General features: G+C 67.2%; 56 protein-coding genes (2 of these 56 cut by a window edge). 28 read left to right on the top strand and 28 right to left on the bottom strand.

Translation table 11 applies throughout. The features are described from left to right. Positions 1-388: the end of a 2-hydroxyacid dehydrogenase gene (locus HV793_RS28145; protein ID WP_175214302.1), read on the top strand. 602 nt of this gene lie to the left of the window's left edge; only the last 388 of its 990 coding nucleotides appear in the window; its start codon lies beyond the left edge, outside the window; its stop codon occupies positions 386-388. A 19-nt stretch (positions 389-407) separates the two neighbouring features. Here HV793_RS28145 and HV793_RS28140 read toward each other — a convergent pair whose 3' ends face one another. Both HV793_RS28140 and HV793_RS28135 read right to left on the bottom strand, forming a co-directional pair. Next, entirely contained in the window at positions 408-1,046 is a 639-nt protein-coding gene (locus tag HV793_RS28140; protein ID WP_175214301.1) for a hypothetical protein, read from the bottom strand. Between the two features lie 78 nt (positions 1,047-1,124). Next, positions 1,125-1,496, bottom strand: a complete 372-nt coding sequence (locus HV793_RS28135) for a hypothetical protein (protein ID WP_175214300.1) — start codon at positions 1,494-1,496, stop codon at positions 1,125-1,127. Between the two features lie 194 nt (positions 1,497-1,690). Here HV793_RS28135 and HV793_RS28130 point away from each other — a divergent pair, with 194 nt between their 5' ends. Both HV793_RS28130 and HV793_RS28125 read left to right on the top strand, forming a co-directional pair. Further along, complete coding sequence (locus HV793_RS28130; protein WP_054458231.1) at positions 1,691-2,593, top strand: PhzF family phenazine biosynthesis protein; 903 nt, start codon at positions 1,691-1,693, stop codon at positions 2,591-2,593. 250 nt (positions 2,594-2,843) lie between these two features. Beyond that, positions 2,844-3,278 carry a GNAT family acetyltransferase gene (locus HV793_RS28125; protein WP_054458230.1) on the top strand — a complete coding sequence of 145 codons (435 nt, stop codon included), beginning with the start codon at positions 2,844-2,846 and terminating at the stop codon, positions 3,276-3,278. A 31-nt stretch (positions 3,279-3,309) separates the two neighbouring features. Here HV793_RS28125 and HV793_RS28120 read toward each other — a convergent pair whose 3' ends face one another. After that, complete coding sequence (locus HV793_RS28120; protein ID WP_054458229.1) at positions 3,310-4,263, bottom strand: M14 family metallopeptidase; 954 nt, start codon at positions 4,261-4,263, stop codon at positions 3,310-3,312. 11 nt (positions 4,264-4,274) lie between these two features. Next, entirely contained in the window at positions 4,275-5,273 is a 999-nt protein-coding gene (locus HV793_RS28115; protein WP_054458228.1) for a Bug family tripartite tricarboxylate transporter substrate binding protein, read from the bottom strand. A gap of 117 nt (positions 5,274-5,390) precedes the next feature. Between HV793_RS28115 and HV793_RS28110 the strand changes: the two genes are divergently transcribed. From HV793_RS28110 to HV793_RS28100, 3 genes are all read left to right on the top strand, one after another. Further along, positions 5,391-6,254, top strand: a complete 864-nt coding sequence (locus HV793_RS28110; protein ID WP_175214299.1) for a MurR/RpiR family transcriptional regulator — start codon at positions 5,391-5,393, stop codon at positions 6,252-6,254. A 235-nt stretch (positions 6,255-6,489) separates the two neighbouring features. Continuing rightward, positions 6,490-6,705 (top strand): hypothetical protein, encoded by a 216-nt coding sequence (locus HV793_RS28105; protein WP_244958708.1) that lies wholly within the window; start codon positions 6,490-6,492, stop codon positions 6,703-6,705. Positions 6,706-6,825: 120 nt separating this feature from the next. After that, entirely contained in the window at positions 6,826-7,419 is a 594-nt protein-coding gene (locus HV793_RS28100) for a BPSL1445 family SYLF domain-containing lipoprotein (protein WP_054458225.1), read from the top strand. Between the two features lie 68 nt (positions 7,420-7,487). Here the strand turns inward: HV793_RS28100 and HV793_RS28095 are convergent, their stop codons facing one another. After that, the gene (locus HV793_RS28095) at positions 7,488-7,721 is read right to left on the bottom strand and encodes a hypothetical protein (protein ID WP_054458224.1); all 234 of its coding nucleotides are present in this window, start codon (positions 7,719-7,721) and stop codon (positions 7,488-7,490) included. A gap of 100 nt (positions 7,722-7,821) precedes the next feature. After that, the gene (locus HV793_RS28090; protein ID WP_006226939.1) at positions 7,822-8,292 is read right to left on the bottom strand and encodes an Lrp/AsnC family transcriptional regulator; all 471 of its coding nucleotides are present in this window, start codon (positions 8,290-8,292) and stop codon (positions 7,822-7,824) included. Between the two features lie 160 nt (positions 8,293-8,452). Here HV793_RS28090 and HV793_RS28085 point away from each other — a divergent pair, with 160 nt between their 5' ends. From HV793_RS28085 to HV793_RS28060, 6 genes are all read left to right on the top strand, one after another. Further along, entirely contained in the window at positions 8,453-9,364 is a 912-nt protein-coding gene (locus HV793_RS28085) for a DMT family transporter (RefSeq protein WP_054458223.1), read from the top strand. 98 nt (positions 9,365-9,462) lie between these two features. Beyond that, positions 9,463-10,209 (top strand): sulfite exporter TauE/SafE family protein, encoded by a 747-nt coding sequence (locus tag HV793_RS28080; RefSeq protein ID WP_054458222.1) that lies wholly within the window; start codon positions 9,463-9,465, stop codon positions 10,207-10,209. A gap of 71 nt (positions 10,210-10,280) precedes the next feature. Continuing rightward, positions 10,281-10,505 carry a hypothetical protein gene (locus HV793_RS28075; protein ID WP_054458221.1) on the top strand — a complete coding sequence of 75 codons (225 nt, stop codon included), beginning with the start codon at positions 10,281-10,283 and terminating at the stop codon, positions 10,503-10,505. A 329-nt stretch (positions 10,506-10,834) separates the two neighbouring features. Next, on the top strand, positions 10,835-11,047 hold the full coding sequence (locus HV793_RS28070; RefSeq protein WP_008159938.1) for a hypothetical protein: 213 nt from the start codon (positions 10,835-10,837) through the stop codon (positions 11,045-11,047). A gap of 148 nt (positions 11,048-11,195) precedes the next feature. Next, the gene (locus tag HV793_RS28065) at positions 11,196-12,302 is read left to right on the top strand and encodes an AGE family epimerase/isomerase (protein ID WP_175214298.1); all 1,107 of its coding nucleotides are present in this window, start codon (positions 11,196-11,198) and stop codon (positions 12,300-12,302) included. 103 nt (positions 12,303-12,405) lie between these two features. Beyond that, positions 12,406-12,621: a hypothetical protein gene (locus tag HV793_RS28060; RefSeq protein WP_042792993.1), complete on the top strand. Its 216-nt coding sequence runs from the start codon at positions 12,406-12,408 to the stop codon at positions 12,619-12,621. A 127-nt stretch (positions 12,622-12,748) separates the two neighbouring features. Here the strand turns inward: HV793_RS28060 and HV793_RS28055 are convergent, their stop codons facing one another. Continuing rightward, positions 12,749-13,681, bottom strand: a complete 933-nt coding sequence (locus tag HV793_RS28055; protein ID WP_175160936.1) for a LysR substrate-binding domain-containing protein — start codon at positions 13,679-13,681, stop codon at positions 12,749-12,751. Between the two features lie 113 nt (positions 13,682-13,794). On the opposite strand from HV793_RS28055, the gene HV793_RS28050 reads away from it, so the two are divergent. The 8 genes from HV793_RS28050 to HV793_RS28015 all read left to right on the top strand — a co-directional run bounded on the left by HV793_RS28050 (position 13,795) and on the right by HV793_RS28015 (position 20,764). Then, a complete protein-coding gene (locus tag HV793_RS28050; protein WP_054458219.1) occupies positions 13,795-14,784 on the top strand; it encodes a Bug family tripartite tricarboxylate transporter substrate binding protein in 990 nt (329 codons plus the stop codon). Between the two features lie 2 nt (positions 14,785-14,786). After that, positions 14,787-15,656, top strand: a complete 870-nt coding sequence (locus HV793_RS28045; protein ID WP_175160934.1) for an N-formylglutamate amidohydrolase — start codon at positions 14,787-14,789, stop codon at positions 15,654-15,656. A gap of 71 nt (positions 15,657-15,727) precedes the next feature. Further along, positions 15,728-16,060 (top strand): hypothetical protein, encoded by a 333-nt coding sequence (locus HV793_RS28040; RefSeq protein WP_054458217.1) that lies wholly within the window; start codon positions 15,728-15,730, stop codon positions 16,058-16,060. A gap of 130 nt (positions 16,061-16,190) precedes the next feature. Further along, positions 16,191-17,222, top strand: coding sequence for an ABC transporter substrate-binding protein (locus tag HV793_RS28035; protein WP_175214297.1), 1,032 nt, complete (start codon positions 16,191-16,193; stop codon positions 17,220-17,222). Further along, positions 17,209-18,225, top strand: a complete 1,017-nt coding sequence (locus tag HV793_RS28030) for an ABC transporter permease (RefSeq protein WP_054458215.1) — start codon at positions 17,209-17,211, stop codon at positions 18,223-18,225. Before HV793_RS28035 ends, HV793_RS28030 begins: the two co-directional genes overlap by 14 nt. Next, positions 18,219-19,010 carry an ABC transporter ATP-binding protein gene (locus tag HV793_RS28025; RefSeq protein WP_119451643.1) on the top strand — a complete coding sequence of 264 codons (792 nt, stop codon included), beginning with the start codon at positions 18,219-18,221 and terminating at the stop codon, positions 19,008-19,010. Before HV793_RS28030 ends, HV793_RS28025 begins: the two co-directional genes overlap by 7 nt. Continuing rightward, the gene (locus HV793_RS28020; protein ID WP_244958707.1) at positions 19,007-20,182 is read left to right on the top strand and encodes a c-type cytochrome; all 1,176 of its coding nucleotides are present in this window, start codon (positions 19,007-19,009) and stop codon (positions 20,180-20,182) included. Before HV793_RS28025 ends, HV793_RS28020 begins: the two co-directional genes overlap by 4 nt. Positions 20,183-20,230: 48 nt before the next feature. Further along, positions 20,231-20,764, top strand: coding sequence for an OsmC family protein (locus HV793_RS28015; protein ID WP_054458213.1), 534 nt, complete (start codon positions 20,231-20,233; stop codon positions 20,762-20,764). 9 nt (positions 20,765-20,773) lie between these two features. On the opposite strand, the gene HV793_RS28010 is transcribed toward HV793_RS28015, so the two are convergent. Continuing rightward, a complete protein-coding gene (locus HV793_RS28010; protein WP_054458212.1) occupies positions 20,774-21,616 on the bottom strand; it encodes a LysR family transcriptional regulator in 843 nt (280 codons plus the stop codon). Positions 21,617-21,723: 107 nt separating this feature from the next. On the opposite strand from HV793_RS28010, the gene HV793_RS28005 reads away from it, so the two are divergent. Beyond that, on the top strand, positions 21,724-22,707 hold the full coding sequence (locus tag HV793_RS28005; RefSeq protein WP_054458211.1) for a bile acid:sodium symporter family protein: 984 nt from the start codon (positions 21,724-21,726) through the stop codon (positions 22,705-22,707). A gap of 24 nt (positions 22,708-22,731) precedes the next feature. On the opposite strand, the gene HV793_RS28000 is transcribed toward HV793_RS28005, so the two are convergent. Together HV793_RS28000 and HV793_RS27995 are read right to left on the bottom strand one after the other, a co-directional pair. Further along, positions 22,732-23,121: a Rieske (2Fe-2S) protein gene (locus HV793_RS28000; protein WP_054458210.1), complete on the bottom strand. Its 390-nt coding sequence runs from the start codon at positions 23,119-23,121 to the stop codon at positions 22,732-22,734. 51 nt (positions 23,122-23,172) lie between these two features. Further along, on the bottom strand, positions 23,173-24,978 hold the full coding sequence (locus HV793_RS27995) for an ABCB family ABC transporter ATP-binding protein/permease (protein ID WP_054458296.1): 1,806 nt from the start codon (positions 24,976-24,978) through the stop codon (positions 23,173-23,175). 336 nt (positions 24,979-25,314) lie between these two features. Here HV793_RS27995 and HV793_RS27990 point away from each other — a divergent pair, with 336 nt between their 5' ends. Continuing rightward, complete coding sequence (locus HV793_RS27990) at positions 25,315-26,142, top strand: aldo/keto reductase (protein WP_054458209.1); 828 nt, start codon at positions 25,315-25,317, stop codon at positions 26,140-26,142. 33 nt (positions 26,143-26,175) lie between these two features. Here HV793_RS27990 and HV793_RS27985 read toward each other — a convergent pair whose 3' ends face one another. Both HV793_RS27985 and HV793_RS27980 read right to left on the bottom strand, forming a co-directional pair. Then, positions 26,176-26,361, bottom strand: a complete 186-nt coding sequence (locus HV793_RS27985; protein ID WP_054458208.1) for a hypothetical protein — start codon at positions 26,359-26,361, stop codon at positions 26,176-26,178. Then, complete coding sequence (locus tag HV793_RS27980; RefSeq protein WP_054458207.1) at positions 26,358-27,533, bottom strand: PepSY-associated TM helix domain-containing protein; 1,176 nt, start codon at positions 27,531-27,533, stop codon at positions 26,358-26,360. Before HV793_RS27980 ends, HV793_RS27985 begins: the two co-directional genes overlap by 4 nt. Positions 27,534-27,711: 178 nt before the next feature. On the opposite strand from HV793_RS27980, the gene HV793_RS27975 reads away from it, so the two are divergent. Further along, positions 27,712-28,425: a metallophosphoesterase gene (locus HV793_RS27975; protein WP_054458206.1), complete on the top strand. Its 714-nt coding sequence runs from the start codon at positions 27,712-27,714 to the stop codon at positions 28,423-28,425. A 37-nt stretch (positions 28,426-28,462) separates the two neighbouring features. Here HV793_RS27975 and HV793_RS27970 read toward each other — a convergent pair whose 3' ends face one another. Next, positions 28,463-31,060: a penicillin-binding protein 1A gene (locus tag HV793_RS27970; RefSeq protein WP_175214296.1), complete on the bottom strand. Its 2,598-nt coding sequence runs from the start codon at positions 31,058-31,060 to the stop codon at positions 28,463-28,465. 107 nt (positions 31,061-31,167) lie between these two features. After that, complete coding sequence (locus tag HV793_RS27965) at positions 31,168-31,968, bottom strand: AraC family transcriptional regulator (protein WP_054458295.1); 801 nt, start codon at positions 31,966-31,968, stop codon at positions 31,168-31,170. A 183-nt stretch (positions 31,969-32,151) separates the two neighbouring features. Between HV793_RS27965 and HV793_RS27960 the strand changes: the two genes are divergently transcribed. After that, entirely contained in the window at positions 32,152-33,396 is a 1,245-nt protein-coding gene (locus tag HV793_RS27960) for an MFS transporter (RefSeq protein WP_175214295.1), read from the top strand. A 62-nt stretch (positions 33,397-33,458) separates the two neighbouring features. On the opposite strand, the gene pgaD is transcribed toward HV793_RS27960, so the two are convergent. From pgaD to pgaA, 4 genes are read right to left on the bottom strand one after another with little or no spacing between them, the layout of a single operon-like run. Continuing rightward, entirely contained in the window at positions 33,459-33,905 is a 447-nt protein-coding gene (gene pgaD / locus HV793_RS27955) for a poly-beta-1,6-N-acetyl-D-glucosamine biosynthesis protein PgaD (protein WP_175162745.1), read from the bottom strand. Beyond that, the gene (gene pgaC / locus HV793_RS27950; protein WP_175214294.1) at positions 33,902-35,242 is read right to left on the bottom strand and encodes a poly-beta-1,6-N-acetyl-D-glucosamine synthase; all 1,341 of its coding nucleotides are present in this window, start codon (positions 35,240-35,242) and stop codon (positions 33,902-33,904) included. Before pgaC ends, pgaD begins: the two co-directional genes overlap by 4 nt. Continuing rightward, positions 35,239-37,272 carry a poly-beta-1,6-N-acetyl-D-glucosamine N-deacetylase PgaB gene (pgaB, locus tag HV793_RS27945; protein WP_054458201.1) on the bottom strand — a complete coding sequence of 678 codons (2,034 nt, stop codon included), beginning with the start codon at positions 37,270-37,272 and terminating at the stop codon, positions 35,239-35,241. The genes pgaC and pgaB overlap by 4 nt, the downstream gene beginning before the upstream one ends. A gap of 20 nt (positions 37,273-37,292) precedes the next feature. Beyond that, a complete protein-coding gene (gene pgaA / locus HV793_RS27940; protein WP_175162742.1) occupies positions 37,293-39,764 on the bottom strand; it encodes a poly-beta-1,6 N-acetyl-D-glucosamine export porin PgaA in 2,472 nt (823 codons plus the stop codon). A 555-nt stretch (positions 39,765-40,319) separates the two neighbouring features. Between pgaA and HV793_RS27935 the strand changes: the two genes are divergently transcribed. Then, positions 40,320-41,531: a GGDEF domain-containing protein gene (locus HV793_RS27935; protein ID WP_175214293.1), complete on the top strand. Its 1,212-nt coding sequence runs from the start codon at positions 40,320-40,322 to the stop codon at positions 41,529-41,531. Here HV793_RS27935 and HV793_RS27930 read toward each other — a convergent pair. From HV793_RS27930 to HV793_RS27920, 3 genes are all read right to left on the bottom strand, one after another. Next, positions 41,521-43,437, bottom strand: coding sequence for a S9 family peptidase (locus tag HV793_RS27930; protein ID WP_054458198.1), 1,917 nt, complete (start codon positions 43,435-43,437; stop codon positions 41,521-41,523). The genes HV793_RS27935 and HV793_RS27930 overlap by 11 nt on opposite strands. A gap of 123 nt (positions 43,438-43,560) precedes the next feature. Then, a complete protein-coding gene (locus HV793_RS27925) occupies positions 43,561-44,526 on the bottom strand; it encodes a Bug family tripartite tricarboxylate transporter substrate binding protein (RefSeq protein WP_054458197.1) in 966 nt (321 codons plus the stop codon). Between the two features lie 29 nt (positions 44,527-44,555). After that, complete coding sequence (locus HV793_RS27920) at positions 44,556-46,628, bottom strand: metallophosphoesterase (protein ID WP_175214292.1); 2,073 nt, start codon at positions 46,626-46,628, stop codon at positions 44,556-44,558. 108 nt (positions 46,629-46,736) lie between these two features. On the opposite strand from HV793_RS27920, the gene HV793_RS27915 reads away from it, so the two are divergent. Then, on the top strand, positions 46,737-47,552 hold the full coding sequence (locus HV793_RS27915) for an IclR family transcriptional regulator (protein WP_054458195.1): 816 nt from the start codon (positions 46,737-46,739) through the stop codon (positions 47,550-47,552). 67 nt (positions 47,553-47,619) lie between these two features. Then, entirely contained in the window at positions 47,620-48,072 is a 453-nt protein-coding gene (locus HV793_RS27910) for a BPTD_2524 family lipoprotein (protein ID WP_054458194.1), read from the top strand. A gap of 36 nt (positions 48,073-48,108) precedes the next feature. Here HV793_RS27910 and HV793_RS27905 read toward each other — a convergent pair whose 3' ends face one another. Continuing rightward, positions 48,109-48,531 (bottom strand): PaaI family thioesterase, encoded by a 423-nt coding sequence (locus HV793_RS27905; RefSeq protein ID WP_054458193.1) that lies wholly within the window; start codon positions 48,529-48,531, stop codon positions 48,109-48,111. Positions 48,532-48,633: 102 nt separating this feature from the next. Between HV793_RS27905 and dinB the strand changes: the two genes are divergently transcribed. Next, positions 48,634-49,713, top strand: coding sequence for a DNA polymerase IV (dinB, locus tag HV793_RS27900; protein ID WP_119451652.1), 1,080 nt, complete (start codon positions 48,634-48,636; stop codon positions 49,711-49,713). A gap of 65 nt (positions 49,714-49,778) precedes the next feature. Here dinB and HV793_RS27895 read toward each other — a convergent pair whose 3' ends face one another. The 6 genes from HV793_RS27895 to HV793_RS27870 form a co-directional block, all read right to left on the bottom strand. After that, complete coding sequence (locus tag HV793_RS27895) at positions 49,779-50,240, bottom strand: GatB/YqeY domain-containing protein (protein ID WP_054458191.1); 462 nt, start codon at positions 50,238-50,240, stop codon at positions 49,779-49,781. A gap of 133 nt (positions 50,241-50,373) precedes the next feature. Then, a complete protein-coding gene (locus HV793_RS27890) occupies positions 50,374-50,814 on the bottom strand; it encodes an excinuclease (RefSeq protein WP_119451653.1) in 441 nt (146 codons plus the stop codon). Between the two features lie 47 nt (positions 50,815-50,861). Beyond that, positions 50,862-52,085: a beta-ketoacyl-ACP synthase gene (locus tag HV793_RS27885; protein WP_175214291.1), complete on the bottom strand. Its 1,224-nt coding sequence runs from the start codon at positions 52,083-52,085 to the stop codon at positions 50,862-50,864. Then, positions 52,085-52,816, bottom strand: coding sequence for a 3-oxoacyl-ACP reductase FabG (gene fabG, locus HV793_RS27880; protein ID WP_175214290.1), 732 nt, complete (start codon positions 52,814-52,816; stop codon positions 52,085-52,087). Before fabG ends, HV793_RS27885 begins: the two co-directional genes overlap by 1 nt. Next, on the bottom strand, positions 52,813-53,268 hold the full coding sequence (locus HV793_RS27875) for a hotdog family protein (protein ID WP_175214289.1): 456 nt from the start codon (positions 53,266-53,268) through the stop codon (positions 52,813-52,815). The genes fabG and HV793_RS27875 overlap by 4 nt, the downstream gene beginning before the upstream one ends. After that, positions 53,265-54,370 carry the 3' portion of a beta-ketoacyl-ACP synthase gene (locus HV793_RS27870; protein ID WP_175214288.1) on the bottom strand. Its footprint extends 94 nt past the window's final position, so only the last 1,106 of its 1,200 coding nucleotides appear in the window; its start codon lies beyond the right edge, outside the window; its stop codon occupies positions 53,265-53,267. Before HV793_RS27870 ends, HV793_RS27875 begins: the two co-directional genes overlap by 4 nt.

Raw genomic sequence — 54,370 nt, 5'->3', positions numbered from 1 at the left:
TTTTGATTCTCTGCCTGCCATGGCCCGCCATGTGGACGTGCTGGTCCTGTCATGTCCCGGCGGGGCGGCAACGCGCCATATCGTCGACGCCGCCGTGTTGAGTGCGCTGGGGCCGGAGGGGGTGGTCGTCAATGTCGCCCGCGGCTCGGTGATCAATGAGGCCGACCTGTGCCATGCGTTGGCCAACGGCATCATCCAGGGGGCCGCGCTCGACGTGTTCGAAAGCGAGCCGCTGGGCGAGAGCCCCCTGCGGCGCCTGTCGAACGTGATCCTGGCGCCCCATATCGGCAGCGCCACGCACGAGACGCGCCGCCAGATGGCGGAGCTGGCGATGCGGAACCTGGTGTCGTTCTTTACGACAGGGAGGGCGGTTACGCCAGTGGCGTAGCCGGACGTCGGGCTACCCGCTAGAACCACACTGTCGCAATCAGCAGCGCGCAGCCCGCCGTGGCTGTGGCTGCCATGATGGCGGCCAGGCGCAAGGCGATCTTGCGTTCCTTGCGGCCGACGTTGGGGTTGCCGACGTTGGCGGACCGCAGTTGTTCCCAGGTCCACGCGGCGCCCGCTTCGCGGCTTTGCAGGGCCGAGGCGGCGTTCGCCGTGGAGCGGGAAATGCGGGTGAGCCGCAGCGCCGGATAGGCCAGCAGCAGCCCGGCCAGGAACAAGGCGCAGGCGCTGATTGCGCCTGCCGTGAAGGCCGAGCTGTCGCGCGCCGCGAACAGGATTAGGGATGCCGCCAGGCCGATGAGGTTCAGGCCGGCCAAGGCTTTCAGCGCCTGGACTCCCCAGGGGCCGGTGGCTTCCTCGGTGAAGTCTCCGACCGAGCGCCAGTAGGCGGCGTCGTTGGATGCGGCCTGGAAAAAGAAGGCGAGATCCCTCAGGAGCACGTCGCCTTGCCTGTCATCGGGACTGGTGTCTCCATGCCATTGGGTGGCGAACTTCCTGCTTCGATCAGCGTCCGCGTGATGCGCGCGGGCCCAATTTTCAGCCAAGCCTATCGCGGCTTCGACGGTAAGCGCCTCTGCGGGTCTGGCACTGTCTTTCATGTTTAGCGTCCCCATATATGGGACATTGTACTAGGCCTGAGTGGACGCTACCTTGCTGCAAGGCACACCCCGCGCGGATCAAGGCAAGGCGGCGCCGGGATGGGGTGCTGGCCGGGAAAAACACACTTCGAGCAAGCTGTTGCTGCGCAGTTTGAGGGTGACGTCCGTACGCTGCCCGCCCGGCGTAGTGGCGGCGAAGAAACCAAGGGCCAGCGCGCCGAACCAGGCGGGAAGAAAGCTGGCCAGATCCCAGCCCGACACGCTGGCGTTGTAGGGTTGCTTGACCGTCCGCACGGTCAGCCCATGTTCGCGGCACAGCGCCTGCAGCGCTGCCGCGGTTTCGTCGATGTCGACGATGTTCTCCAGAAAGAACGGCTCCTGGACTCGCATCAATCTGGCAAGTTCGCCTGCAGGCAGGCGGTTCTGGAGGTAGGTGCGTACCGTGGACATGTGGCGGGTTCCTGGTGAGCGCAAATCGTCATGCACCGGCTTGAGGGGCGGAAAGCGCCGGGCCAGCATAGTCTATGCCAGATCCACCCGCTGTTACGGTCCCGATTCATCGCCTCTGTGTCTGGTGGGCCGCGCGCCGGCCCCGCACACTTCCCGGGTCGCCGCGCAGTCCGCGTGGCCTGAGAGGACGTTCCATGCGCTACCGTTATGTCACCGCCGATGTGTTCACCAGCCAAGCGTACGGCGGCAATCCGCTGGCGGTCGTGTTCGACGCCCAGGGCCTGAGCACGGCGCAGATGCAACGCATCGCGCGCGAATTCAACTATTCCGAAACCAGCTTTGTGCTGCCGCCGCGGGATCCTGCCCATACGGCCTGGGTGCGCATCTTCACGCCCGACCGCGAGGTGCCGTTCGCCGGACATCCCAATGTGGGCACGGCCGTGGTGCTGGCGCGCGAAATGGCTGCCTCGGGCCTGACCGTGCCGGATGCCTTCGCGTTTGAGGAGGAGGCGGGACTGGTGCGCATTGCGCTGCGCCCAGGCGCAAACGGCGCGGCGGGTGCGGAACTGCTTGCGCCGCAACCGCTGTCGCGCGCCAGCGAGGCGCCGGCCGCCGCGGTTGCGCGGGCCTTGAGCCTGGAGCCTGCGGACATCGATACCTCCACGCATGCGCCGCAGGTGGCGTCGGTAGGCCTGATCTTCCTGGTGGTGCAATTGGCCAGCCGCGACGCCTTGCGCCGGGCCGTGCCAGATCCGGCGGGCTACGCGGCCCTGCTGCCGCTGGACGGCGCAAAGTCCATCTATGCCTACACCACTGACACGGGGGCGGGCGGGGCGGATGTCCAGGCCCGCATGTTCACCGGTCGCATGACGGAAGACCCCGCGACCGGCAGCGCTACGGCGGCCATGACGGCCTTGCGCACGGCCCTGCGCGGCGCCGGCGCAATGCGCCTGAGGGTGGAGCAGGGCGTGGACATGGGACGCGCCAGCGTGCTGCTGGCTCACGCCGAACCGCGCGCCGATGGCGTATGGGCGGGCGTGGCGGGCGAGGCCGTGGTGGTCATGGAAGGCACGCTGGAGGCGCCTGACGCGTCCTGACGTTGGCTGCGCTTCGCCGCCTCGTGTATGCTTGCCCTCATGAACGCAAAGCATTTCGCGCCTATGTCTGGCGCAGCCTACCGACGAATCACTCGACGCTTACGTTGAGTGGCTGGTCACGTCCCGGCGCCAAACCATCGGCGCCATATCCTGAAAGCCACGATACCCCTCGTGGCTTTTCTGTTTCTGGCTGGTCCCGCTGTCGAGGCGTATCGCAAGGCTTTCGTTGCCATCCTTGAAGGAACGAAGCATGAGTGCGCAAGACCTCGCCATCCGGCCCTACCATTCGACCGACGAAGCGGCCATCATCCAGCTGTGGCATGACTGCGGCCTGACCCGCCCATGGAACGACCCGCGCAAGGATATTGCGCGCAAGCTTGCGGTGCAGGCGGACTTGTTTCTGGTGGGAGAGGCGGACGGCGCGATCGTCGCGACGCTGATGGGCGGCTATGACGGCCATCGCGCCTGGATCAATTACCTGGCGGTATCGCCCGCGCATCAGCGCCGCGGTCATGCCACCGCACTGATGCAGGCGGTGGAGCGCCGGCTGCTGGAAATGGGTTGCCCCAAGATCAATCTTCTGATCCGGTCGGGCAATATTGCGGTGAAGGACTTCTACGCGACCCTGGGCTTTCAGCAGGACGAGGTCATCAGCCTGGGCAAGCGCCTGATTCCGGACCTTTGACTGATCCCGATCAGGCGCTTGCGGATGGCGATCAGATCGCCACGGTCAGGTACACCGCTTCGCGACCCACGATGGGCATGCGCGTGGGCATGAAGATGGTGCAGTCGTCGCAGGGCGAACGGATTTCCTCGGTGCCGTTCATGGCGATGAGTTCACCCTTGGCGAAGGTTTCGAAGCCGATCACCGGACGGGTAAAGGTGAAGTCCTCGGACTTCACCATATGCACTTCGAGCAGGCGGTAGCGCTGCGGCGCGGGCGGGGGCGGCGTGCCGGCAGGCATGTCGATCAGGCCCGTGTGCGCGAGGAAGCGCAGCGTGACGTCGGTGGCCAGGTCGGCGGCGGATTGCGCGAAGTGCTGGCCGCATTCGACCACCAGCGAGCCGCTGCTGTCGGAGTGCGGATCGCCGTGGCGGCCGTAGCCCATGACGCCAGTGCCGGGGAAGAGGTCGGGCGGCATCACCAGATGCACCTGCGGCACGCCGACGGCGCTGGCCAGCGCCGTGTTGCGGTCCATCTCGGTGTAGACCCAGAAGGGTTGCACCGGCGCACGCGTGGAATGGATGTCCAGCACGAAGTCGGCGGCGTCCAGCACCGGACGCAGCTCGCGGGCGCGGCGCAGTTCTGGGCTGTCTTCCGGGCCGTCCAGCATGGCTGCGGACCAGATGCGGTTCAGGTTGTGGACGAGCTGGCGGTTCTCGTAGGGGTTCTCGATATCGAAGGCTTCATAGGCTTCGACGTGCGCGAAGCTGACGGTGAGCGTGCCGATCTTGGGGCGCACGCCCGAGTCCAGCAGATGGGTCGCAGCCACCATGCCGCAGATTTCGTTGCCGTGCGTGATGGCGTTGATCAGCACGTGCGGGCCGGGACGGCCCGACTCGAACCGGTGCACGTAGGGGATGCCGACATTGCCCTCGCGATAGGCCGAGAGATCGCGCGGCAGGACTTCGAGCGGGGCGGTGTCGGGTTCGAAAGCGGGATTTTTCATGGGAGTAAGGCCTATTCAGGACGGATGCCGGCGCGGTCGATCAGGTCTTTGTACAACGCCAGGCGCTCGGACATCATGGCGGTGAACTGTTGCGGGGTCTGGTTCTCGGGGGGCAGCGCGCCGGCCTTTTCCAGGGATTGCGGCATGCCGTCCTCGGTGGCGGCGGTGCGCACGGCGGCCAGCAGCTTCTGGACGATGTCGGGCGGCGTGCCTGCGGGCGCGGCCAGGCCGATCCACGACATGGAATTGAGCACGGGGTAACCCAGTTCCTCGAAGGTCGGCACGTCGGGCAGGGAGTCCAGGCGTTTTGGCGCGGCCACCGCCAGCGCGCGCATCTTGCCGACCTGGATGTGGGGCAGGAAGGGCGCGAGGTTGTCCAGCGCGAACTGCGCCTGGTCGGACAGCAGCGCGTTGATCAGCGGCGCGCCGCCGCGATAGGGCACGTGCACGGCCTGCAGCTGCAGGGTGTTCTTCAGCAGTTCGGCGTTGAGCTGGCCCATGCTGCCGATGCCTGCGGTGGCATAGTGCAATTGGTCGGGGCGCGCCTTCAGCAGCGCCACGAACTCCGCCAGGTTGCGGGCCGGCACGGCGGCATTGGTCACCAGCACATTGGGCGTGCGCGACAGCTGCGAGATCGAGACGAAGTCCTTGATCGGGTCGTAGCCCAGGTCATTGCGCATCAGCGGGTTGGCCAGGTGCGAGCTTTGCGACGACGCGACCAGCGTGTAGCCGTCCGGCGCGGCGCGCGCGACGCGCTTGCTGCCGATGGCGCCGCCCGCGCCGTCGCGGTTCTCGATGATGACGCTGGTACCCAGCGCCTTTCCCAGGGCGTCCGCGTACAGTCGGCCGATCAGGTCGACGGAGCCGCCCGCAGGGAAGGGGACGACCAGCGTGATGGGGCGCGAAGGATAGGCGTCGGCGCGCGCGGCCAGCGGCAGCAAGGCGGCGCCCAGACCGGCCAGGATCAGGCTGCGGCGGATCGAGGACGGTCCCTGCGATTGATGCTTCATGGAATTCTCTTGTGGTGACTGCGGGTTTGGTCTAATTTGCAATGAATATTGCAGGCAGCAATATAAGATGCAATGTGTATTGTGAAATTTGGGGTTATCACCTAGGGCCATGCAAGGATGAACCTGCACCAACGTATTGCCGGCTACGGCCGCAAGCTCAGCAAGAGCGAACAATTGCTGGTCGAGGAGATGCAGGCGCGCTATCCGCAAAGCCTGCTGGAATCGGCGACGGCGCTGGCCAGGCAGGTCGGCACCAGCGCTTCCACCGTGGTGCGCCTGTTGGCCAAGCTCGGCTACGAAAGCTACGCGCAGGCCCAGATGGAGGCGCGCACGGAAGTGACGGCGCGCCTGGCCTCGCCCGGCGAGCGCGCGGACGCGGTGGGCTCGGACAAACCGTCGGCGCGCGCCTGCCTGCATAACGCCTTGCTGCATGACCAGCACAACCTGAAGGAGACCTACGCGTCGATCGACGTGGCCGCCTTCGAGGCTGCCGTCCGACTGCTGACGCAGCGCAAGGGGCGGGTGCATGTGCTGGGGCTACGCCAGGCCGCGCCGCTGGCCAGCCACGTGGCGCTGTACTTGAACCTGTGCCTGCCTTCGGTCAAGCCCATGGTCGCCGCCGGTCCGCTGTTCCTGGAAGACCAACTGCTCTGGATCGACGAGGCCGACGTGCTGCTGGCGTTTACCTTCAGGCGCTATTCGGTTGCCGCGGCCAAGGCGGTGCAGTATTTCCGGCAGCGAGGCGGCAAGGTGATTCTGATCACCGATTCGGCGTCGGCGCCCGCCGCGGCCTCGGCACACCACGTGCTGATAGCGCGCAGTTCCAGCGCGTCGCCATTCGATTCCTACACTGCGGCCTTTTCCGTCTGCAATGCCTTGCTGGCGGCGGTTGCGCAGCGCAGCAAACAGGCCTTGGGCGCGGCTCTGGAGCGCGGCGAAGGCTTGTGGGACGCGCATTGGATACGTCCGCCGGGCGGCTGAAAGATGCTGCTCGCACCGTTCTTGCGGCGAGCGCGAAAGGCCAGGATTTGGACCGATTTTCGGCCATTTGGATGAGCTTCAAGATGCGTTCGCACTACCTGCTCTAGTACTTCATAACTCCTTGAAAACATTACTTTTCAATCCAAAAATTTTTTGGCATATTGCGGCCGGGAAAAACAATTTCGAGGAGCAAGGAATGGGCGCGTGGCCACAGCGTCATATTGATGGATTCGAGGTGGAATGTCAGGTCATCCGGCTGGATACCGGCATGTTGGCGATCGAGGTAGCGGTGTGCCGGAGGGTGGAAGGCGAATTCGAGCGGCGCTGGTCGCTGCCGCGTTTCGTGACCTTCGAGGATCCCGGGACGGCAAGACGCCACGCCGAACTGGTGCTGTCGGGCATCGTGTCGGTGGACGAAGCCACGGGCGAACCGCGCTACGGCATCCTGTAGCGGCGGGCCGGACCCGCAGCGGCAGGCAGGGTTTTGTTTCTTTTCACACAATCGCGTGCTTTGCGCTGGCGGATTTGCCCGGTACATTGGTGTAGGGTGACAACAACAAAGGAGAGTTCCATGTTTGATACTTTTCCTGTCTTGCGTCGTGTCGGCCTGGCCGCCGCGGCGATCGGCGTGGCCGGCCTGATGTTCACGGGTTGCACCACCAACAGTTCCAAGTCAGAGGCCACCGCGACCGAACAGCGCCAATCGTTGAACAGTGCGGCCGACGCCACCTTGGGCAAGCTCTATCAAGCGTCGCCGCAGTCCAGGGAACTGGTCGCCCGCGCCCGAGGCGTGCTGATTTTTCCTGATGTGTTGAGCGGCAGCTTCATCATCGGGGCCGAGCATGGCAAGGGCGTGCTGCGCGTGGGCAGTTCCACCGCCGGCTACTACAGCACCACGGCGGGTTCCGTCGGCTTCCAGGCGGGGGCGCAGTCCAAGGCGATGGTGCTGTTGTTCATGACGGATGAGGCGCTTGCCAAGTTCCGCAACAGCAGCGGCTGGACCGTGGGCGCCGATGCGACGGTTGCGGTTGTCAATGTGGGCGCCAACGGCCGCATCGACACCAACACGGCACAACAACCCATCGTCGGCTTCGTGATGAACAACGGCGGCCTGATGGCAGGCGTGTCCCTGGCCGGTACCAAGATCTCCAAACTGAATCTTTGAACGGGCCTGCCAAGCAAAACGCCGCGGATGTTCTCCGCGGCGTTTTGCTTGGCGCGTCTGCCGGCGCTTCAGCCCATGAGCGTATCGCCGTTGTTGCGCACCGAGCTCTCGCGCTGCATTTCGGCGGCTTCGATGTCCGGGTCCAGGCCGCGCCAGCGTCTGATCCGGCCGCGATCCTGCTCGGGCTCCCAGCCGAGCAGGCCGTAGCGTGTGATTTCGGTTTGACCCGTTTCGAATTCCACTTCGAAGTAGCCCTGACGATCGGGTAGCGTGCCGCCGGGGAACCAGTCGGTTTCAGGCATGGTGTTCTCCTTGCTAGGCGATGGGAGGGGCGCCGGCGCGGGGCGCGGCGCTTTCATTGTGGAGGGGCGCCACGGATCCCGCAAGTTGTCGCCGCGGGCTTCACGCGAGCGGGACGGCGGTGGTGTACAGCACCTGCTTCAAGGCGAAGCTGGAACGGATGCTGGCGACGCCCGGGATGCGGGTGATGTGTTCGACGATCAGCCGCTCCAGCGCGTCCACGTCAGGCACCAGGGCGCGTATCAGGTAGTCGGCATCGCCCGACATGAGGTAGCACTCCATGATTTCCGGCAGGACCGCGATCTCGCGTTCGAACACGTCCAGCGCCGCCTTGCGCTGCTTGTCCAGCGAGATCTGGATGAATACGTTGACCTTCAGACCCAGCTTGCGCGCGTTGAGCAGTGTGACGCGGCGGTCGATCAGGCCCTCGGTTTCGAGCCGGCGCACGCGCGCCAGACAGGGAGAGGCGGACAGGTTCACGCGCGCGGCGAGTTCGACATTGGTCAGCCGCGCATCGCGCTGGAGTTCGTTGAGGATACGGATGTCGGTGGCATCCAGGTTGATTTCCGGCATAAGTCACCCAGTTACGGTCATTCAGCAATTCATCTGTGCTGAGTATGACGGGTATCTCCCTTGAATGCAGTGAAATATGCTGGGGTTAACCCTATAGACTATTCCATCGTTTGGCAATTGTGCCAAAGCGCGGAATATTCAAGCAGTAGATTGGGCAGTAATGAGTCAGCAGAGCACGTTGGGCAGGTTTTTGCCGCTGGTCGGTGCGGTCGCCATCTGGGGCGGCAATTGGCCCGTCATGAAGCTGGGGCTGACGCATATGAGCCCGCTGTGGCTGGCCGCCAGCCGGTTCGGCTCGGCCGCGCTGATCAGCGCGCTGGTGCTGGGCATGCTGGGCCGCCTGCGCCTGCCGACACGGCAGGAAATGCCGCTGGTGGCGGGTGTGGCGCTGCTGCAGATGGGGGCGTTCACGGCGCTGGCGCTATGGGCGATGCAATACGTGGCGCCGGGACGCGCGTCCGTGATCGCCTACGCCACTTCCATCTGGGTGATTCCGCTGTCCTCGCTGATCCTGAAGGAGCGCCTGTCGATGGCGCAATGGCTGGCGACGGGGCTGAGCTATGCCGGCATCGCCGTCATCGTCGCGCCCGCGTTCAGCCCTTGGCAGGCGCACACGGTGGTCGGCCTGGCCATGTTGCTGGGTGCATCCTTTGCGTGGGCCTGCAATATCATCCAGCTGCGCGGCTACCGGCATATCCGCCTGGGCGCGGACATGATTCCCTGGCAGACCGCCATCGCGGCGCTGCCGCTGGCCGCGCTGGCGTGGATGCGCGATGGCGCGCCCGTTTTCCTGGCGCAGCCCGAGGCATGGCCCGTGATCCTGTACACCGGTCCGCTGGCTACCGCGCTGACCTTCATCGTGGTGCTGGGCATGACGCAGAAGATGCCGCCGGTGGCGACCTCGATCGCCATGCTGTGCGTGCCGGTGATCGGGCTGATCGTGTCGTCGCTGGTGTTCCAGGAGCGCATCTCGGCCGACCTGGCGCTGGGCTTGGCCCTGATCGGCGCCAGCGTGGCGGCGTCGGCGGCGGCGACGCGCCTGAAGCGGCCGCTGGCGCTGCGGGCTTCCTAGCCCGTCAGTACGCCGCAGGCGCGAAACCGGCCATCGGCGCGTTCTAGAATGTCGAGCGCCGGAACCGTTCCGGCTTCTCTTGCAGGCGTGCGGCGGGTATGGATTCCTTATATGTGCTGGTCGCGGCGGGCGCCATGGCCGCCGGTTTCGTGCAGGGCCTCTCGGGCTTCGGCTTCGGCATGGTGGCCATGTCGTTCTGGGCCTGGACGATAGATCCCAAACTCGCTGCTGCGATGGTGGTGTTCGGCTCGCTGACCGGCCAGTTGCTGGCCGCGTTCACGATGCGCCGCGGATTCACGATGGCGCACCTGCTGCCCTTCGTGGCGGGCGGATTGCTGGGGATTCCGCTGGGCGTCAAGCTGCTGCCCTATCTGGATCCGCTGATGTTCAAGGCGCTGGTCGGCGGACTGCTGGCGGTCTGGTGTCCGGTGATGCTGTTCGCGACGCGCTTGCCGCCTATCACGGCGGGTGGACGATGGGCCGACGGCGTGGTGGGAGCGATGGGCGGCGTCATGGGCGGCATAGGCGGCTTCACCGGCGTCATTCCGACTTTGTGGTGCACCTTGCGTCGCTTTGACCGCGACGTGCAGCGCGCGGTGATCCAGAACTTCAACCTGTCAATGTTGGTCGTGACGATGGCGAGCTATGTCTACACCGGCGTGGTGACGCGCGACATGCTGCCGCTCTTTGCGGTGATCGTGCCGGCGATGCTGGTGCCGACCTTGTGGGGCACGCGCGTCTACGTGGGCATCAGCGACGTTGCGTTTCGCCGCATCGTGCTGGGCCTGCTGACCGTTTCGGGCGTGGCGCTGCTGGCGTCGTCCTTGCCCAAGCTGCTTGCCTAGCGACTTTTACAGGTCGCCAGGGCGGGGCATGGCAACATGCTATCGTTGGGTATTCAAGAGAGAATCACCGCATGGCATTGCACCGTTTCGAGAAAGGCGAGTTGGGACATTGGCTGCGCATCGTGGCCGACAATTGCGAGCCCGGCGCTGCCCAGACTGAAGTGCCCGCCCACGTGGCGCAGGCGCTGGAGACGTTGCGTTGCATTGCAGCCGACGCCGACGGCCGCTGGCTGATCACCGAGAAGGGCAAGCTCGCCCTGCGCATGGAAGAGCCGGGCGCCATCCATTTGCGCTAACCCGCAAAATCCAATTATGTCGACAGCAGGCGCGGCCCGGGGCCGCCCTCCGCGTTTCGCCGCGTCTTGACCGTTTGGCGCGGGGATTTCCACACAATTTGCGAATGTTTTCGCAGTATTTCGCGAGTTCGCGACCAATAGGGCCGTGCTACGGGAATTTCCTGAGACGGAATGCGCGATTTGGCTGCTTTTCGACGTATCGCGACCCACGAGTCGCCAGTAAGATGAACTTGCGTGACGTTTGCAGGTCTATTCATTTGCGCGGGGATTCTGCCCCCGCAACGTCACGCGTGGTTCACGCGTTTAGGTAACCGACTGGGAGGTAGCACATGCAGCATCGTGACCAGGAAGTTCTGATCGACGTTTCCACAGCGGCCATGGATACCGGCGGATATGGCGTACTGCTGACGGTTACGGCCGAGGGCGGCACCGAAGTGGATGCCGCGTTTTCCCACTTGGGCAACTGCGCTTCGTTGGACGAAGCACGCGATCGCGCGGAAGTATTCGCGCAGAACTGGGTAGAGGAAAACATCTTCCGATAGGGCGCCACGCCCTGGACGGAGCTGATCGGCGGGACCGGTCTGTGTGAGCATGACGCTTCGGAGAATACTCAAAGGTTTGCGACGAAAATTTCGGTTATCGTTGCTGCTCCAAAATCTGGGGCCCTCATTGGGTATGCGCCGTTCCAAGATGACTGCCGCACAGACCAACTCTTCACTTGCGGAACACATCCGCGCATTCCGCGACCATTTTGATTCCGTTGTCCTGCCCCTTTGGATGGGGCAGGGTTTCAATGGCGCGCTGGGTCTGCCTTATGAATCGCTGGACGCGGCGACGGGCGCCGCGCTGCCGGTCGAGCGCTACCGCGCCATGGCTTGCGCGCGCCAGCTCTACGTTTTTTCGGAAGCGCCGGGCGACGCTGCGGGCGCGCATGCAGATGTGCTGTTCGAATCGCTGCGGCGCGTGTTCCGCGACGAGCATCACGGAGGCTGGCGCTATAGCGTGGACGCCGCGGCGCATCCGCTCGATGACACGCAGGACCTGTACACCCACGCGTTCATCGTGCTGGCCTGCGCCGCCTATTTCCGCCGCAGCCGCAATGCCGATGCGCGCAAGCTCATGCTGTCGACTTCCTCGACCATCGAGGCGCGCTTCAAGACCGCCGACGGGCTGTATCACGCGGCGCTCAGCGCCGACCTGAGCCAGCCTCTGCGCGCGCCCGCGCAGAATCCCATGATGCATCTGACCGAGGCCTACCTGGCCGCAGCCCAGGTCGCGGAGCCGGCGCTGTACGCGCAGCGCCTGCGCGGCCTGGCGCAAGGCATCAGCCATTTCTTCGTGCATGCGGCCTCGCAGTGCATCGCGGAAGAGCGGCAAGGCTCGGCCGGCAACCGGCTGGAGCCCGGGCATCAGTTCGAGTGGCTGTCGCTGGTGCAAGGCTCGGCCGAGGTTTTCGACGGCCTGGAGTTGACGGAGTCGCTGCCGCGCGCTGTGCGCTGGTCGCGCCGCCATGGTGTGGACGCGGGCGGAGTGGTGGCGTCGTTGGACGAGTCCGGCGCCGTGATCGACGATACGCGCCGGATCTGGGCGCAGACCGAGTACCTGCGGGTGCTCGGCGTGCTGGGCGACCTGCCCGCGCTGGAGGCCGGCCTGGCCATGTTCCGCGCGCGTTTCCTGCACCCCGGCGGCTGGTACGAATGCCTGGACGCGGAAGGAGCGGTGGTGCGCAATGACATGCCGTCGACCTCTCCGTATCACCTGGCAACCTGCCTGGCGGCCCTGCCCACTGTTGTTTAATTGTGGCGTTAACAATATTTTTTGGATTTAGGGGCCTGATTCGATAGAAAAGTATTGGTGGAATCCCTTACAATTTAGTTACTAAAATTGTAGGGAAGCACCAATGAGCGTTATGTGCCTGGCTTGCCAACGCATTAACCCCGGGCTTGCAGGCGTTGCGCCGCATGCCCATCTGGGACACCAGGGGTTCACCAATCCCACGCAGAAAGGCCGTGAAGAAAGCCGTGAAGACCATTTCCGCTGCCTGAATTGCGGCGCGAAATGGCTGCGCGAGACCGACAAATGGGGCGTGGACCTCGGGTTCAAGCTCGCACCCTGAGCATTTTCGACCGCGCCGGCAGCATGGCGCAGACCCCCGCAGCGGGCTCCAGATCGGGAGCCCGTTTTCATTTTGTAGTATTCCCGCGCCGGACGCCGGCAACCGGTTGTGTCCGCAGGCTAGGCGCTCAGCCTGGGCTGGCGGCGATCACGTCGGGATCCTGCCCGGCGGTTTCCAGCAGCCATCGCCGGAAACAAGCCAGCGCGTAATGGTCGCGGCGCTGGGCCGGGGCGCATAGATGGTAGCCACGGTCGATGCGGATGGGCAGGTTGGGAAACGGGGCCACCACGCGTCCGGCCTGCAGGTCGTCGCGGACCAGGCAGCGCTGCAGCACGGCGATGCCCATGTCGGCCATGACGGCGCGAACCAGGATGGAAACCTGGTCAAAGCCATTGGAAAGCTGGACCGAGGCGCGCGGCACGCCGGCGGCGGCCAGCCACTGCGCCCAGTTGTCCATGCCATTCGAGTGATACAGCAGCGGTTCCCCGAGCAGGCCGGCTGGCGTGTCCCAGAGTCCCTGCGCGCGCCGGGCCGCCAGACGGGCGGGGTGGCAGATCACGACCAACTCGCGCCCGATCACGTAGTCCACCTGCCAGCCCGGCCATTGCTCCGGCATGCCGGACAGGATGCTGGCATCGGGCGTCTCACCCGAAAAATCTTCGTTGCGGCGGTAGGCCGCGAAGCTGAGATGGATATCCGGATGGCGCGCATGAAAGTCGGACAGGCGGGGCACCAGCCAGGCGCTGGCCAGCGTCGGCACCGTCGACAGCGTCAGGCGCAGGCGACGGTCATTGGCGCGCAATCCGGCGCTGAGCGACTCGATCTGCTGCAGCGGGCCTAGCGTGCCGTCGTACAGGCGGCGTCCGGTTTCAGTCAGGGTCAGGCCATGGGCGTTGCGATGCATCAGCGGCTGGCCGAAATGCGCTTCCAGTCGGGAAATGGCGCGGCTGACGGCGCCCTGGGTGACGCACAAGACCTCCGCGGCGCGGGTGAAGCTGCCCAGGCGTGCCGCCGTCACGAAGGCGTGCAGTTCGGACATGGAGGGCGAGTGCAGTCGCATCTAGCATGACCATTGGTAATGAAGCCGTGCAATATAGTCGTTTGAAAGGGGATCGTAAAGTTCGGACACTGGCGGCCTTGTCGACTGACCTTCAACTTTCGGAGTCATCCCCCATGTCCCGCCGCCTCCTGGGCCGGTCCGCGCGCTTCGCGCTCGCCGGCATGTTCGCCACGTTGTCCTTTGCCGGCATCGCCCAAGCTGCCGACTATCCCGCCCGCCCCATCAAGCTGGTGGTGCCGTTCGCCGCTGGCGGTTCGACCGACATCGTGGCGCGCCTGGTGGCCGAGTACGCCGGCCGCGACCTGAAGCAGACCATCGTGGTCGAGAACAAGGCCGGCGCCGGCGGTTCCATGGGCATGGAGCAGGTGGCCCGCGCCACGCCCGACGGCTACACCATCGGCATGGCCACGATGAGCACGCACGGCTCGAACCCGGCCGTGTTCCGCAAGATGAACTACGACCCGGTGAAGGACTTCGTGCCGGTGGCCAACGTGGTCGCCGTGCCCAGCATCTTCGCGATCAACCCGGGCCTGCCGGCCAAGAACATGGCCGAGTTCGTGGCCCTGGCCAAGAAACAGCCGGAGCGCTATAGCTTCGCCTCGCCGGGCGTGGGCTCGCTGGGCCATGTGAACATCGAGAACTTCATGATGCTGTCCGGCATCAAGTTGCTGCACGTGCCATACCGCGGCGCGGGTCCGGCGTTGAATGACGTGATGGGCGGGCAGGTGGACGCGATCACCGACAACCTGTCCTCGACCCTGCCGCAGGTGCAGGGCGGCAAGCTGCGCGCGCTGGCCGTGCTGGGCGCCGAACGCTCGCCGCTGTTGCCCGACGTGCCGACCTACATCGAGCTGGGATACCCCGACATGGGTACGGGCGGCTGGTTCGGCCTGGTGGCGCCCGCCGGCACCCCGCCGGCCGTGATCGAACGCCTGAACAAGGCAGTGCGCGCGGCCCAGGACGATCCGGAATTCCGCAAGAAGGCCGAGGAAGTGGGTGGTACGCTGGTGCGCACCACGCCCCAGGAATTCGAGGCGCAGATCCAGCAGGCCCTGGCACGCTACGCCAAGGTCGCCAAGACTGCCAACATTCAGGCTGATTGACGATGACCCACGCCGACTTCGACGCTGTTTCCGTACACGAGCCCACGGGCCCGGCCTTGCCGCTGGTTTGCGATTCGCCGCATAGCGGCGAGCGCTATCCCGACGACTTCGGCGCCGCGGCCGCCCTGGCGCAATTGCGCCAGGGCGAGGACACGCACGTGGACGCGTTGTGGTCGGCGGCGCCGGCCCTGGGCGCGACGCTGATCGCCGCGAACTTTCCGCGCGTCTATATCGATCCCAACCGCACGCTGCAGGACCTGGACCCGGAGCTGCTGGCGCAACCCTGGCCCGAGCCGCTGGACCCGGGCGAGAAGACCCGCCTGGGCAAGGGTTTGATCTGGCGCAGGATGGACAGGTCCACGCCGATCTACGACCGCAAGCTCACGCTGGCCGAAGTGCGCCACCGCATCCAGGCGTATTACGAGCCTTACCACGCGGCGCTGTCGCAGGCGATCCAGCAGGTGCGGCAGCGTTTTGGCGCGGTCTGGCACCTGAACCTGCACTCCATGCCCAACGACGCCTACGAGCGCCTGGGCCGCAAGAGCGAGCATCCGCTGGCGGACTTTGTGCTGGGCGACCGCGACGGCACCACCTGCGAGCCGGAGTTCATCGCCCTGATCGAGACCGCTTTGCGCGGCAAGGGCTACACCGTGGCGCGCAACGACCCCTACAAAGGCGTGCAGTTGATCGCGCAGATCGGCCAGCCGGCCTTGAATCGGCACAGCTTGCAGGTGGAGATCCGCCGTCCGCTGTACATGGACGAAGCCACGCGCGAGCGCAACGCCGGCTTCGCGCCGCTGCAGGCGGACCTGTCCGACGTGCTGGCCCAGGTGGCGGCCTACGTGCGTGCGCGCCAGGCGGCGCTGGCTTAAGTTTTCCCGCGGCGGGCCGTAGTCGGTAACAAGGAACCGCGCTTTTTTGGGCGCGGCCACACGGAACCGCAATGGCTGAGAAGATCATCAACGGATTTTCGGTGCTCGCGTACGCGACCCAACCCGAGGGGCGCGTGCCGCCGCGCGCTTTCATCGAAACGCGGCGGTTGCCGAAGAAAAAGAGCCAGGCCGAACGGGACGCGCAAGCGGCAGCCCAGGCCGATGCGCCAGCGCCACCGGATGACGCCGTGCAGCAGGAAGCCGAGCCCGACACCCAGGCTTTCGAGATCTTCATCAGCCGACGCTTCCGCAGCACGGTCGAGGCCATGTCGGCCGCACGCAACGCGCTGGACCGCGTCAAGCAGGTCGACGAGGACGGCGTTCCGGACCACTTGCCCGAATAGTCCAGCCCCTGGGCGGCCATGCGTCGCCCATATTGTTATCCCGACTTTGTATTTGTCTAACCCCTGAGCGCAGGTCGATGATGCCGCATGGCAATCATCGCCATTCACAGTCTGCTCAAAAGGAAGGTTGATGAATACGAACGTCCATTCCCGCGCCGTCTCCACGCGGGGAATTTCGCGCCGTGCGCTGCTGCGCGCGGCAGGCGCCGCAGGCCTTGCGGCGCCGCTGGGCATGCTGGGCTCGCGCGTGCTGGCCGCCAACGCCGCACCGCGCACGTTCAAGATCGCATGGAGCCAGACCGCAGTCTGCCAATCGCCCGTGTCGGTGGCGCTGGAGCGCGGCTTCTTCGACAAGTACAACCTCAAGGTCGAACGCATCAACTTCAGCGGCTCCACCGACCAGCTGCTGGAGGCGATCGCCACCGGCCACGCCGATGGCGGCATCGGCATGGCGCTGCGTTGGTTGAAGCCGCTGGAGCAGGGCTTCGACGTCAAGCTGGCGGTGGGCACGCATGGCGGCTGCATGCGCTTGCTGACGGCGCAGGATTCGCCGATCAAGAGCGTCAACGACCTGAAGGGACGCCGCGTGGCCGTGTCGGACCAGGCCAGTCCGGTGAAGAACTTCTTCGCGATCCGCGTGGCGCAGCTGGGTATCGATCCCGCATCCGTGGACTGGCGCCAGTACCCGCAGGACCTGTTCGGCGAGGTCCTGCGCAAGGGCGAGGTCGACGCCATTGCGGGTGACGATCCGCTGATCTACACGCTGCGCGAGGACAACAAGCTGCGAGAGATCGCCACCAACATCGAGGGCGATTACGAGAACCGCACCTGCTGCGTGCTGGGCCTGCGCGGCGATCTGGTGCGCAAGGATCCAGAGGCCGCCGCGGCCATTGCGCGCGCAGTGATCGACGCGCAGCGCTGGACGGCTTCCAACCCGGACGAGACCGCGCGCATCTTCGCGCCGTATGTGCCCGGCAAGGTGCCGGCCGAACGCGTGGCCGCGATCCTGCGCAGCCACAGCCATGGCCATGCCTCGACGGGCGCCGCGTTGCGCGAAGAGATCGTGGGCTACGCCCGGGACCTGAAGACGATCAAGGTGCTGAGCGCGGGCCTGGACGTCAACAAATACGCGCAAGTGGTGGTGCCCAATGTCCTCGGCTGACGTATTGCACGCCCCGGCCGCGGGCGTGAATCCGCCCGCGCGCGACTGGCGGTTGTGGAAGACCGGTATCGCGGCCGCCGCGCTGTGGGCGGGCGTGGGCGGCGTGACGCTGGCATGGCCGAACGTCGAGGTGGGCTTCTCGTCCTGGGGCTACACGCGCGAATTCGGCGCGGCGGCCTTGGCGCTGGCGTTGCTGCTGTTACTGGCGGCGGCGCCGGGGGCGGGGCAGTTGCGCGCCGTGCGCGCCTTGCACCGCGCCGGCCCCTGGCTCGCGGCCCTGGCCGTGGCGGTGGGCGCCTGGGAGATCGCGACGGCCAAGCTGGCGCTGCTGCCCAGCCCGTTCTTCGCGCCGCCGCAGTCGCTGATCGAAGTCTACGTCTCCGACTACAAGCGGCTGGCCGACAGTCTGGCGAATTCGCTTTGGCTGCTGGCCAACGGCTTTCTGCTGGGCGCGGCCGCGGGTTTCCTGACCGGGGTCGCGATCGGCTGGTCGCGCGGCCTGGGCTATTGGGTGCATCCGGTGCTGCGCTTCCTGGGGCCGGTGCCTTCCACGGCCTTGCTGCCTATGGCGTTCTTCTTCTTTCCGTCGAGCTGGTCGGCAGCGGTCTTCCTGATCGCCCTGGCCACCTGGTTTCCGGTCACGGTGCTGACCTGGTCGGGCGTGGCGGGCGTCAACCGGGCCTACTACGACGTGGCGCGCACCATGGGCGCCAATGAGTGGTTTCTGGTGCTGCGCGTGGCGATTCCGGCGGCCTTGCCGCAGGTCTTCGTGGGCCTGTTCATGGGCCTGGGCGCCTCGTTTTCGGTGCTGGTGGCGGCCGAGATGATGGGCGTGAAGTCCGGGCTGGGCTGGTACCTGTCATGGGCCCAGGGCTGGGCGTCCTACGCCAACATGTACGGCGCGCTGATCGTGATGGCGCTGGTGTTCTCGGGCCTCATCACCTTGCTGTTCCTGGGGCGCGATCGCCTCCTGGCCTGGCAGAAGGGAGTCGTGAAATGGTAGCGGCAGCGGTGCCTGACAAGCGGGATGCGGCCGGCGCCGCATTGGCCGTGCGCGGCGTGAACCATCACTTCGACCTGGACGGCGCGCAACTGCCGGTGCTGGACGGCATAGACCTGGACGTGAAGCCGGGCGAGTTCGTGGCGCTGCTGGGACCCAGCGGCTGCGGCAAGTCCACGCTGCTGCGCCTGGTGGCGGGCCTGGAGCCGCCCGCCGCGGGCGGCCTGCTGGCGGACGGCGAGCCGATCACGGGGCCTTCGCCTTCGCGCATCGTGGTGTTCCAGGACCCCACGCTATATCCGTGGCGCACGGTCTGGGACAACGTGGCCCTGGGACTGCAGGCGCGCGGGCTGTTGAAGACGCAGCGCAGCCGGGTGGACGAGGCCTTGCAGCGCGTGGGCCTGAAGGCGTTCAGCCAGGCCTATCCGCATCAGCTGTCCGGCGGCATGGCGCAGCGCGCCGCGCTGGCGCGGGCGCTGGTCAACGATCCGCGCATCCTGATCCTGGACGAGCCGCTGGGCAAGCTGGACTCGCTGACCCGCATCGCCATGCAGTCCGAACTGGTGGACCTGTGGCAACGCGAAGGCTACACGGCCTTGCTGGTCACGCACGATGTGGAGGAGGCGCTGTTCATGGCCACGCGCATCGTGGTGCTGAGCGAGCGGCCGGCGCGGATCAAGGACGAAATCGTCAACGACCTGCCGTACCCCAGGCATCGCGGCGATCCGCGCCTGGCCGCGTTGCGCCATCGCGCGCTGGCCTTGTTGGGGCTGGATGCGACGTGGTGAGCATCGTGCAACGCCGGCCGGCGGATGCCGCTGGCGCGGCGCGGTGGGCCCGGCGGCGCATGGCGGCGCTGTTGACGGTCGGCTTGGCCGCATTGGCGTTGGCCCTGGGCGCCGCGGTCTGGCGCTCGCTGGGCCAGGCTCCGGCATTGGCGTATTGGCCATTCGCGTGGCGCTACGACCCGGACCTGCCCGTCAGCCCGCACACGTGGCGCCAGCTTTGGCTGGCGCTGGCGCAGTCGGCGGCGGCGCTGGCGTTGCTGTGCGGCGCGCTGTTCGCCAAGCGCCGCCGGCTGGCATGGCTGGGCGCCGCCGTCGCGCTGGCGCTGCTGACTGACTGGCCGAACCCGCGGATGTTGCTGGTCGAGGCGCACAGTTCTTCCTATCAGCGGTCGCCGTTGCCGTTTTCCGATGCCAATCTGTTGCAGGGCGGACGGCTGTACCAGGCGCATTGCGCCGCATGCCACGGCGCGGCGGCAGATGGGCGGGGCGAGCGCGCCGCCAGCCTGCCGGTGTGGCCCAGCGTGCTGGGACCGGCCCTGTTCCAGAACAGGCTCGAAGGCGAGCTGCACTGGCGCATCGCGCAGGGCGGCCAGGAACCGGCGGCCAACCCCGCGATGCCGGCGTTTGGCGCAATGCTGAACACGGAAGAGATCTGGCAGGTGCTGGACTATCTGCGCCTGCGGGCCTATGGCGTCAGCGGCGGCAGCGGTATGCCGGCGGTCGCCGCACCCGTCGTGGCGCTTGCCTGCCGCGACGGCCGGGCGACGCGGCTCAGCGGCTTGCGCGGCTTGCCCCTGCGTGTGATGGCCTACGCGCAGGGCGCGGCCGAGGAACCGCAGGATCCACGCCTGCTCACCGTGGCGCTGACGCGTGGCCACACACAGCGCGTAGACGCGGATTGCGTGGCGGCAGGCGTAGAGGCCTGGAACGCCTATGCGCTGGCAGCCGGCGTGTCGCCTGACGAGCTGGCGGGCGCGCAGTTCATGGTCGACCGCCAGGGCTGGCTGCGTGCGCGCCGCCTGCCGGGCGCGGCTCCGGCGTGGACCAGCGCGGACGATGTCTGTGGGCCGGGAGGACGGATGGAGGGAGCGACGGCCCGCGGGCTGGGCCAACTATTGCAGGCGATGGATCGTGCGCCCATCGCCATTCCGGATATGCGCCGCGAACATTGACTGCGGCGCTTGCCCAAGCACATATCAACCCCAAGCGAGGTCTGCAACATGAGTACGTTGAACGAATACCTGGGCCAGAAACGCGAGGCCGTGCTGGCGCGCAACGCGCGCGATCCGCACACCGTGACGCCGGTGAAATTGCGCGCACAGGTCAGCGCCGAAGGCCGCAGCGGCGTGCGCCGAATCCGGATCCGAGATCACCAGGTGGTCAGCGACAGTCCCGCGGATTTCGCGGGCTATGACCTGGGACCGAGTTCGCCCGAGCTGCTGCTGGGATCGCTGGGCAGTTGCCTGACGCATATCTTCCTGATCAAGGCGGCCGAACTCGAATTGCCGCTGGAGTCGCTGCAGGTGGAGATCGAAGGCGACCTGGACCCGCGCGGCGGCAAGCCGGGCTATGAGCAGGTGCCATTCTTTCCGCACAACATCCGCTATACCGCGCACATCGTGTCGCCGGCCGACGAGAGCGCGGTGCGCGCCGTGCATGAGGCGGTGGAGCAATGGTGCCCGATCCTGAACCTGCTCAAGCAGCCGCAGCCGCTGGAAGGCCGCGTGCAGCACACCCGCTCGGCGGCGCAATAAGCAAAGGCCTCAAGTCAGCGTGCTGCGCATCAGGATCTCGGTCAGCGCGCGCGTGGGCTTGTTGGGCGCGGGCGCCGAGATCACGATGAATTCCACCTGCGGCAGCGCGGGCAGTTGCGCGGCGCCTGCTGGCGCGGCAAGGCCGAGCGTGGACAGGTGCGAAGGCTGCACCGTGATGCCCAGGCCGGCGCGGGCGGCCGCCTGGCAGCCCGCATAGCTGGTGCTGGTGCAGACGATCTGCCAACTGCGGCCGGCGCGGGCCAGCGCGTCCAGCGTCAGGCCGCGGGTCACGCTGGGTTCGCGCAGCAGGATCAGCGGCAGCGGTTCGTCCGGCGCCACCCGCAGGCCTTCCTTGGCCTGCCACAGCAGGGCTTCCTTGTGCAGGGTCTGGCCGCGGCGGTCGCCCTTGCGGCGCTTGCCTATCATGACGTCCAGGCCGTTGTCGTCCAGCAGCTTGTAGAGCTCGCTGGTGACGCCGATGGTCAGGTCCAGTTCGACCTCCGGGTGGGCCAGCCGGAAGGCGGCCAGCACGTCGGGCAGAGGTCCCATTGCCAGATCGTCCGAGGTGCCCAGGCGCACGCGCCCACGCAGGCGCGGCGCGTCGAACAGGCGCTCGGCCCGCTCGTGCGCGTCCAGGATGATCTGCGCATGCACCAGCAGGCTGCGGCCGTCGCTGGTGAGCGCGAGCGAATGCGTGTCGCGCTGGAACAGACGCCGGTTCAAGGCCTGTTCCAGCTGGCGGATGTGTTCGCTGACCGTGGGCTGGGTCAGGCCCAGGCGCCGGGCGGTCTCGGTGAAGCTGGGCGCGGCGGCGGCCGCGGCGAAGGTCTTGAGCCACAAGGGATTGAGCATAGCGGCCTGGTCATAGGAAAGTCCGATGACAGTTAAAGTACCCAGTGGGCTTCACGATGGCAAGCGCCGTGCCTATAGTTTCCGCAATCCCTACGGAAATCTTTGCCATGCGCCGCTTCCTGCCCGACCAATTCACGCTCATCCTGATCGCCACGGTGGTCTTCGCCAGCTTTTTCCCTGCCGTGGGCAAGGGCGCGGCGTTCATGACCGTGGCCAGCAACATCGCCATTTCGCTGCTGTTCTTTCTGCACGGCGCCAGGCTGTCGACGGACGCCATCGTGGCTGGCGTGAAGGACGTGCGCCTGCACGCGCTGATCCTGGCTTGCACCTTCCTGCTGTTTCCGGCGCTGGGGCTGGGCCTGCGGGCGCTGTTTCCCGGCCTGTTGACGCCTTCGCTGTGGCTGGGCGTGCTGTTCGTCTGCACCCTGTCTTCCACCGTGCAGTCGTCTATCGCCTTTACCTCCATGGCGCGCGGCAACGTACCGGGCGCGATCTGCGCGGCCACGGCTTCCAACCTGCTGGGCACCGTGCTGACGCCGCTGCTGGTGGCGGTGCTGCTGCACCGCCAGGGCGGAGGCCATGGGCTGGCCGACGCCGGCCGCATCCTGTTGCAGCTGTTGTTGCCGTTCGCGGTGGGCAGCCTGCTGCGGCCCTGGATCGGCGCCTGGGCCCAGCGCAACAACCGCACGCTGTCGAAAGTGGACCGCAGCTCCATCCTGCTGGCCGTCTACACGGCGTTCAGCGAGGCGGTGGCGCAGGGTATCTGGCACGCGTTCCCGGCCATCGACCTTGCGTCCATGGTGCTGGTGAACGCCTTGCTGCTGGGAACGGTGCTGCTGGTCACGACCTGGGGCAGCCGCAAGCTGGGGCTGTCCAAGGAAAACGAGATCACGCTGGTGTTCTGCGGCTCGAAGAAGTCGCTGGCCTCGGGCATTCCGCTGGCCACGGTGCTGTTCGGCACCTCGCAGATGGGCGTGGTAGTGCTGCCGCTGATGATCTTCCACCAGATGCAGCTGATGGTCTGCGCGGTGCTGGCGCGCCGCTACGCGGAGCGGCAGGCGCCGGCTGAAGCGGCGGCGGCGCGGGCTTGAAGTCTCTTGCTTGAGCGTAGCCCCCTAGGCGGGCGTATCTTCCAAAGGGCGGATCTTGCCGGCCGGCTGCCAGTAGACCGCGCCCTCGCGTTCCTCGACCGTCAGCACGGTCAGGCGGCCGTTCTTACAGGGGCCGCCCACGCATAGCCCGGTGTCCGGCTGGTAGGTGGCGCCGTGGCGCGCGCACATGATCAGGTCGCCGGCGCGGGTGAAGAAGCTGCCTTCCCAATCCAGTTCCACGCCCACGTGGGCGCAGCGGTTCAGATAGCCGTGCACGCGGTCCTGGTAGCGCACGAAGAAGGCCGTGGTGCGGCCGGCGGCATCTGACACGGGGATCTTCACGCCGAGGCCGCCGTTGGCGAGGTCGGAGGAAGCGCAGACGCGGACGGCGGGGACGGGGGCTGAATCCTGCATGGTGGGCCTGGAAATCAAAGGGTGCGATGTTCGGACAGGGGCGCGGGCTTGTCAATCCGGCGAGCCGGTCAGGGCGCTTTGCTGCTGACGGGCCCACATGCCGGCGTAGATGCCGTCCTGCGCCAGCAGTTGGGCATGGCGGCCGCGCTCGACGATGCGGCCTTCGGCCAGCACGATGATCTCGTCCGCGTCCGCCACCGTGGACAGGCGGTGGGCGATGATCAGCGTGCTGCGGCCCTGGCTGACTTCGCGCAGATTGGCCTGGATTTCGCGTTCGGTGTGGGTGTCCAGGGCGCTGGTGGCTTCGTCGAACAGGAAGATGGGCGGGTTCTTCAGGATGGTCCGGGCGATCGCCACGCGCTGCTTCTCGCCGCCGGACAGCTTCAACCCGCGTTCGCCCACCATGGTCTGGTAGCCGTCCGGCATGGCCATGATCAGATCGTGGATGTGGGCCAGGCGCGCCGCCGCCTGGATCTCTTCCTCGCTGGCGCCGGGGCGGCCGTAACCGATGTTGTAGAGGATGGTGTCATTGAACAGCACGGTGTCCTGCGGCACGACGCCGATCGCGGCGCGCAGGCTGGACTGCGTCACGTTGCGCACGTCCTGGCCGTCGATGAGGATCGCGCCGCCGTCGGCGTCGTAGAAGCGGAACAACAGGCGCGCGATGGTCGATTTGCCGGCGCCGGACGTACCGACGACGGCCACGGTCCTGCCGGCGGGGATGGTGAAGCTGACGCCCTTCAGGATGGGGCGGCGCGCGTCGTAGCCGAAATGCACGTCGCGGAACTCCACCGCGCCGCCCGCCACGCGCAGGGGCTGGGCATCGGGCCGGTCGGCCACCTCGCGGTCCTGTCCCAGCAGTTCGAACATGCGCTCCATGTCGATGATGGCCTGCTTGATTTCGCGGTAGACGAAGCCGAAGAAGCTCAGCGGCTGGTACAGCTGCAGCAGGTAGGTGTTGACCAGCACGAAATCGCCCAGCGTGTAGCGGCCTTCGGCGATGCCGGTGGCGGCCATCCACATGACCAGGGTCAGGCCCACCGAGATGATGGCGGCCTGGCCGATGTTGAGGATGGACAGGCTGACCTGGCTGCGCACGGCGGCGCGTTCATAGCGCTTTAGCGACGCGTCGTAGCGGCGCGCTTCGTGTTCCTCGTTGCCGAAGTATTTGACCGTTTCGTAGTTCAGCAGGCTCTCGATGGCTTTGGTGTTGGCCTCGGAGTCGGTTTCGTTCATCTGGCGCCGGAACTTGGCGCGCCATTCCGTGACCAGCAGCGTGTACGCCATGTACAGCGTGACGGTGGCGCCCGTGGCCAGCGCCAGCCAGATGTCGAACATCTTCCACAGCACCACGCAGACCAGCCCGATTTCGAAGAAGGTCGGCAGGATGCTGAAAAGCAGGAACGACAGCAGGGTCTGGATGCCCTTGGTGCCGCGCTCGATGGCGCGGTTCAGGCCGCCGGTCTGGCGCGTCAGGTGAAAGCGCAGCGCCAGCGCATGCAGGTGGCGAAAGACCTGCAGGCCAACCGCGCGGATGGCGTGCTGCCCGACGCGCGCGAAGATGGCGTCGCGCAGTTCCGAGAACAGCAGCGAAAGCACCCGGGCCGTGCCATAGGCCAGGATCAGGCCCAGCGGCACGGTGACGGAACCCGGGGCGCCCTGGCCCAGCTCGTCGATGGCGTGCTTGTACAGCAGGGGGACATAGACCGTGGCCACCTTGGCCGCGAACAGGCACAGCAGGGCCGCGATCACCCGCGTTTTCAGGCCCGTCTCGCCGGGCGGCCAGAGGTAGGGAAAGAGCGTGCGCAGGGTGGAAAAGCCGCCGCGGCGCTCGGGCCGCGTGTCAGGAGCGTTCATGGTCTTGGGGGGATGCATGGGCCGTCGGGCCGTCGGAAGCGCATTATCGGCCACACGCTGCAATTCTGCCGCAGCACCGCGCCCAGGGGCGGAAACGCCTGCTTAGGCAGAGGGGATTCAGGGATTTTGCGGCTCTGGGGGTAATATCGGCCTCACGACCCCTGGGATGTGTAGACCTCTCCCGGGGGTTTTCAATCCGGCATGGTGACTCGGGCGCAGCCTGGCGGGCCCGTTCTTTACTGTCTCAACCAAGGATGAAGCCTGGCTGCCCCTTGGTTGCGCGACCCGGCGCATATTCGCCGCGCGGACGTCGCGTCGCAAGCTACGGAGGGTCTTATGGCGAAAGTACCGGCAATGCAATTGAACGACGGCGGCAAGATTCCCCAGCTGGGCCTGGGCGTCTGGCAGGTGCCGAACGATCAGGCCGCCGCAAGCGTGAAAGAGGCGCTGGCGGCAGGCTACCGCTCGGTGGACACTGCGGCCATCTACGGCAACGAGGCTGGCGTGGGCGCGGGCTTGCGCGCGGCCGGCGTGGCGCGCAAGGATCTGTACGTCACGACCAAGCTCTGGAACGACAGGCACGGCTACGACGAGGCCCATAAAGCCATGGACGAGAGCCTCGAAAAGCTGGGCCTGGCCTACGTGGACCTGTACCTGATCCACTGGCCCGTGGCCGGCAGCACGAAGTTCCTGGACGCCTGGAAGGCCATGGTCGAAATGAAGGAAGACGGCCGCGCGCGCTCGATCGGCGTGTCCAACTTCACCCAGGCCAACCTGGAGCGGCTGCTCGACGCGTCCGGCGTGACGCCGGCCGTGAACCAGGTCGAACTGCACCCAGGCTTCACGCAGCAGGCGCTGCGGGCCTTCCACGCCAAGCACGGCATCGCGACGGAGTCATGGAGCCCCTTGGCCCAGGGCGGCGTGGCCAAGGACAAGGTCATCCTGGAACTGGCCAGGAAGCACGGCAAGTCGCCCGCCCAGGTGACGCTGCGCTGGCATCTGCAGCACGATCTGATCGTGATCCCGAAGTCGGTGACGCCCGCCCGCATCCGCGAGAACATCGACGTCTTTGACTTCGAACTGTCGGCGGCCGACATGGCCGCCATCGACGGCATCAAGGAAGGCGCGCGCCTGGGGCCGGACCCCGAGACCTTCGGCAAATAATGCCGCACGCCGGCACGGAACTGGCGGTCGCGCCTAGCGCTGCAGCGGGAATACCCAGTAGCGCACGATGACCGCCAGCAGGATGGCCAGGGCGATCCAGGACGCCCAGTGCCAGCCTCCCGTGCCCAGCAAGGCGGCCAGCAGGCCGAACACGCTGAGCACGCCCAGCAGGATCGGCGCGCCCCAGACAAACATGAAACCACGGGCCGTCTTGCTCATGCGGGAGTCCTTTTCGGGATGGCGGCGGCCTGGTGCTTGCGCACGAGTTCGGCGATGCGCGCCTCGGTGGCGCGGCGGCGGGCCAGCCAGAGATAGAGGCCGCTGACCAGCACGATGATGGTAATGACGTCCAGCAGCGCCCAGATGATCTTCAGCGGCATGCCGCCGTAATCGCCGAAATGCAGCGGCCGCGACAGTTCCAGCGCGGTCAGGTACCAGGGCATCTTGGCCACGGTGGTCAGTTCGCCGGTCTTGCCGTCCACCAGCACGGGCGTGTTCAGCTTGGAGGTGAGCGGCGTGTCGCCGCGCATCCAGGTGATGTAGTGGTGGGGACTGCCGAAGGCATTGCCGGGAAAGGCGATGAACGACACCTCGTTGCCGGGCAGGGCCTTCCTGGCCGTGTCGGCGGCGCCCTGGGCCGAGGCCAGCTCGGTGGGTACGTTCTGGCCCTTGTAGGGTTCCAGGATGCGCACCAGTTCGGTGGACTGCCACAGGCGGAACAGCGGCGTGGAGAGTTCGTTGATCACGCCGGTCACGCCCACCACGAAGGCCCAGACCAGCGTCACGATGCCCAGCAGGTTATGCAGATCCAGCCACTTCAGGCGCGTGGAGCGGGAGGCGCGCACCGTGCCGAATTCCAGCTTTTTCATGAAGGGGCCGTAGAGCACCACGCCGGACACGATTGCGACGCAGAACAGCAGCCCCATGAATCCCAGGAACAACTCGCCGGGCAGGCCCGCGAACAGGTCCACGTGCAGCGCCAGCATGATGCCCATGAAGGAAAACTTGTCCTCCGTGTACAGCGGACCGTCCAGCAGCACGTCGCCGGTGCGCGCGTCCATGCGCACGGCGTGGCCGGACACCTGGCCGTCGCCGGGCGTTTTCGCCATGCCCACATAGACCTGAGGTTCGTCGGGATCGAAGAACAGATAGTCGACGACCTCGCCCGGATACATGGCGCGGGCGCTGTCGACCAGCTTGTCCAGGTTGGCGCGCGGGGTCGAGGCAGGGACGTCGGACAACGGCTTGCCGTCGTCGAGCCAGTGTTCGATCTCGTGGTGGAACACCAGCGGCAAGCCGGTAAGACAGATGACGAGCAGGAAGATCGTGCAGACCAGGCTGGTCCATTTATGGACCAGATACCAGGTTTTGATGGTGGACGCGGCAGTCATGGGGGAGGGCGGGGCCCTTGCAGGCGCGGATTGGGGAAAACTGAATATTATCGCGAATAATATCGATTCTCGTAACCAAATTTTGACCACGGCGGGGCAAAGGGGGACAGACGGAGCGGCGTGAAAGCGGGTTAAAAAGAGGGATCGAGCATCAACCAGTGGTAGCCCCCGGATCATCATGGAGCAGCGTTTTCTCAAAGTCCCGCGCAACGAGCTAGGCCGCGATTTCGCGGTGGGCGACCTGCATGGGCATTTTTCCCGCCTGCAGGAAAGCCTGGACGAGCTGGGCTTCGACCCGTCCCGGGACCGCCTGTTTTCGGTCGGCGACCTGGTGGACCGGGGGCCGGAAAGCGAGGCCGCGCTGGAGTGGCTGGCGCGGCCGTGGTTCCACGCGGTTCAGGGCAATCACGAGGATTACGCGATCCGCCACGTGCGCACGGGGCAGGTGGACGTGGACAACTGGCGCGGCTACGGCGGCGGCTGGTTCCTGGACCTGCCTTCTGATCGCCAGCAGGTCTTTGCCGAGGCTTTCGCGCAATTGCCCATTGCCATCGAGGTCGAAACCCTGGACGGCGCCGTGGGGCTGCTGCACGCGGATTGCCCGGTGCTGTTCTGGCCGCGGCTGGAATCCGCCTTGCAGGACCGCTACCGGCGCACCAGCGCCGCCTGCCAGTGGTCGCGCGACCGCCTGCGGCAGATGGACCGCACCGGCATCCGCGGGGTGCGGGCAGTGGTGGCCGGGCACACGCCGGTGCCGGCGCCGCTGCTGCTGGGCAACGTCTACCACATCGATACCGAGGGCTGGAAATCCGGCTACTTCACCTTCCTGGACCTGGAATCCCTGCGGGCCTGGCCACGCGAGGTCGTGACCGAACTCGCGGAGCAGGAATAGCCAGGCCTGGATTCCCGGCGGCCGGCGCCGGCCGCGGTCAGAGCGGCCGGGCGGCCACCGGTCCGGCGCCGCTGACGGCGCTGGCGCGGGCGGGCGTGTCGGCGTCCACGCGCGGCACGGGGATGGGCGGGATGGCAGGCGGCGCGTTGCCTGCCGGCGCGCCGCCCGCGGGGGCCACGGGAACCGGCAGGGCCACCGGCGGTTGGGCCGGACTGCTTTGCGGCATTGCGCCGCCGCCGGGCGGCAGGGGTTTGACCGAGGTGTCCACGCCGTCCGTCGAACGGTTGTTGTTCAGGAAATCGGTCAACGCGTCGCCTGAGGACAGGTCCAGCGAGGCCACGGCCTGGCCCGGCGGGAATTCCGAGAAATAGTATTCGCCGTTGTCCACGATCAGGCCGTCCGGCCGCGGCGCGGGCTTGGCCTCGGGCACGCCTTTCAAGGCCGGCTGCATGTAGTCCAGCCAGGTGCTCAGGGCCAGGCCGCTGCCGAATTCGTTGGTGCCCAGCGACTTGGGCTGGTCAAAGCCCATCCAGACGGTGGTGGCCAGGCTGGGCGTGAAGCCCGAGAACCACACGTCCACGGCCTCGTTGGTGGTGCCGGTCTTGCCGCCGATGTCGTTGCGCTTGAGCACTTGGTGCGCGCGGGCGGCGGTGCCGCTGACCGTGACGCCGCGCAGGATGTCGTCCATGACCCAGGCGGTGCGGGGATCGATGGCGCGCGCCAGGGCGTCGCCGGCGACGACAGGCTGGGCCTGCATCAGCACGTTGCCCGAGCGGTCGGTGACGCGGTCCACCAGATACGGGGTGACGCGGTAGCCGCCGTTGGCGAACACGCTGTAGCCGTTGACCACTTGCAGCGGCGTGGCGCCGCCCGCGCCCAGCGCCAGCGGCAGCACGGCCGGCCAACGCGACTTGTCGAAGCCGAAGCGGGTCAGGTAGTCCTGCGCATATTGCGGCGAGATGGCCTGCAGGATGCGGATCGACACCATGTTCTTGGACCGCATGAGGCCCTGGCGCAGCGTCAGCATGGGTTCGTACTTGTTGCCGTCGTTCTTGGGCTGCCAGGCCTTGGAGCCGGTCTGCTCCGCGGTCAGCATGAAGGGCTGGTCGGAGATCTGCGTGGCCGGGGTCAGGCCGCGTTCCAGCGCCGCCGCGTAGACGAAGGGCTTGATGTTGGAGCCGGGCTGGCGCCAGGCCTGCGTCACGCGGTTGAAGCCGCCGCGGTTGTAGTCGAAGCCGCCGATCATGGCGCGCACGGCGCCGTCCTGGGGCACCATCGAGACCAGCGCCGCCTGCAGCGTCGGCATGTTGATGATTTCCCAGCTGTCGCCGTTCTTGTGGATGTAGACGACCGAGCCGCGGCGCAGCCGCTGGCTGTCGCTGGCCTTGGGGTTGAGCGCGCGCGCCACCACTGCCAGCGCCTTCTTGTCGCTGATGGTGATGATGTCGCGCGCGCTGCGCGCCAGCGTCACTTCGGTGGGGCTGGCGGCCAGCACCACGGCGGTCAGCAGGTCTTCGCTGTCAGGCGTCTTTTCCTGCACGCCGTCGAGGATTTCATCCAGCGCGGCCGGGTCTTTTTCAACGCCCTCGGGCAGGTCGATCTGGTCCTCGGGGCCCGGATACACGGCGCGGCGCGTGTAGTCCAGCACGCCGTCGCGCACGGCGCGGTAGGCGGCTTCCTGGTCCTTGGAATCGATGGTGGTGTAGACGTCGATGCCCTTGGTGTAGGTCTGTTCCTGGAACACGCCGTACATGAGCTGGCGCGCCAGTTCGGCCGGGTAGTCGCCGTGGATCGCGAAGCCGCGCGCGCTGGCGCCGTCCGCGCCGCGAATCGTCAGGCGCTGCTTGAGCGCCTCGTCGGCCTGTTCGGGCGTGAGATAGCCCAGCGTCTTCATGCGGCCCAGCACGTAGTGCTGACGGATCTCGGCGCGCGGGAAATTGGTGATGGGGTTGAAGCGCGACGGGGCCTTGGGGATGCCGGCGAGCATGGCGGCCTCGGCCGGCGTGACGTCCGACAGGGGCTTGCCCAGATAGGTGCGCGAGGCGGCCGCGAAACCATAGGCGCGGTGGCCCAGGTAGATCTGGTTCATGTAGAGCTCAAGGATCTGGTCCTTGGAGAGCTCGGATTCGATCTTGAACGTCAGCAGCAATTCATAGAACTTGCGCGAATAGGTCTTTTCCGACGACAGGTAGAAATTGCGCGCCACCTGCATCGTGATGGTGCTGCCGCCCTGGCTCTTGGAGCCCTTGACGAGGTTGGTCACGACCGCGCGCGCCACCCCCATCCAGTCGACGCCGCCGTGGCTGTAGAAGCGGTCGTCCTCGGCTGCCAGCACCGCCTGGCGCATCACGGGCGGGATCTCGTCAAAGCGCAGCACGTTGCGGTGCTCTTCGCCGTACTCGCCGATCAGGACCTTGTCCGCCGTATAGATGCGCAGCGGCACCCGCGGACGGTAGTCCGTCATGGCGTGCAGGTCGGGCAGGCTGGGCCAGGCCAGGGCCAGCGCCAGGCCGAGCGCGATGCCGCCGCACACGGCGACGCCGCCGGCGGCTACGCCCGCCTTGACGAGAATGCGTTTCCAGGGGAGGCCCGGTTTGCCGCCCGGGGTGGCGGAGGATTGCTGGGGGGTGCTCATTGCAGGCGATTCTAGGGCAGAACACGATGGACCGCCCAGAGGGTCATAAGGTTTCAGTAACTAAACATGAATTGCGTCGCGAGTGACGGCAAATCCGGTTGCAGGCGTCAGCCATTGTTCAGGTAGCGTTGGGGCGGCGCGCCCAGCGCACGGTGGAACATGGCCGAGAAGGCGCTGGCGCTGCGGTAGCCCAGGTCAGCGGCGATGCGCGCGACCGGCACGCCCTGCGACAGCCGGCACACCGCCTCGGCCAGCCGGACCTGCTGGACCCACTGCCGGTAGTTCAGCCCCAGTTCGGCCTGGAACAGGCGGATCAGCGTGCGGGCGCTGGCGCCGACTTCGTCGCCCCAGTCCTCGATGCCGCGCTGCAGCCCCGGATCGTCCAGGATCGCCGCGCAGATGGTCTGCAGACGCCGGTCGCGCGGCCAGGGGATCTGCAGCGGCGCGACGCGTGCGGCGGCCAGCTCGGAAAGCAGCAGGGCGGCGACCTGCCCGGCGCGGCCATCCAGCGGATAGTCGATGGGTTCGGCGGTCAGCGCCAGGATCAGCTCGCGCAGCAAGCCGCCGACCTCGACCACCTGGCATTGCGGCCAGTAGCCGCGGGCGGTCTCGGCTTCGAGATAGAGCGAACGCATGGACACCGCGCCCACCATGTCCACGCCATGCGGCACGCCCGCCGGCACCCACAGCGCGCGCAGCGGCGGCAGGGCCCAGAAGCCGCTGGGCGTGGTGACGCGCATGACGCCTTCGACCGCGTAGACCAGTTGCGCGCGCGGATGCGAGTGGGTGCCCGTGCGGGTGCCTGGCAGGAATTCCTTGGCCATGGCCGTCACGGCGCGCGGCCGGTGCTGGTAGTCCTGCGGATTGACGCTGCGGGCGGGGTCGGGCAAAAGGAGTCGGGCGGGCATGCGTGTCACTTCCGGCATAAGGATGAGTTGGGCGGCTCAGGGCTGGTTTGCGTATTTTGTCACCATATTTTGTCACTTGAGCGACGAAAATTGGCAGATCGGTTCCGTCCCGGATTCCTACACTGGGTATTGGTCCGGCGTGGCGCTGGACATGTCCATCCCCCTTACTTGCGTCCATCGCCCATGAATCCCCCTCAGAACTCCGCCGCCGGCGTCGCCGACGCCAATCCGGTCCCGCCGTCCGCCGCTTCCTCGGACCCATCCACTGCCTTCAAGGTGCTGGGCGCGATCAGCGTGGCGCACCTGATGAACGACATGATCCAGTCGATCCTGTTGGCCATCTATCCCATGCTGAAGGATTCATTCAGCCTGTCGTTCGCGCAGATCGGGCTGATCACGCTGGTCTATCAGCTCGCGGCCTCGCTGCTGCAGCCCTTCATCGGCTTCTATACGGACCGCAATCCCAAACCGTACTCGCTGCCGGTGGGCATGGGCTTCACCCTGGTGGGGCTGTTGCTGCTGTCGATGGCGCCGTCGTTCGGCTGGCTGCTGGTGGCCGCGGTGCTGGTGGGCACGGGCTCGTCGGTGTTCCACCCGGAATCCTCGCGCGTGGCGCGCATGGCCTCCGGCGGACGCCATGGCCTGGCGCAGTCGCTGTTCCAGGTGGGCGGCAACGTGGGCTCGGCGCTGGGGCCGCTGCTGGCCGCGCTCTTCATCATCCCGCACGGGCAGCGCAGCGTGGCCTGGTTTTCGCTGGCGGCGCTGTTCGGCATCGTGGTGTTGACCGGCATCGGCCGCTGGTACAGCGCCAACCGCGTCCTGCTCAAGCCGCGCGCGCGGCGCGAGGGCGCGAGCAACGGGCTGTCGCGCAACCAGGTGCTGGGCGCGCTGGCGGTGCTGGGCGTGCTGGTGTTCTCCAAGTATTTCTACCTGGCCAGCCTGAACAGCTATTTCACGTTCTACCTGATCGACAAGTTCGCGCTGTCGGTGCGCGAGGCGCAGCTCTACCTGTTCCTGTTCCTGGCCGCGGTGGCGGTAGGCACGGTGGTGGGCGGACCGGTAGGCGACCGCATCGGCCGCAAGATCGTGATCTGGGTGTCCATCCTGGGCGTGGCGCCGTTCACGCTGCTGCTGCCCTATGTGAACCTGTTCTGGACCGGCGTGCTGGTGGTGATCATCGGCATGGTGCTGGCCTCGGCGTTCTCGGCCATCGTGGTCTATGCGCAGGAGCTGGTGCCGGGCAAGGTGGGGATGATCGCCGGACTGTTCTTCGGCTTTGCCTTCGGCATGGGCGGCGTGGGCGCCGCGGCGCTGGGCAAGCTGGCTGATGCCACCAGCATCGGCTATGTGTACCAGGTCTGCGCCTATCTGCCCTTGCTGGGCGTGGTGGCGATCCTGCTGCCGAACGTGGAGAAGGCGCGCCGCTGAAGGCGGGCGCCGGGCCTGGCGCCGTCAAGCCAGGAGGCTCACAGCGCCAGGCAGGGCCCGTATCAGCCGGCCTGCACCGCGTTCAGGCGGGGGCGGCTGATGTCGATGCCGGTGATGTCGCCGGCCGCGCCGTGGTGGACGACGCAGGTGTGCGCGGAGCGCACCTGCATCAGCTGCGCCGGGCTGATTGCGAAGCTGGCCGCCACGCGGCGGTCGCCCACCGGCTTGATGGGCTTGCGGCGGTCCTTACCTGCGAACTTGCGGTGGTTGTAGACGGCCCAGCCCACCAGCACGCCCGCGTTGATCAGGGCCAGCAGCGCATAGCCCCACAGCGTGTGCACGGTGGGCAGGAACACCGGCCAGAGCGAGACATCGGGGCCGCCCGCGGCGGCGCGCAGGATCGCCAGGATGCCGGCGCCGAACAGATAGACGAAGGCGAACCAGCCGATGGCGGTCAGGACCAGGTCGAACAGATAGCCTGCGCGGGAACGTTGCGTGGTGATGATCATGACGTTGCGTCCGGTGATTTGATGCCCCGGTCCGGGCTGGTCCAGCGCGCGCGCCGGGCCTGCTTGCGGAGCATGACTTTGGGGAAACTGACCAGGGTGGTGAACAGGCTCACCATCCAGAAGGCCAGCGGATACCAGATGATCCAGTACAGCGAGCGGGCCAGGCCGGGCTCGTAGCGGCGGTCGATCAGGATGCTGACGACGAACTGCAGCAGGCAGACCACGGCCAGCATCATGCCGGTGAAGGCGGGCGGCATCAGGCTGGCGATCTGCATGTTGTTGGGCAGCGTGACCACCTGGCTGACGGCCCAAAGCAGCACCGACACGCCGAAGGCGAAGGCCCAGGCGGTGGACAGGCAGAACTCGGCCATCAGCGGCCACAGGCGGCGGTGGCGCCAGACCCAGATCGAACGCAGGTTCTTCAGGAAGACCTCGGCGCCGCCCTGGGCCCAGCGCAGCCGCTGCTTCCACAGTCCGCGCAGGGTTTCGGGCATCAGGATCCAGCACAGGCCGCGCGGCTCATAGAAGATCGACCAGTGGTCGCGCTGCAGCTTCCAGCTGATGTCGATGTCCTCGGTGATCATGTCCAGGCTCCAGTAGCCCACGCGGTCCAGCGCGGCGCGCCGGAAGGCGGCGACCACGCCGGATACGGTGAACACCTGGCCGTAGACGCGCTGGGTGCGCTTGATCAGGCCGATGATGGAAGAGAACTCGCCCACCTGGATGCGCCCGATCATGGTGGAGCGGGTGCGGATGCGCGGGTTGCCGGTGACGGCGCCCACGCGCGGGTTGTCGATCAGCGGCGCCACCAGGTAGGCGGCCGCGTCCGGGTCCAGCATGGCGTCGCCGTCGATGCAGACCAGGTACTCGCTGCGCGCAGCCATGGCGCCCATGCGCAGCGCCATGGCCTTGCCCTGGTTCTGCGCCAGGTGCACCACGCGCAGCCGCGGATGGGCGGCGGCCATGCGGTCCAGCATGTCGGCGGTGCCGTCGCTGGAGCCGTCGTTGATGGCGATGACCTCGATGTGCGGATAGTTCTGGCCCAGGGCGGCCAGCAGCGTCTCTTCGCCGTTGTCGGCCTCGTTGTAGCAGGGCACCAGGATGGACACCAGCGGATTGCCGGCCAGGACTGGCGGTTGGCTGTCCTTGCCCCATTTCCAGTGCCGCTCCCAATGCCACCAGAAGTAGATGCCGCCAGCCATCCACATGCCGGACATGAACAGGGGGTAGAAGAACACGAAGCCCAGCAGCGCTTCGCCGGTCAGCATCAGGGTGAAGCCGAAGGGCGCGCCAAGCACCGCGCAGAGAATCAGCAGGGCAATCAGTCGGTCTATCATTTGATCGGATACCAGGCTTCGGAGATGGCGGGCCGGATGCCTTGCAACCGGGGCTGGTCTTGCGAGAAATCGTCGGGGTAGTAGCCGAAGCTGCGCGAGCCGCGCAGCTGCAGCCGCTTCATCCAGCCGGCCAGCACGGCCGTGTCGACCGGCGTGGCTTCGGGGCGGCCGGGGCCGGTGCGCCAGTCGCGGGCCTGCAGCTCGAACACGGTCCTGTCCAGCGCCCCGGGGCGCTGCGCGACGGTATCGACCAGCCGGTCCAGCCAGGCGTTTTCCTGGCCGGCGGGCACGTTTTCCATCAGCGGCATCGCCATCGGCGCGGTCCAGTCGTAGGCGCCGAGGAAGTCGTCCAGGTTCTGCGCGAACCAGGTTTCGCTGCCGGGGTTCAGGATGGGTTCGGCAAAGATGTTGCGCGCCGTCTTGATCTGCGGGCCGCGCACCGCGCGCACCCGCTGCGTGAGTTCGGCGGTGAAGTCCACCAGCGCGCGGCTCTTGTAGCGGGTCCAGCGTTGCAGGGTGTCCGGATCCGCGCGCAGTTCGGCGATGCTGCCCGGCAGGCCCGCGGCCCGGTAGGCGGCCAGCGCGCCGGGGCTGGCGTCTTCGAAGTCCGACAGCAGCGCGTCGTCATGGAACAGGATGCCGTCGAAGATCGCGTAGCGGGACAGGTCCTCGTACAGATCGCCGATGCGCGCACGCACGGTCGGGTCGAACGGCGACAGGCGGCGGTACTGGTCGGGATCCGGCTCTGGCTGCGCCTGGCCTTCCTGCCAGCGCGTGACGCGGGGCAGGGCGGGATCCAGGTCGAAGGACAGCACCGGCATCCAGGCGTAGACCATCACGTTGGCGCGGTTGTGCAGCTGCCATGCGGCGCGGTTGAAGAGATCGGCGCGCATAGGCAGCCAGCGGTTGGGGAAGTAGACGGACTTCACCAGGCCGTCGCCCACGGGGTCCGAGTAGGCCTGCAGGAACACCGTGTTGATCTGCATGTCGAGGATGCGCTGCACCAGCTCGCCCAGGTTGCGGTCGGTCTGCGCCGGGTCCGGGTCGTAGACGTAGTCCAGGTCCACGTGCGCCACGCGCATGAAGGGCTGGGCTTCCATGCCGACCACGCTGTTGGCGAAGGGCTTGAGCGTCGGGTCGCTGGACAGCAGCAGGCGCGGCGTGGACATCAGGCGGCCGACGCGGCCCGGGCCGTCCTCCAGCGTCAGCGCCAGCTGATAACCGTGCTCGGCGGTAATGCGCAGGGTGGAGCCGCCTTCGGCGCCATAAGGCCAGACCCAGACGCGCGGCTTCTTGCCGGTGGCGCGGCGGATCTTTTCGGTGATGGCGGCGACGTCGCCGCCCATGCGCGCGTCGAACTCCGCTTCGGTCTCGTAGCGGCGGGTCTGCGCATCGTAGGCTCGGATGGCGGCGGCGGGCTCGGTATTGCCCTGGGGATTGGCCAGCGCGCCGTAGTGCGAGGCATTGGTGTGCGCAGCAATCTCGACCAGCCCCGAGCGCGAGATCTCGCGGACCTCGTCCCAGTTCAGGAAGCGCTTGCGGTCTTCGGGGCTGCCGCCGAAGTCCACGCGCTGGTTGGCCGGCGTGTCCATCCAGACGCCGACCGGCGCCAGCAGCGCGGGCCATTGATAGGCTTTCAGGATGGGAAGCACGCGGGTGTAGAAGCTGCGGTAGCCGTCGTCAAAGGACAGCAGCACGGCGCGCTCGGGCAGCGGCTTGCCGCCCTGGCGCGCGGCCAGGATCTGATCCACGGTGACGGCCTGGTAGCCATTGGCGCGCAGCCAGGCCAGCTGTTCGACCAGACGGTCGGTGCGCACGCTGAGAAAGCCCTGGTCGGGGTCTTCGTCTTCCACGTCGTGGTAGGCCAGGGCCAGGAACTGGCCCTGCACCCAGGGCTGTTCGGCGGGGGCGAGCGGGCGCTGGTCCGGCGGCGTGTAGACCGGGATGTCCTTGGCGCAGGCGGTCAGCGCCAGGATCGCAAGCAACAGCAGGCCGGCGAGAATCAGGCGGGTATGGGTTTTAAGCATCATGGCGTTACTCGGATCCGGGTTCAGAAGCGGTACGTCAGGTCGAACACGATGCGCAGTTCGCGCTCGCGTTCGCCGTCGTACGGGCGGCTGGTGCCGGTGATCATGGCGCCCATGTCGAGGACGTCGTTGGCGCGGTATCGCTGGCCGTAGCCCAGCGCGATCACGCCGCCGGTGCCGTAGCCTTGCTGGGTGTAAGCGCCTGCGCCCAGGGTGCCGATCTGCTCCCAGGCGGTTTCGTAGCGGCGGTACAGGGTGTGCGTCAGGCGCACGCCGGGCAGCAGCATCAGGTCCGACCGCGGATTGAAATAGGGCACGTTGCTGTCGTGGCTGTTGCGCTGGGTGGACGCCTCGAACTCCAGGTCCGCCAGCAGGTGCGGCGAGGTGTAGACGCGCTCGCGCCCGGCCAGGCCCAGCGCCCAACGGTTGTTGCCGTCGCTGAAGTGCGAAGGCGACAGCGCCAGCGTCCATTCGCGGCGCTCGTCGGCTCGCCAGCGCACGTAGGCCGACAGGCTGTTGGAATAGATGCCGCTGGTCAGCGCGCGCAGCGGCGTTTCGCGCGACATGATTTCGCCCGAGCCGCCCACCTGCCAATGGTCGTCCAGGTCGTAGGCGGCCGACAGGCGCGCGCCCGGCTTCACGCCGTGGCCATAGTCGTGGGTGGAGACTTCGCCTTCGATCGTGAGGTCGCGGCCGCGCCATTCCACGCCGGTGCGCAGCCAGCGGTAGTTGCCGCGGCCTTCCTCGAAGTCGCCGGAGGCGTAGCCGCCGCCGCCGAAGACTCGCCAGTTGTAGTCCAGCGGCGCGGAGTACAGCACGGCGTCGATGCCGAAGTCGCCGCTGCCGGTGACCGGGCTGTCGGATGCCAGGCCGCGGTAACCGTTGATGCGCAGCTCGGCCTTGTTGTGCACTTCCCATTCGCGCGCCAGGCGGCGGCTGGTCAGGTTTTCGGGCGAGCGGGCCATGGTGTCCTGCGACAGTGCTTCGGCCTGGCGCCATTCCTGCAAGTCCAGGGCGGTGAAGCCCTGGCCGTTCTCCACGCCCAGGCTGCGCGGCGCCAGGGTCTCGGCCATCTTCAATTCGACCTCCGAGGCGCGGGGGAGCGATTGGGCGCGGTAGACGGTGGCCAGGTCGCTGCGCAGTCCGGAGTTGTTGGGCGCGTTCTCGACCATCTCTTCGAGGCGCTGCCGGGCGGCGACGGTGTCGTTGGCCTGCAGGCGAGCCGACGCCAGGGTCTGGCGGCTTTCCAGGTTCAGGTCGTTGGGCATGCGGGTGGCCTGGCCCTTGTAGTACAGCCAGGGGGCGTAGCCCGATTCGACGCCTTCGGTGACGGCGCTGGTCTCGTTGAACTGTTCGCCCTCGGCCAGCGAGTAGTACAGGCCGGTCTCGGTCGCCAGGCGCTGCTCGGCATCGTCGCCGCGCAGGGCGTCGTCGGCCGCGACCTGCCGATAGATGTCGCGGGCGCGTTCGGGCTGGCGCACGTACAGGTAGGCCGATGCCACGTCGTTCAAGGCGTAACGCGGCACCGTGACGCCCTCGGCCAGCAGGGCTTCGTATTCGCGGACCAGATCGGCCATGCGCACGCGGACGTGCAGGGCGTGCAAGCGGTCGATACGGGCGCGCAGCGCGTCGGCGCGGGCGTCTTCCTGCTGCTGCCAGACGGGGATCAGTTCGTCGTAACGCGCCAAAGCCTTGTCGGCCAACACGAAACGTTCAGCTTCCGACCGCGTGGGCATGGCCGCCAGCCGCACCTGTTGGGCCAGCGCGTCGGCCTCGAAGCCGCGCATCTGGCCAGCGTCGAACAGATCCTGGTGACGGCGCGCCAGCTCCAGCGCCACGTCCGCCATGCGCGCGCGCTGCAGCGCCCAGATGTACTCGCGCAACACGTAAGGGGTGCCGGGCGCGGCGGCCAGGGCCAGGTCGGCCTGGTGCAGCGCTTCATATGGCTCGCCCTGGCGGGCGTGGACGTAGCTCAGGGCAAGGCGGGCGTCGACATCGCGGGGATGCCGCTTGAGCCAGCGCGCCGCAGCCTCGCGCGCCTCGGGGTAGCGGCCGGCATCGGCCAGGGTCATGATTTCGCCGGCGCGAAAAGCGGACTGGCCGGGATGGCGGCGCGCGCCCGCCTGGTACGCGGCCAGCGCCTCGGGCCAGCGCTGCAGGTCGCGGTAGGCGCGCGCGACGGAAAGCTGGATGTCGCCGGGCAGCGCCGCGCCTTGCGGCAATTGCTCGTAGGCGGCGACGGCTTCGGCGGGCTTGCCGGCCCATCCGGCGATGATGATGTGGTCGTAGATGGCGCGGCTGCCGCCGGCCGGACCTTGCTGGCGCAACATCGCCAGCGCGGGCTCGTAGTCGCCGGCGCGCGCTCTGGCGATCAAGGCGTCGTAGTCGTTGCCGGGGCCGGCCAGCGCCATGGCTGGAGCCAGGATGGCGCAAGCCGCCAGCAGGCTCAGTCTCGGTCCAACGGCACCCAGGGGTGTCGATCCTCTGTTTTGCATCTGTAATACTTCCGCAGTTGCGACTCGGGGCGTTCCTGGTCCGGCCGGCCGTGGGCGTGCCTTTTTTCGGCGCGAGCCGAGGCGACGCGCAGCACAAAGGCGCCGGCGGCGGCGGGAAGGAACACTTTTTGGTTAGGACTGCGCGGCGCCCGCTGCGGGGACCTTCGCACTCGCGCTATGGGAGTGCATGGCTAGTACGCGCCACGCCCGTAGGGCGTGATTGCGGCGCTCTTGATGGCACCGTCAATGGCCCGAATTATAAGTGTGTTAACTGTCAGTCAACTGTCAATTAGTGCAAAGGGCCATGGCGAAAGTGCGGCCGTGGCGTATTCTTCGTCGCTTGCCGCGCAATCGTCTTGGCGCGGGCGGTAAAGGTTCAGGGCGAAACGGCGTGCGGCGACGGACGGGCGCCAGGTTGTGCCGGTCTGTCGCTGTACGGGTAACAAAAAGCGTCAGGGGTGGTGGGATGTAACGCCGCCTCATGAGGCATGAACCCAGTGCAACAGCAATGACGAGCGACGGCGAACGCCCGCGGGGCGCAAGCCGGCAAACACCATGACGACTTCTCTTTTCTTTCTGATGTGGGGCCTGGCCACGGCTCTGGCATTGCCGTTGCTGGCGCCATTGCGCGCCCGCGACGTGGGCGGCGTCGCCGCGTTCACGGCGGGCAACGCGCTGGCCGTGCTGTCGCTGCTGGCCTATGCGGCCTCGCCCATCCTGCCGTCCGCCGTCTATGTGATGGTCTCGAACGCCGCCTGGGTCTGCGCGGTCAGCCTGGTCTACGTCGGCGTGCGGCAGTTCTTCGGCCTGCGTCCGCTGGCGCGGCGCACGGCGGCGCTGGGCGCGCTCAGTATCGCTGCGTTCGCGCTGCTGCTGTACGTGGCGGATGACCTGCGGGCGCGCATGCTGCTGTTTTCCGCCTACACCTTCGTGGCCATGATGGCGACGGGCATGGTGTTCTTCCGCCAGCGCAAGCGGCTGCACACGCGCGGCGTGATGCTGTACATGATGCTGGCAAGCTTCGGCCTGGCCGCGCTGCATGCCCTGCGCCTGGCGGTCTACAGCGTGGGCGGACAAGAACCCTCGTCGCTGCTCGAGCCCAGTCCCTGGGGCCTGTTCTTCATTGTCTGCGGGACGGTGACCGTGCCCGGGCTGTTCCTGGCGCTGCTGCTCCTGATCCAGACCAGCCTGTCCGAACAGATGGAAGCTGCGCTGACCTTCGACGGCCTTACAGGCGCCTATTCGCGCCGCAGCATCCTGGACGAGCTGGAGCGCGAGTTGCAGCGCTGCCAGCGCGCCGGCGGCAAGCTGGCGGTGTTGGTGCTGGACATCGACCATTTCAAGTCCATCAACGACCGTTACGGCCATGCCGCGGGCGACGCGGCGCTGCGCCATTTTTCAAAGGTGGTGCAGCGGGCGGTGCGCGTCAGCGACCGCTTCGGCCGGTTGGGCGGCGAGGAATTCGTGCTGCTGATGTACGACTGCGATCCGGCCCGCGCGCTGGTGCAGGCGCAGCGCGTCTGCGACGCCCTGCGCGACACGCCCTTCCACCTGCAAGGGCGCGAAGTACGGATGACCACCAGCGGCGGCCTGGCTTCGTATCAGTCGGGAGACGGCGCGGACGGCATCCTGGCGCGCGCCGACGATGCGCTGTACCGCGCCAAGGAACATGGGCGCGACCGCGTCGAGATGGCCTGGATCGGCCGTCCCGCGGGCCGCGCGCAGGAGCGCGGCCCGGCGGTGGTGGAGGAGGAGGTCAGGGCTTGAGATGTTCCGTCAGGAACTTCTCCATGGCTTCGTAGAACTCGAATTTGTTCTCGTCGTTATGGAAGCCGTGGCCTTCGTTGTCCTTGACCATGTACTCGACCTCGACGCCGCGGGCGCGCAGCGCCTTGACCATCTGGTCGCTTTCGTCCTTGTTCACGCGCGGATCCTTGGCGCCCTGCGCCACGAACAGCGGCGTCTTGATCCTGTCCGCGTGCAGCGCGGGCGAGGTGGCGGCCAGGCGTTCGCGGTCGCGTTCGGGGTCGCCCACCATGTCCTGCATCTTGTCCAGCATGGGCTTCCAGTATGGCGGAATGGACTTCATGAACGTGAACAGGTTGGACACCCCCACGTAGTCCACCGCGGCGGCATACAGGTCGGGCGTGAACGCCACGCCGGCCAGCGTGGCGTAGCCGCCATAGCTGGCTCCGTAGATGCCGATGCGCTTGGGATCGGCGATGCCTTGCCCGATAAGCCACTGCACGCCATCGGTGATGTCGTCCTGCATCTTCAGGCCCCATTGGCCGAAGCTGGCTTCCCAGAAGGCGCGGCCATAGCCGGTCGATCCGCGGAAGTTCATCTGCAGCACGCAGAAGCCGCGGTTGGCCAGGAACTGGACTTCAGGGTTGTAGCCCCAGCCGTCGCGCGCCCACGGGCCGCCGTGAGGATTCACGATGCAAGGCAGGTTCCTGGGATCGCGGCCGGCGGGCAGCGTCAGGTAGCCGTGGACCGTCAGGCCGTCGCGGGTCTGGTAGCTGATGGGCTGCACGCGCGACATGTCCGCCTCGGGAATGGCGGGATTGATGTCGGCCAGCTTGGTCAGCGTATCGGCGGCGGCGTCGTAGATGTAGCGCGAGCCGGGCGTGCGGTCGTTGTAGGCGGCGACGATGAACTTGTCTTCGTCGCGGTTGGATCCCTGGATGGCGAAGTCGTAGCCAGTGAGCTTGGCCGACAGTTTCTTGAAGAGCGTCTCGCTCTGCGCGTCGAAGAACTTGTATTGCGGCTTGTCGGTCTGGTAGGCGGCTACCGTCAGCACGCGGCGCTTGCGCGAGTAGCCGGCGGAATCCAGGTCGACGGTGTCGGGCGTGAAGATTTCTTCCTCGGCCTCGGGCTGGGCGGGGTCGATCACCACCAGCGACAGCTTGTCGCGCCCGCGGTTGGACAGGGCGTAGAACTTCTTGTCGTCGAAGGTGAAGAACGCCGGACTGACGCTGGTGCGGTAGTCGGTGGTGATGAGCGGACGGAATTCGGAAGATTCGTCGTCGCGGTAGAGCAGGGTGGTGTTCAGGCCGTCGCTGGCGACGGCGGCGCGCACCTTGCCGGCGTGGTCGGTCTGCCAGCCGACGATGTTGCCCGGGTTCTGCGCCACCAGCTCCGCGGCGCCCGTGTGGACGTTGACGCGGTAGACGTCGAAGACTTCCGGATTGCGCTGGTTGTGGCTGATGAGGACGTGGTCGGGATCGTCTTCCAGATCGTCCTCGATGCCGGCGCGCACGCCTTCATACGGCGTCAGGTCGGTGATCTTGCCGGTCTTGGCGTTGACGGCCAGCACGTGGAAGTTCTCGTCGCCGCCGAAATCCTTCTGGTAGAGCACCACGTCGGCGCCTTTCCAGAAGAAGTTGCTGATGTCGCGCGCGGTCTCGCTGGTCAGTTGCCGCGGGTCGCCGACAGGCGTGCTGCCTTGCAGCGGCTGCACGTAGATGTTCATGCGGGCGGGATTGCCGTCCACGCTGGTGGGCTGCATGAAGCCCAATGTGCGGCCGTCGTCGGCCAGGCGGAAGAAGCCCCGTTCGGGGTTGCGGAAGAAATCCTTGAGGGGATAGACGCGCGGCGGTTGCGCGGCGCTGGCGCCCAGCGAGACGCCGATGATGCTGGCGGCCAGGACGGTGCGCTTGAGGAATGAGAACAAGGGGGACCTCCGAAGTTGCCGCGGCGGGCGCTTGAGGCCGGCCGCCGGGTGGTCCGCCGATAATGCCATAGCGGCGCGGGCGGTGTCGAACCGCCCGCGGACGCTGCCGGGCCTGCGCCGGCCTTATTGCGGCTCCAGCCCCGTGGCCTTGACGATGGCGCCGTACTTGGCCATTTCGGCGCCGATGAAGGTTTTGAATTCCTGGGGCGGCTTGTAGGAAATGGCCAGCCCCTGGCCCTGCAGTTTTTCCTTCACGTCGGCGGCCTGCAGCGCCTGGGCCGTGTCCTTGGAAATGCGTTCCACCAGGGCCGGCGGCATGCCGGCGGGGCCGAACAGGCCAAACCAGTTGGAAATGTCGAAGTCGTCCAGGCCGACCTCCTTGGCCGTCGGGGTCGAAGGCAGGATGTCCTGACGCTGGGGACCGGCGATGAACAGCGGGTGCAGCTTGCCGGCGCCGATCTGGCCGATGATGGCTGGCGCCGTGGCGAAGAAGATATCGATCTGGCCGCCCACCAGATCGGCCACGGCCAGCGCCGTGCCGCGGTAGGGCACGTGGGTCAGGTTCATGCCGGAGCGCACCCGCAGCAGTTCGCCGGCCAGATGCTGCTGGCCGCCCATGCCCGGCGAACCGTACACCAGCGGAGCCTTTGCGCCTTGTTGCTTGAGATCGGCGTAGGTGGTGGCGGGCAGCTTGGGACCGCTGACCAGCACCAGCGGCGCATCCGCCACCAGGGCGATGGGCTGCAGGTCCTTCAACGGGTCGTAGCGCATCTGCTTGTAGACCAGCTTGTTGATGGAGACCTCGGGCGTGTAGGCCAGCAGCAGGGTGTAGCCGTCGGGTGTGGCGCGCGCGACCTGTTCGGCGCCTATCATGCCGCTGGCGCCGGACTTGTTCTCCACGATGACTTGTTGGCCCCAACTGGTGCTGAGCTTTGCCGCGAGGATGCGGGCGATCACGTCGGTGGCGCCGCCGGGCGTGTAGGCAACGATCAGGCGCACCGGCTTGTCGGGATAGGGCTGCGCCTGCGCATACATGGGAAGGCAGGCGGCGGCCAGCAGTCCCGCGAGTTTGATTGCGTATCGAAACATGGGGTGGCTCCTGTGCGGGGAATGAGGGTTCAACTGCGCTGGATCAACAGCACGGCCTGGCCGGGCAGATGCAGGCGCGCGTACTCGGCCCAATCGTCCCCGGTCTGCAGCGCGCGCTGGGCCGTCAGGTCGACGACGCGCTTGAACGCGCCGGCCTCGATCTGACGCTTGAGGGCCGGTCCGGGGCCGTAGGCCAGTTCATAGGTCTGCTCGCCGCAGCGGTAGCGGCACAGGCGCAGACCGGCTTCGCCGTCGATGCGTTCGACCGATCCGGCGCCTGTGGCCTGGCCTGCAAAGACCGCGTTCAGCGCGGCCAGCGCCAGTCCGGCGGGGCGCGGATCGTAGCGGCGGTCGATCAGGCCGTTGCGCGGAAAGTAGCCGCGATCCACGTCCATGAAGGTGTCGAAGGAATAGCTCACCGCGTCCGTGGTCCGGGCCGCCAGGAAGGCTTCGGCCACCAGCGCGGCGATGGCGGTGTCGTCGGTGTTGGCCGCCGCCAGGCGGTCGGCCAGCTTGACGCCCACGTTCACCGTCGCGCCCCAGTCGCGCGCCCGCGCAGCCAGTTGCTGGTGCGTGGCGATCAGGTCGGCGCCCCAGTCCAGGCGCACGGTGAAACCGTCCAGGTTCTTCTGCGCGAAGTGCGGCAGCAGCGCGGATTGCGCCGCTTCGAGCTCGGACGCGCGCAGGCCGGTGTTGACGAAATGGCTGTAGTGCTTGCCGTCGAAGTGGGCATCGTCCGCGCCCGTGCGGATCTTGCAATAGACAAGGCGGGCGTCGGTGTGCGCGCGCAGGCGCTGCAAGGCTGCGCCCGTCTCTTCCAGCGCCTGGGCGTTCAGGTTGATCTCGATGGCGGCGATGGCCACGCCATGCTCGCGCGCCTGTTGCAGCAGCCTGGCGTCCGGCAGCCCCAGCGAGGTCAGCACGAAGCGGTGGCCGACGTCGGACATGAGGCGCGCACGGCGCAAGGTCTTGTCGTCGCGCAGGTCCTGCACAGGAATCTTGAGCGTGCGCAGCCCCATTTCCCACATGGACATCAGCGGGTAGTCGTTGCGCGCCAGCTTGCGGCCGAACTCCTGTACGCCGCCGGTGCAGGGAATTTCGACGATCTCGGCCCAGGGATGCCGCATCTCGACCGCGATGCCGTCGCAGGCGGCGGTCTTGGTATGGACGGTAGGCAGGGTGCGCGCCGCCGCCCGGCCCGGTTCGGCCTCGCCGCGCATGGCGCCGTGCGTGCGGATCAGCTTGGCGACATGCCCCTGCTCATGCACGTCGACGATGAAATAGCCGAATTTTTCCACGTCGCCGCGGCCGAATTCGTCCGCCGGCGGCACCCGGTAGAACTCGGAAAAGTCATGCCGCAGGAAGGCGGTCGACGGCAGCATGTAGACCTCCGCGACGCCGATGACGTCGTACCAGAAATTGTGGACGTGGCCGGCGAACACGCCTTCGACGCGCGGATCGGCCAGGCGCGACAGCAGCCAGCCGCGGCCGGGCTCGTCGATGTTGTCGTAGGACCCGCGTTCGTTGGCGTCATGCAGATAGGGCGGGTAATGCAGCGACACGAAGACGCGGCCGCTGGCGCCTGCCAATTGCTCGTCGATCCAGGCGCGCTGCGCGTCATCCGCCGCCAGTCCGGAGTTGAACAGCAGCGCGTTCAGGAACAGGAAGCGCACGCCGCCATGGTCCACCGCGTAATAGTCCGGCCCGAACACCTGGCGGTACTTGTCCAGGTAGTCGTCGCAGACGATGTCGGCGGGCATCCAGTCGATGCGCTTGTCGCCGACGTCGTGGTTGCCGGGCACCAGGTGCAGCGGCATGTCGATCTGGCCGGCGATGGCCTTGAAGCGGTCGGCCGCCACCTCGAACGAAGGCATGCTGGGCACCGGGTGGACGATGTCTCCCAGGTGGATGGTGAAGGCGGGCGCGGGGTCCAGGTTGGCGATGTCGGCGAAGACGTGCCGCGCCCGGGCATTGGCGCGGGCATTGGTGGCGAAGGGCGACGCGCAGGTGTCTTCGGATTCATTGACGTGGGTGTCGGCCACCACGGCAAAGCTGAACAGGCGGGCGCCCAGCGGCTGGCGGGAAAAGCGGGAATTCGTCATCAACTACCCTTTCAATTTCAATAAATGGAATTCAAGTGTTTATAGTGAACGGGATGTTTGTATTTCGGCAGGCGATATACTGTCAATGCTCCGAATCCCTAGGCCGCCATGCACTCGAAAACGCCGCTCAACTACGAACTCGAATCCCGCGCCTCGCTGGAAGCGCACCCGCGCTTTGCCTCCACGCTTTCCAACGGGCTGGACGTGCTCAAGTGCTTTTCGGCGGCCGAGCCGCAGCTGGGCAACAAGGAAATCGCCGAAATGCTCGGCCTGACGCGCCCGACGGTGTCCAGGCTGACGTTCACGCTGGTGGGGCTGGGCTATCTGCGGCGTGACGAACGCACCGGCAAATATTCGCTGGGTCCGGCGGTGCTGACGCTGGGCTATCCCTTGCTGGTGCACCTGACGCTGCGGCAACTGGCGGCGCACGACATGATCGAACTGGCGCGCTATGCCAAGGGGCCGGTGTCCATGGCCATCCGCGACCGCCTGCAGGTGGTCTACGTGGAAACGGTGCACGACGGCGCGTCCAATGCCTCGCGCCCGGACATCGGGTCGGCCCGCCCCTTGCTGCGCACCGCCACCGGGCGCGCGCTGCTGTATGCGCAGACGCCGGACGAGCGTGAGCTCATCTGCGCCCGGCTGGCCGAGGAGTTCCCGGAGGACTGGGAACGCTTCGGCCCATCGCTGCAACCCGCGTTCGATGCCATCGCCGAGCACGGCTTCTGCGTGGTCAGCAAGGACTGGCGGGCCGAGCTTTGCGGCATCGCCACGCCGATGCGCTATCGCTCCAATGACTTGCCGCTGGCCTTCAACGTGACGATCCCGGCTGACAACCTGGACGAAAAGCACGTGTACGAGACCCTGGGGCCGCGCCTGCGGACCCTGGTGAAGAACCTGGAGTACCGCATCGGGATCATGTGAACGCGGCTGCGCTTATCGCGCGCAGCCGATATGCGGGATAATCGCGGGCACTGATCTGGAGATACACATGTACTGGAAACTGGTCGCGGCTTCGGCGCTGGCCCTGGGCCTGGCGGGCTGCTCGATGGGCATTTCGCCCGGCACGTCGCCGCACAGCGAATTCAAGGCCCCGGTGGCCTTCAAGGACGCCTACGACGCGGCGATCCGGCAGGCCAATGCGTGCCTGCGCAGCACCGACAACGCCTATCGCGTGGTGGACACCATGAACGAAAGCGCGCAGTCCGGCGTGGTGCAGGTGCTGGCGCCCTATAGCGACAATGAGATGACGCGGGTCGAATTGAAGGCGGCCGGCCCCAAGACCACCGATGTGCGCATCGCGGTGTGGGGCAAGGGCACCTGGGACGCGGCCGCCATGCGCGCGATGCAGGACGCCGTCTATTACAGCCTGGTGTCGTGCAGCAGCTATATGCCGCTGGATCCGCGCCCGCCGGTCAAGCCTTCGCGCGACCTGCCCAACTGATGCGCGGGCGCTGGCGGCTTGCCGCCGCCGGCGCGCTCAGTCCCCGCCCGGGCGGCGGCGGATGATCTTGAAGGTGGCGGTGGCGCGCGCCACCAGCTCGCCGTCGGCGCGCCGGACCTCGCCTTCGCAGAAGGCGATCGACGCCCCTTTGCGCAGGCAGCGCGCCTCGATCACCAGGTCGCCCGTGCCGGGCGACAGGAACGAGGTGTTCATGTCGATGGTGGCCATGCCTTCCGTGCCGTCGGCCGAGCCGCGGGCGGCGGCGCTGAGCGTGAAGTCCAGCACGCTCATCAGCGTGCCTCCATGCACGTCGCCGCGGCTGTTGGTCAGGTCGGCGCGCCAGGGCAGCGAGGTACGGGCATAGGCCGGCGCGATGCTCTCGGGCACCAGGCCGATGAAATGCATGAAGGGGATGGTCAGGCCGAAGTAGTCGGTTTGAGGCGTGGAGGCTGCAGTCATGGACCGTTGCGGGCAGGAATGGAAAGTCGGTTGTCGGCGGTCATAATATATGTTTTGCCACGGGGTTTCAGGCGATGAACGGCTCATGGGGGGATCACCACCATGATTGAATTACGGAAGATCGTGCACGTGGACATGGACGCGTTCTATGCCTCCGTGGAACAGCGCGACAACCCCGAACTGCGCGGCAAGCCCGTGGTCGTGGCCTGGACCGGACCGCGCTCGGTGGTGTGCGCCGCGTCCTACGAGGCGCGGCGGTTCGGCATCCATTCGGCCATGTCCGCCGCCCGCGCGGAGCGCCTGTGTCCCCATGCGATCTACGTGCCGCCGGATTTCAACCGCTACCGCGAGGTCTCGCGCCAGGTCAGGCAGATCTTTGCCCGCCATACCGACATGATCGAACCCTTGTCGCTGGACGAGGCCTACCTCGACGTTACCGTCAACAAGCTGGGTCTGCCCTCGGCCACCGAGGTCGCGCAAGTCATCCGGCAGCAGATCCGCGAGGAAACCGGGCTGACGGCCTCGGCGGGAGTCGCGCCCAATAAATTCCTGGCCAAGATCGCGTCCGACTGGAACAAGCCGGACGGCCTGTTCGTGGTCCGGCCCGCCAAGGTGCTGGCCTTTCTGGAGCCCTTGCCGGTGCGCAAGGTGCCGGGCGTGGGCAAGGTGACGCAGGCGCGCCTGGAGCAACTGGGCATCCATACCGTGGGAGACCTGGCCACGCACAGCGCCCAGGAGCTGGAGCATTACTTCGGCCGCTATGGCCGGCGCCTGTACGAATTGGCGCGCGGCATCGACGAGCGCGAGGTGCAGACGGATCAGCCTTTGCAGCAGGTATCGTCGGAGACGACGTTCTCGCAGGATATCCGCCTGGACGCGGTGGGCGAGGCCATCGACCGCATGGCGGAACGGGTGTGGGACCAGGCGTTGAAGAAGGGCGCCCTGGGCCGTACCGTGGTGCTCAAGTTGAAGACGGACCGTTTCCGCATCCTGACGCGCAGCCAGACCAGCCTGAACCCGCCCGGATCGGCGGTGGAGCTGGCCGCCGTCGCCAGGCTGCTGTGCGAGCGCGTGGACTTGCCGCCGGAAACGCTGTACCGGCTGGCGGGGGTGGGGATGAGCAATTTCGCCGACCCGCAGGAGCAGTCGCGCCAGCCCGATCTGTTCGGGGGCGCGTTCTGAGCCGAGCGGGGCGGCTGGCTACCGTGTCTGGCTGGAAGCCGAACGGCAGCCAGGCATGTGCGGACTCAGGCCAGGCGGGCCTTCACTTGCTGTGACAGCGCCGTCATGTCGGCGCGGCCGGCCAGGGCCTGCTTCAGCAGCGCCATGACCTTGCCCATGGCGGGCGCGCCGGTCACGCCCTGCGCGGCCACTTCCGCCAGCGCGGCGTCGATGGCGGCCGAGACTTCCTCGGGCGTGGCGGCTTGCGGCAGGAATTCCTGCAGCACGAGCAGTTCGGCCTTTTCCTGTTCGGCGGTTTCGGTGCGGCCGGCCTGTTCGAACGCGGCGATGGACTCGCGGCGCTGTTTGACCTGCTTTTCGATGATGGCCGTGATCTCGGCGTCGTTCAGGTCGCGGCGTTCGTCCACTTCCTTCTGCTTGACGGCAGCCAGCAGGAAGCGCAGCGTGGTCAGGCGTTCGGCGGCCTTGGCGCGCATCGCGTCCTTGACGGCATCGGAGAGGCGGGTCTTGAGCGTAGCAGTGCTCATGGGTAAACCTTTGTGGTGTTGCGACAAACAAGCAGTTTAAACCGGCGGCCGGCGTTTCCCGGCGGCCGGCGATTTCCGGCGGCGGGCGATTTCCCGCGGCGGGCGTGTTCCCGCGGGCGCCGGTTCACCTTGCTTACTTTACCTTGGCCAGGTCGCCACGCAGGGCGACGCCGGCCACCATCGCGCCGGCATGGCATTCGTAGTCGGTCTTGCTGCTGTATTCGTTCTTGCGGTAGTAGCTGATGATATTGGTCACCGCGTTCGCACCGGCCTTCTTGGCCGCTTCGTGAAGGGCGATGATGGCGGATTGGGCCACCCACAGGCAGGCGTCCTCGTCCTTCTTGGCGAAGGCGTTGGTCTTGCGGTTGGTGACGACGCCGGATTCCAGCACCGTGCCCTTGGGGCCGGTGCCGGCAAGGTAGAACTTGACGCTGCCGTCGATCTTGCCGGCGGCCTGGGCGGCTTCGACTGCGGCCTGCATGGGCAGATGGACAGTACGATCCGCAGCCAGGGCTTGCGCCGAGCATGCGAGCGACAAAAGCAGGGCGGCGGACAGCTTGTAAGAAACGTTCATGACAGGCATTCCATTCGTGAGAGGGAAAAACGCGGATATTGCGAACTTCAGCGCCAGCGGCGGAAGATCAACGAGGTGTTGATGCCGCCAAAGGCGAAGTTGTTGTTCATGACATATTCGTTGCTCATGTTGCGGCCCTCGGTCAGGTAGTCGAGTTCGCCGCAGCGCGGGTCGACGTTGCGCAGATTGAGCGTGGGCGCATACCAGTCGCGGTTGAGCATTTCAATGCTGAACCACGACTCCAGCACGCCGCAGGCGCCCAGGGTGTGGCCCAGGTAGCTCTTTTGCGAGCTGATGGGCATGCGGCTGCCGAACAGGCCGTGCGTGGCCTGCGTTTCGGCGATGTCGCCCTGTTCCGTGGCGGTGCCGTGGCCGTTGACGTAGCCGATGGCTTGCGGCGGCAGGCCCGCGTCGGCCAGCGCCATTTCCATGGCGATGCGCATGGTGCCGGCCTCGGGGCGGGTGATGTGCGTGCCGTCCGAATTGCTGCCGAAGCCGACGATTTCCGCGTGGATGCGCGCGCCGCGCGCCAGTGCGTGGTCCAGCGATTCCAGCACCAGCATGCCGCCGCCTTCGCCGATCACCAGGCCGTCGCGGTCGCGGTCGTAGGGGCGGGGCGTGAGTTCGGGCGTGTCGTTTTTCTGGCTGGTCGCGTAGAGCGCGTCGAACACCAGGGCTTCGCTGGCGCAGAGCTCTTCCGCGCCGCCCGCCAGCATCAGCTCCTGGCGGCCGTAGCGGATGGCTTCGTAGGCGTAGCCTATGCCCTGGCTGCCCGAGGTGCAGGCGCTGGAGGTCGGGATGATGCGGCCCTTCAGCTCGAAGAAGATGCCGACGTTGGCCGCGGTGGTGTGGGGCATCATGCGGACGTAGGAATTGGCGTTCAGGTCGTCCGTGACGCCGTTGAGCAGCATGTTGCCGAAGGCGCGGATTTCCGCCGTGCTGCCCACCGAGGAGCCGCAGGCCACGCCCATGCGCCCGTCGGCGATGCATGGGTCGCCCAGCAGCGCCGCGTCGTCCAGCGCCAGTTCCGCGGCGCGCACCGCCAGCTGGGAAACCCGTCCCATGCTGCGCAACTGCTTGCGGGTCCAGTGCGCGGGCGTCTGGAAGCCTTCGATGGGGCCGGCCAGGCGCGTGTTCAGTTCGGCGTAGCGCGACCAGTCGGGCATGACGCGGATCGCGCTGCGCCCCGCCTGGAGCGCCTGCTGCACGCTGGACCAGTCGTTGCCGAGCGCGCTGATGCCGCCCATGCCGGTGATGACGACGCGTTTCATCAGCACAGCCCTCCGTTGACGGCGATGACCTGGCGCGTGATGTAGGCGGCGCCGGGAGACATCAGGAATACGACGGCGGCGGCCACTTCCTCGGGCCGCCCCATGCGTTGCGCGGGCACGGCCTTCAGGATTTCCTCGACCGGCACGTGCTCGTCGATCATGTCGGTGTCGATCAGGCCCGGCGCCACGCAGTTGACGGTGATCTGGCGCTTGGCCAGTTCCACGGCCAGAGCTTTCGCGGCGCCGATGAGGCCGGCCTTGGAGGCGCTGTAGTTCACCTGGCCGCGGTTGCCGATCAGGCCGGACACGGACGCCATGCAGACCACGCGGCCAGGCGCGCGGCGGCGGATCATGGGCATGGCGAGCGGACTGAGCACGTTGTAGAAGCTGTCGAGATTGGTGCGCAGCACCTGGTCCCAATCGTCGCCTGTCAAAGCGGGAAACGCGCCGTCGCGGGTCAGGCCGGCGTTGAGGACCACGCCGTAATAGGCGCCGTGCGCGTCGATGTCGGCCTGCAGGGCGGCGGCGCATTGCTGGCGGTCCGCCACATCGAATTGCAGCACGCGCGCCTGGCGTCCGCGCGCCTGGACTTCGGCCTGCACGGCTTGCGCCTGATCGAGCCGCTGGCGGCAGTGCAGCACCAGGTCGTGGCCGGCGTCGGCCAGGGCCAGCGCGATGGCGCGGCCGATGCCGCGGCTCGAGCCGGTTACGAGTATCGGGGCGGTGCTCATTCGGGTGATTCTTCCTGGATAAAAGCGGCGGGGTCCTTGGGCTGATAGACGTTCAGCCTGGCCTCGGCCAGCAGGCGCGCGTTGTCGCGCAGTTCGCATTCGAAGACGCTCATGCCGCTGGCGTCGATCAGCCCGCGGCGCGCATGTATGGTCAGGCGGGCGCCGGCGGGCAGCGCGTCCGCGTGGCTTTCGTAGCGCCGGGTGCCGAGCAGAAAGCCCAGTTTGACGGGTTCGCCTGCCTGGCGCGCCTGACAGCCGGCCCAGGCGCCCACGGCCTGCGCCATCAGCTCCATGCCCAGCCATGGCGGCAATGAGCCGTCGGGCAGCGAGTAGGGGCCGGGCCTGACCACGGCGCGCGCGGTCAGGCTGTCGGCGTCGTGGCTGCAGACCTCGTCGATCAGGATCATGTCGCCGGCGTGCGGCAGCAGGCTGGATACCGGCCAGGTCGTCATGCTTGGGCTCCCAGGATCAGGCTGGCGTTGTTGCCGCCGAAGGCGAAGGAATTGCTCATGGCCAGGCGCGGCCGGCCTTGCGCGTAGCGGTGCTGCGCGGTGCTGAAATCCAGCGCCGGCAGGGCTGGATCGGGCTGCCCGTCCCAGACGTGGGGCATCAGCCGTCCTTCGGCATTGCCGGCCGACAGCGTGGCCCAGGCCAGCGCCGCTTCCAGCGCGCCCGCCGCGCCCAGCGCGTGGCCGGTAAGCGCCTTGGTCGAGGCGCAGGGCACGCCCTGCGGAAAGACGGCGTGCATGGCCTGGCTTTCCATGGCGTCGTTGTGGAGGGTGCCGGTGCCGTGCAGATTGACCCAGCCTATGCTGGCCGCGTCCACGCCGGCGGATTGCAGCGCGGCCTGCATGGCTGCCCGCGCGCCGGCGCCGCTGGGTTCGGGCGCGGACATGTGCCAGGCGTCGGAGCTGGCGCCGCCGCCCAGCAGCGCCACGGAGCGCTCCCCTGCGGGCTCGCGTTCCATCAGGAACAGCACGCCGGCTTCGCCGATGTTGATGCCGCGGCGGTTGGCAGAGAAGGGCAGGCACAGCATGTCGTCGATGGCTTCCAGCGTGGCGAAGCCGTTGATGGTCAGGCGGCACAGGGTGTCCGCGCCGCCGCAGACCACGGCGTCGCACAGGCCCGAGGCGAGCAGGCGGCGCGCGGACAGCAGGGCGCGGGCGCTGGAGGTGCAGGCCGTGGACAGCGTGTAGGCGGGGCCGGTGGCGCCCAGCCAGTCCGCGAAAAAGGCGGCGGGGGACGACAGCGCCTGGCGGCGGTAGTCGTAGCCGTCCGGCCATGCGCCCTGCGCCGCCAGTTGGCGGAAGGCCGGCGCATTGTCGTTGACGCCGGAAGTGCTGGTGCCCAGCACGACGGCGACGCGGCTGGCGCCATGGCGGGCCACGGCGGCGCGCAGCTGCGGTTCGATCTGCAAAGCGGCGGCCAGCAGCAATTGGTTGTTGCGGCTGTGGTGATGGGCGGGCAGCGTGTCGGGGATGGGCGGCAGCGCGTCCGCATGGCCGCCCAGCGTCAGCGTGCGGCCATGGACCCAATCCGGCTGCGGGCGCATGC

The organism is Achromobacter aegrifaciens (assembly GCF_902859965.1).
Lineage (GTDB): Bacteria > Pseudomonadota > Gammaproteobacteria > Burkholderiales > Burkholderiaceae_B > Achromobacter > Achromobacter aegrifaciens.
The sequence above is the reverse complement of the archived record's forward strand: the minus strand, read 5'-3'. Positions and strand labels throughout refer to the sequence as shown.

What these genes read in the sequence shown, in the direction of transcription:
- HV793_RS28140 (WP_175214301.1), bottom strand. Translation starts at nt 1,046, where the DNA reads ATGAAAGACAGTGCCAGACCCGCAGAGGCGCTTACCGTCGAAGCCGCG.
- HV793_RS28135 (WP_175214300.1), bottom strand. Translation starts at nt 1,496, where the DNA reads ATGTCCACGGTACGCACCTACCTCCAGAACCGCCTGCCTGCAGGCGAA.
- HV793_RS28130 (WP_054458231.1), top strand. Translation starts at nt 1,691, where the DNA reads ATGCGCTACCGTTATGTCACCGCCGATGTGTTCACCAGCCAAGCGTAC.
- HV793_RS28125 (WP_054458230.1), top strand. Translation starts at nt 2,844, where the DNA reads ATGAGTGCGCAAGACCTCGCCATCCGGCCCTACCATTCGACCGACGAA.
- HV793_RS28120 (WP_054458229.1), bottom strand. Translation starts at nt 4,263, where the DNA reads ATGAAAAATCCCGCTTTCGAACCCGACACCGCCCCGCTCGAAGTCCTG.
- HV793_RS28115 (WP_054458228.1), bottom strand. Translation starts at nt 5,273, where the DNA reads ATGAAGCATCAATCGCAGGGACCGTCCTCGATCCGCCGCAGCCTGATC.
- HV793_RS28110 (WP_175214299.1), top strand. Translation starts at nt 5,391, where the DNA reads ATGAACCTGCACCAACGTATTGCCGGCTACGGCCGCAAGCTCAGCAAG.
- HV793_RS28100 (WP_054458225.1), top strand. Translation starts at nt 6,826, where the DNA reads ATGTTTGATACTTTTCCTGTCTTGCGTCGTGTCGGCCTGGCCGCCGCG.
- HV793_RS28095 (WP_054458224.1), bottom strand. Translation starts at nt 7,721, where the DNA reads ATGCCTGAAACCGACTGGTTCCCCGGCGGCACGCTACCCGATCGTCAG.
- HV793_RS28090 (WP_006226939.1), bottom strand. Translation starts at nt 8,292, where the DNA reads ATGCCGGAAATCAACCTGGATGCCACCGACATCCGTATCCTCAACGAA.
- HV793_RS28085 (WP_054458223.1), top strand. Translation starts at nt 8,453, where the DNA reads ATGAGTCAGCAGAGCACGTTGGGCAGGTTTTTGCCGCTGGTCGGTGCG.
- HV793_RS28080 (WP_054458222.1), top strand. Translation starts at nt 9,463, where the DNA reads ATGGATTCCTTATATGTGCTGGTCGCGGCGGGCGCCATGGCCGCCGGT.
- HV793_RS28075 (WP_054458221.1), top strand. Translation starts at nt 10,281, where the DNA reads ATGGCATTGCACCGTTTCGAGAAAGGCGAGTTGGGACATTGGCTGCGC.
- HV793_RS28070 (WP_008159938.1), top strand. Translation starts at nt 10,835, where the DNA reads ATGCAGCATCGTGACCAGGAAGTTCTGATCGACGTTTCCACAGCGGCC.
- HV793_RS28065 (WP_175214298.1), top strand. Translation starts at nt 11,196, where the DNA reads ATGACTGCCGCACAGACCAACTCTTCACTTGCGGAACACATCCGCGCA.
- HV793_RS28060 (WP_042792993.1), top strand. Translation starts at nt 12,406, where the DNA reads ATGAGCGTTATGTGCCTGGCTTGCCAACGCATTAACCCCGGGCTTGCA.
- HV793_RS28055 (WP_175160936.1), bottom strand. Translation starts at nt 13,681, where the DNA reads ATGCGACTGCACTCGCCCTCCATGTCCGAACTGCACGCCTTCGTGACG.
- HV793_RS28050 (WP_054458219.1), top strand. Translation starts at nt 13,795, where the DNA reads ATGTCCCGCCGCCTCCTGGGCCGGTCCGCGCGCTTCGCGCTCGCCGGC.
- HV793_RS28045 (WP_175160934.1), top strand. Translation starts at nt 14,787, where the DNA reads ATGACCCACGCCGACTTCGACGCTGTTTCCGTACACGAGCCCACGGGC.
- HV793_RS28040 (WP_054458217.1), top strand. Translation starts at nt 15,728, where the DNA reads ATGGCTGAGAAGATCATCAACGGATTTTCGGTGCTCGCGTACGCGACC.
- HV793_RS28035 (WP_175214297.1), top strand. Translation starts at nt 16,191, where the DNA reads ATGAATACGAACGTCCATTCCCGCGCCGTCTCCACGCGGGGAATTTCG.
- HV793_RS28030 (WP_054458215.1), top strand. Translation starts at nt 17,209, where the DNA reads ATGTCCTCGGCTGACGTATTGCACGCCCCGGCCGCGGGCGTGAATCCG.
- HV793_RS28025 (WP_119451643.1), top strand. Translation starts at nt 18,219, where the DNA reads ATGGTAGCGGCAGCGGTGCCTGACAAGCGGGATGCGGCCGGCGCCGCA.
- HV793_RS28015 (WP_054458213.1), top strand. Translation starts at nt 20,231, where the DNA reads ATGAGTACGTTGAACGAATACCTGGGCCAGAAACGCGAGGCCGTGCTG.
- HV793_RS28010 (WP_054458212.1), bottom strand. Translation starts at nt 21,616, where the DNA reads ATGCTCAATCCCTTGTGGCTCAAGACCTTCGCCGCGGCCGCCGCCGCG.
- HV793_RS28005 (WP_054458211.1), top strand. Translation starts at nt 21,724, where the DNA reads ATGCGCCGCTTCCTGCCCGACCAATTCACGCTCATCCTGATCGCCACG.
- HV793_RS28000 (WP_054458210.1), bottom strand. Translation starts at nt 23,121, where the DNA reads ATGCAGGATTCAGCCCCCGTCCCCGCCGTCCGCGTCTGCGCTTCCTCC.
- HV793_RS27995 (WP_054458296.1), bottom strand. Translation starts at nt 24,978, where the DNA reads ATGAACGCTCCTGACACGCGGCCCGAGCGCCGCGGCGGCTTTTCCACC.
- HV793_RS27990 (WP_054458209.1), top strand. Translation starts at nt 25,315, where the DNA reads ATGGCGAAAGTACCGGCAATGCAATTGAACGACGGCGGCAAGATTCCC.
- HV793_RS27985 (WP_054458208.1), bottom strand. Translation starts at nt 26,361, where the DNA reads ATGAGCAAGACGGCCCGTGGTTTCATGTTTGTCTGGGGCGCGCCGATC.
- HV793_RS27980 (WP_054458207.1), bottom strand. Translation starts at nt 27,533, where the DNA reads ATGACTGCCGCGTCCACCATCAAAACCTGGTATCTGGTCCATAAATGG.
- HV793_RS27975 (WP_054458206.1), top strand. Translation starts at nt 27,712, where the DNA reads ATGGAGCAGCGTTTTCTCAAAGTCCCGCGCAACGAGCTAGGCCGCGAT.
- HV793_RS27970 (WP_175214296.1), bottom strand. Translation starts at nt 31,060, where the DNA reads ATGAGCACCCCCCAGCAATCCTCCGCCACCCCGGGCGGCAAACCGGGC.
- HV793_RS27965 (WP_054458295.1), bottom strand. Translation starts at nt 31,968, where the DNA reads ATGCCCGCCCGACTCCTTTTGCCCGACCCCGCCCGCAGCGTCAATCCG.
- HV793_RS27960 (WP_175214295.1), top strand. Translation starts at nt 32,152, where the DNA reads ATGAATCCCCCTCAGAACTCCGCCGCCGGCGTCGCCGACGCCAATCCG.
- pgaD (WP_175162745.1), bottom strand. Translation starts at nt 33,905, where the DNA reads ATGATCATCACCACGCAACGTTCCCGCGCAGGCTATCTGTTCGACCTG.
- pgaC (WP_175214294.1), bottom strand. Translation starts at nt 35,242, where the DNA reads ATGATAGACCGACTGATTGCCCTGCTGATTCTCTGCGCGGTGCTTGGC.
- pgaB (WP_054458201.1), bottom strand. Translation starts at nt 37,272, where the DNA reads ATGATGCTTAAAACCCATACCCGCCTGATTCTCGCCGGCCTGCTGTTG.
- pgaA (WP_175162742.1), bottom strand. Translation starts at nt 39,764, where the DNA reads ATGCAAAACAGAGGATCGACACCCCTGGGTGCCGTTGGACCGAGACTG.
- HV793_RS27935 (WP_175214293.1), top strand. Translation starts at nt 40,320, where the DNA reads ATGACGACTTCTCTTTTCTTTCTGATGTGGGGCCTGGCCACGGCTCTG.
- HV793_RS27925 (WP_054458197.1), bottom strand. Translation starts at nt 44,526, where the DNA reads ATGTTTCGATACGCAATCAAACTCGCGGGACTGCTGGCCGCCGCCTGC.
- HV793_RS27920 (WP_175214292.1), bottom strand. Translation starts at nt 46,628, where the DNA reads ATGACGAATTCCCGCTTTTCCCGCCAGCCGCTGGGCGCCCGCCTGTTC.
- HV793_RS27915 (WP_054458195.1), top strand. Translation starts at nt 46,737, where the DNA reads ATGCACTCGAAAACGCCGCTCAACTACGAACTCGAATCCCGCGCCTCG.
- HV793_RS27910 (WP_054458194.1), top strand. Translation starts at nt 47,620, where the DNA reads ATGTACTGGAAACTGGTCGCGGCTTCGGCGCTGGCCCTGGGCCTGGCG.
- HV793_RS27905 (WP_054458193.1), bottom strand. Translation starts at nt 48,531, where the DNA reads ATGACTGCAGCCTCCACGCCTCAAACCGACTACTTCGGCCTGACCATC.
- dinB (WP_119451652.1), top strand. Translation starts at nt 48,634, where the DNA reads ATGATTGAATTACGGAAGATCGTGCACGTGGACATGGACGCGTTCTAT.
- HV793_RS27895 (WP_054458191.1), bottom strand. Translation starts at nt 50,240, where the DNA reads ATGAGCACTGCTACGCTCAAGACCCGCCTCTCCGATGCCGTCAAGGAC.
- HV793_RS27890 (WP_119451653.1), bottom strand. Translation starts at nt 50,814, where the DNA reads ATGAACGTTTCTTACAAGCTGTCCGCCGCCCTGCTTTTGTCGCTCGCA.
- HV793_RS27885 (WP_175214291.1), bottom strand. Translation starts at nt 52,085, where the DNA reads ATGAAACGCGTCGTCATCACCGGCATGGGCGGCATCAGCGCGCTCGGC.
- fabG (WP_175214290.1), bottom strand. Translation starts at nt 52,816, where the DNA reads ATGAGCACCGCCCCGATACTCGTAACCGGCTCGAGCCGCGGCATCGGC.
- HV793_RS27875 (WP_175214289.1), bottom strand. Translation starts at nt 53,268, where the DNA reads ATGACGACCTGGCCGGTATCCAGCCTGCTGCCGCACGCCGGCGACATG.